This window comes from Flagellimonas hadalis (genome assembly GCF_007785775.2).
Classification (GTDB): domain Bacteria; phylum Bacteroidota; class Bacteroidia; order Flavobacteriales; family Flavobacteriaceae; genus Flagellimonas; species Flagellimonas hadalis.
Genome location: NZ_VNIK02000010.1, coordinates 57,672 through 115,342, shown reverse-complemented (window position 1 = coordinate 115,342; position 57,671 = coordinate 57,672). Strand labels below are relative to the sequence as shown.

At 44.2% G+C, this 57,671-nt stretch carries 49 protein-coding genes (2 of these 49 cut by a window edge); 24 read left to right on the top strand and 25 right to left on the bottom strand.

Annotated elements, in window-relative coordinates; genetic code table 11:
* The 4 genes from FOT42_RS14075 to FOT42_RS18115 form a co-directional block, all read left to right on the top strand.
* Window positions 1-313: the end of a sugar phosphate isomerase/epimerase family protein gene (locus FOT42_RS14075; RefSeq protein WP_151891171.1), read on the top strand. Its footprint begins 593 nt before the window's first position; the window shows 313 of its 906 coding nt (coding positions 594-906); its start codon lies off the left edge, out of view; its stop codon occupies window positions 311-313.
* A 13-nt stretch (window positions 314-326) separates the two neighbouring features.
* Entirely contained in the window at window positions 327-1,343 is a 1,017-nt protein-coding gene (gene iolG / locus FOT42_RS14070; RefSeq protein ID WP_151891170.1) for an inositol 2-dehydrogenase, read from the top strand.
* 94 nt (window positions 1,344-1,437) lie between these two features.
* Window positions 1,438-3,054: a glycoside hydrolase family 32 protein gene (locus FOT42_RS14065; RefSeq protein WP_151891169.1), complete on the top strand. Its 1,617-nt coding sequence runs from the start codon at window positions 1,438-1,440 to the stop codon at window positions 3,052-3,054.
* 544 nt (window positions 3,055-3,598) lie between these two features.
* Complete coding sequence (locus FOT42_RS18115) at window positions 3,599-3,814, top strand: hypothetical protein (protein ID WP_192938406.1); 216 nt, start codon at window positions 3,599-3,601, stop codon at window positions 3,812-3,814.
* A gap of 69 nt (window positions 3,815-3,883) precedes the next feature.
* On the opposite strand, the gene FOT42_RS14055 is transcribed toward FOT42_RS18115, so the two are convergent.
* The 17 genes from FOT42_RS14055 to FOT42_RS13975 all read right to left on the bottom strand — a co-directional run bounded on the left by FOT42_RS14055 (window position 3,884) and on the right by FOT42_RS13975 (window position 19,340).
* Window positions 3,884-4,345 carry a hemerythrin domain-containing protein gene (locus FOT42_RS14055; RefSeq protein WP_151891167.1) on the bottom strand — a complete coding sequence of 154 codons (462 nt, stop codon included), beginning with the start codon at window positions 4,343-4,345 and terminating at the stop codon, window positions 3,884-3,886.
* A 5-nt stretch (window positions 4,346-4,350) separates the two neighbouring features.
* Entirely contained in the window at window positions 4,351-5,079 is a 729-nt protein-coding gene (ric, locus tag FOT42_RS14050; RefSeq protein ID WP_151891166.1) for an iron-sulfur cluster repair di-iron protein, read from the bottom strand.
* A gap of 53 nt (window positions 5,080-5,132) precedes the next feature.
* Window positions 5,133-5,567 carry an RrF2 family transcriptional regulator gene (locus FOT42_RS14045; RefSeq protein WP_151891191.1) on the bottom strand — a complete coding sequence of 145 codons (435 nt, stop codon included), beginning with the start codon at window positions 5,565-5,567 and terminating at the stop codon, window positions 5,133-5,135.
* 104 nt (window positions 5,568-5,671) lie between these two features.
* The gene (locus tag FOT42_RS14040; RefSeq protein WP_151891165.1) at window positions 5,672-6,898 is read right to left on the bottom strand and encodes a hypothetical protein; all 1,227 of its coding nucleotides are present in this window, start codon (window positions 6,896-6,898) and stop codon (window positions 5,672-5,674) included.
* A gap of 33 nt (window positions 6,899-6,931) precedes the next feature.
* Window positions 6,932-7,714, bottom strand: coding sequence for an ABC transporter permease (locus tag FOT42_RS14035; protein WP_151891164.1), 783 nt, complete (start codon window positions 7,712-7,714; stop codon window positions 6,932-6,934).
* The gene (locus tag FOT42_RS14030; protein ID WP_151891190.1) at window positions 7,707-8,414 is read right to left on the bottom strand and encodes an ABC transporter ATP-binding protein; all 708 of its coding nucleotides are present in this window, start codon (window positions 8,412-8,414) and stop codon (window positions 7,707-7,709) included. The genes FOT42_RS14035 and FOT42_RS14030 overlap by 8 nt, the downstream gene beginning before the upstream one ends.
* On the bottom strand, window positions 8,414-9,613 hold the full coding sequence (locus FOT42_RS14025; RefSeq protein WP_192938405.1) for a nitrous oxide reductase family maturation protein NosD: 1,200 nt from the start codon (window positions 9,611-9,613) through the stop codon (window positions 8,414-8,416). Before FOT42_RS14025 ends, FOT42_RS14030 begins: the two co-directional genes overlap by 1 nt.
* Before the next feature lie 149 nt (window positions 9,614-9,762).
* On the bottom strand, window positions 9,763-10,230 hold the full coding sequence (locus FOT42_RS14020; RefSeq protein ID WP_151891162.1) for a pyridoxamine 5'-phosphate oxidase family protein: 468 nt from the start codon (window positions 10,228-10,230) through the stop codon (window positions 9,763-9,765).
* A gap of 2 nt (window positions 10,231-10,232) precedes the next feature.
* Entirely contained in the window at window positions 10,233-10,667 is a 435-nt protein-coding gene (locus FOT42_RS14015; protein WP_151891161.1) for a nitrous oxide reductase accessory protein NosL, read from the bottom strand.
* Window positions 10,667-11,290, bottom strand: coding sequence for a hypothetical protein (locus FOT42_RS14010; RefSeq protein WP_151891160.1), 624 nt, complete (start codon window positions 11,288-11,290; stop codon window positions 10,667-10,669). The genes FOT42_RS14015 and FOT42_RS14010 overlap by 1 nt, the downstream gene beginning before the upstream one ends.
* Window positions 11,291-11,417: 127 nt before the next feature.
* Window positions 11,418-13,325 carry a Sec-dependent nitrous-oxide reductase gene (nosZ, locus tag FOT42_RS14005; protein ID WP_417938369.1) on the bottom strand — a complete coding sequence of 636 codons (1,908 nt, stop codon included), beginning with the start codon at window positions 13,323-13,325 and terminating at the stop codon, window positions 11,418-11,420.
* Between the two features lie 78 nt (window positions 13,326-13,403).
* Entirely contained in the window at window positions 13,404-13,985 is a 582-nt protein-coding gene (locus FOT42_RS14000) for a fasciclin domain-containing protein (protein ID WP_151891158.1), read from the bottom strand.
* A 5-nt stretch (window positions 13,986-13,990) separates the two neighbouring features.
* A complete protein-coding gene (locus FOT42_RS13995; RefSeq protein ID WP_151891157.1) occupies window positions 13,991-14,506 on the bottom strand; it encodes a c-type cytochrome in 516 nt (171 codons plus the stop codon).
* A gap of 251 nt (window positions 14,507-14,757) precedes the next feature.
* Complete coding sequence (locus FOT42_RS13990) at window positions 14,758-15,612, bottom strand: hypothetical protein (RefSeq protein ID WP_151891156.1); 855 nt, start codon at window positions 15,610-15,612, stop codon at window positions 14,758-14,760.
* A 25-nt stretch (window positions 15,613-15,637) separates the two neighbouring features.
* Window positions 15,638-17,698 carry a TonB-dependent receptor gene (locus FOT42_RS13985; protein WP_151891155.1) on the bottom strand — a complete coding sequence of 687 codons (2,061 nt, stop codon included), beginning with the start codon at window positions 17,696-17,698 and terminating at the stop codon, window positions 15,638-15,640.
* Between the two features lie 84 nt (window positions 17,699-17,782).
* The gene (locus FOT42_RS13980) at window positions 17,783-18,160 is read right to left on the bottom strand and encodes a hypothetical protein (protein ID WP_151891154.1); all 378 of its coding nucleotides are present in this window, start codon (window positions 18,158-18,160) and stop codon (window positions 17,783-17,785) included.
* Window positions 18,161-18,455: 295 nt separating this feature from the next.
* On the bottom strand, window positions 18,456-19,340 hold the full coding sequence (locus FOT42_RS13975) for a helix-turn-helix domain-containing protein (protein WP_151891153.1): 885 nt from the start codon (window positions 19,338-19,340) through the stop codon (window positions 18,456-18,458).
* Window positions 19,341-19,430: 90 nt separating this feature from the next.
* Here FOT42_RS13975 and FOT42_RS13970 point away from each other — a divergent pair, with 90 nt between their 5' ends.
* On the top strand, window positions 19,431-19,778 hold the full coding sequence (locus FOT42_RS13970; RefSeq protein WP_151891152.1) for a DUF983 domain-containing protein: 348 nt from the start codon (window positions 19,431-19,433) through the stop codon (window positions 19,776-19,778).
* 423 nt (window positions 19,779-20,201) lie between these two features.
* Here the strand turns inward: FOT42_RS13970 and FOT42_RS13965 are convergent, their stop codons facing one another.
* The 6 genes from FOT42_RS13965 to FOT42_RS13940 form a co-directional block, all read right to left on the bottom strand.
* The gene (locus FOT42_RS13965) at window positions 20,202-20,654 is read right to left on the bottom strand and encodes a carboxymuconolactone decarboxylase family protein (RefSeq protein ID WP_151891151.1); all 453 of its coding nucleotides are present in this window, start codon (window positions 20,652-20,654) and stop codon (window positions 20,202-20,204) included.
* Window positions 20,655-20,722: 68 nt separating this feature from the next.
* Window positions 20,723-21,298, bottom strand: a complete 576-nt coding sequence (locus FOT42_RS13960; protein ID WP_151891150.1) for a Crp/Fnr family transcriptional regulator — start codon at window positions 21,296-21,298, stop codon at window positions 20,723-20,725.
* A 320-nt stretch (window positions 21,299-21,618) separates the two neighbouring features.
* On the bottom strand, window positions 21,619-22,152 hold the full coding sequence (locus FOT42_RS13955; protein WP_151891149.1) for a dihydrofolate reductase family protein: 534 nt from the start codon (window positions 22,150-22,152) through the stop codon (window positions 21,619-21,621).
* A gap of 73 nt (window positions 22,153-22,225) precedes the next feature.
* The gene (locus FOT42_RS13950; protein ID WP_151891148.1) at window positions 22,226-22,960 is read right to left on the bottom strand and encodes a helix-turn-helix transcriptional regulator; all 735 of its coding nucleotides are present in this window, start codon (window positions 22,958-22,960) and stop codon (window positions 22,226-22,228) included.
* A 480-nt stretch (window positions 22,961-23,440) separates the two neighbouring features.
* Window positions 23,441-23,878 carry a hypothetical protein gene (locus FOT42_RS13945; protein WP_151891147.1) on the bottom strand — a complete coding sequence of 146 codons (438 nt, stop codon included), beginning with the start codon at window positions 23,876-23,878 and terminating at the stop codon, window positions 23,441-23,443.
* A 445-nt stretch (window positions 23,879-24,323) separates the two neighbouring features.
* The gene (locus FOT42_RS13940) at window positions 24,324-28,436 is read right to left on the bottom strand and encodes a hybrid sensor histidine kinase/response regulator (RefSeq protein WP_151891146.1); all 4,113 of its coding nucleotides are present in this window, start codon (window positions 28,434-28,436) and stop codon (window positions 24,324-24,326) included.
* A gap of 247 nt (window positions 28,437-28,683) precedes the next feature.
* Here FOT42_RS13940 and FOT42_RS13935 point away from each other — a divergent pair, with 247 nt between their 5' ends.
* The 17 genes from FOT42_RS13935 to FOT42_RS13855 all read left to right on the top strand — a co-directional run bounded on the left by FOT42_RS13935 (window position 28,684) and on the right by FOT42_RS13855 (window position 49,496).
* The gene (locus FOT42_RS13935) at window positions 28,684-30,042 is read left to right on the top strand and encodes a Gfo/Idh/MocA family protein (RefSeq protein WP_151891145.1); all 1,359 of its coding nucleotides are present in this window, start codon (window positions 28,684-28,686) and stop codon (window positions 30,040-30,042) included.
* Window positions 30,043-30,196: 154 nt separating this feature from the next.
* Window positions 30,197-33,148 (top strand): SusC/RagA family TonB-linked outer membrane protein, encoded by a 2,952-nt coding sequence (locus FOT42_RS13930; RefSeq protein WP_151891144.1) that lies wholly within the window; start codon window positions 30,197-30,199, stop codon window positions 33,146-33,148.
* An 18-nt stretch (window positions 33,149-33,166) separates the two neighbouring features.
* Window positions 33,167-34,822, top strand: a complete 1,656-nt coding sequence (locus FOT42_RS13925) for a RagB/SusD family nutrient uptake outer membrane protein (RefSeq protein WP_192938403.1) — start codon at window positions 33,167-33,169, stop codon at window positions 34,820-34,822.
* Window positions 34,823-35,018: 196 nt separating this feature from the next.
* Complete coding sequence (locus FOT42_RS13920) at window positions 35,019-35,585, top strand: discoidin domain-containing protein (protein WP_192938402.1); 567 nt, start codon at window positions 35,019-35,021, stop codon at window positions 35,583-35,585.
* A gap of 83 nt (window positions 35,586-35,668) precedes the next feature.
* On the top strand, window positions 35,669-37,465 hold the full coding sequence (locus FOT42_RS13915) for a DUF3472 domain-containing protein (protein WP_151891142.1): 1,797 nt from the start codon (window positions 35,669-35,671) through the stop codon (window positions 37,463-37,465).
* Window positions 37,466-38,244: 779 nt separating this feature from the next.
* Window positions 38,245-39,570 carry a xylose isomerase gene (gene xylA, locus FOT42_RS13910; protein WP_151891141.1) on the top strand — a complete coding sequence of 442 codons (1,326 nt, stop codon included), beginning with the start codon at window positions 38,245-38,247 and terminating at the stop codon, window positions 39,568-39,570.
* A 192-nt stretch (window positions 39,571-39,762) separates the two neighbouring features.
* Window positions 39,763-40,794, top strand: coding sequence for a LacI family DNA-binding transcriptional regulator (locus FOT42_RS13905; RefSeq protein ID WP_192938401.1), 1,032 nt, complete (start codon window positions 39,763-39,765; stop codon window positions 40,792-40,794).
* Between the two features lie 308 nt (window positions 40,795-41,102).
* Window positions 41,103-42,257, top strand: coding sequence for a cysteine desulfurase family protein (locus FOT42_RS13900; RefSeq protein WP_151891139.1), 1,155 nt, complete (start codon window positions 41,103-41,105; stop codon window positions 42,255-42,257).
* Complete coding sequence (locus FOT42_RS13895; RefSeq protein WP_151891138.1) at window positions 42,254-43,408, top strand: XdhC family protein; 1,155 nt, start codon at window positions 42,254-42,256, stop codon at window positions 43,406-43,408. Before FOT42_RS13900 ends, FOT42_RS13895 begins: the two co-directional genes overlap by 4 nt.
* Window positions 43,405-44,010, top strand: coding sequence for a nucleotidyltransferase family protein (locus FOT42_RS13890; RefSeq protein WP_151891137.1), 606 nt, complete (start codon window positions 43,405-43,407; stop codon window positions 44,008-44,010). The genes FOT42_RS13895 and FOT42_RS13890 overlap by 4 nt, the downstream gene beginning before the upstream one ends.
* The gene (locus FOT42_RS13885; protein WP_151891136.1) at window positions 44,007-44,243 is read left to right on the top strand and encodes a MoaD/ThiS family protein; all 237 of its coding nucleotides are present in this window, start codon (window positions 44,007-44,009) and stop codon (window positions 44,241-44,243) included. The genes FOT42_RS13890 and FOT42_RS13885 overlap by 4 nt, the downstream gene beginning before the upstream one ends.
* The gene (locus FOT42_RS13880) at window positions 44,240-45,253 is read left to right on the top strand and encodes a HesA/MoeB/ThiF family protein (protein ID WP_151891135.1); all 1,014 of its coding nucleotides are present in this window, start codon (window positions 44,240-44,242) and stop codon (window positions 45,251-45,253) included. The genes FOT42_RS13885 and FOT42_RS13880 overlap by 4 nt, the downstream gene beginning before the upstream one ends.
* Complete coding sequence (locus FOT42_RS13875) at window positions 45,246-45,689, top strand: molybdenum cofactor biosynthesis protein MoaE (protein WP_151891134.1); 444 nt, start codon at window positions 45,246-45,248, stop codon at window positions 45,687-45,689. The genes FOT42_RS13880 and FOT42_RS13875 overlap by 8 nt, the downstream gene beginning before the upstream one ends.
* On the top strand, window positions 45,690-46,586 hold the full coding sequence (gene moaCB / locus FOT42_RS13870) for a bifunctional molybdenum cofactor biosynthesis protein MoaC/MoaB (protein ID WP_151891133.1): 897 nt from the start codon (window positions 45,690-45,692) through the stop codon (window positions 46,584-46,586).
* Window positions 46,579-47,571 (top strand): GTP 3',8-cyclase MoaA, encoded by a 993-nt coding sequence (gene moaA, locus FOT42_RS13865; protein WP_151891132.1) that lies wholly within the window; start codon window positions 46,579-46,581, stop codon window positions 47,569-47,571. Before moaCB ends, moaA begins: the two co-directional genes overlap by 8 nt.
* Window positions 47,571-48,737 carry a molybdopterin molybdotransferase MoeA gene (locus FOT42_RS13860; protein ID WP_151891131.1) on the top strand — a complete coding sequence of 389 codons (1,167 nt, stop codon included), beginning with the start codon at window positions 47,571-47,573 and terminating at the stop codon, window positions 48,735-48,737. Before moaA ends, FOT42_RS13860 begins: the two co-directional genes overlap by 1 nt.
* A 3-nt stretch (window positions 48,738-48,740) precedes the next feature.
* Window positions 48,741-49,496, top strand: a complete 756-nt coding sequence (locus tag FOT42_RS13855) for a sulfite exporter TauE/SafE family protein (protein WP_151891130.1) — start codon at window positions 48,741-48,743, stop codon at window positions 49,494-49,496.
* 23 nt (window positions 49,497-49,519) lie between these two features.
* On the opposite strand, the gene FOT42_RS13850 is transcribed toward FOT42_RS13855, so the two are convergent.
* Complete coding sequence (locus FOT42_RS13850) at window positions 49,520-49,867, bottom strand: winged helix-turn-helix domain-containing protein (protein WP_151891129.1); 348 nt, start codon at window positions 49,865-49,867, stop codon at window positions 49,520-49,522.
* A gap of 190 nt (window positions 49,868-50,057) precedes the next feature.
* Here FOT42_RS13850 and FOT42_RS13845 point away from each other — a divergent pair, with 190 nt between their 5' ends.
* Both FOT42_RS13845 and FOT42_RS13840 read left to right on the top strand, forming a co-directional pair.
* Window positions 50,058-51,338 (top strand): NAD(P)/FAD-dependent oxidoreductase, encoded by a 1,281-nt coding sequence (locus FOT42_RS13845; RefSeq protein WP_151891128.1) that lies wholly within the window; start codon window positions 50,058-50,060, stop codon window positions 51,336-51,338.
* A 246-nt stretch (window positions 51,339-51,584) separates the two neighbouring features.
* Entirely contained in the window at window positions 51,585-52,886 is a 1,302-nt protein-coding gene (locus FOT42_RS13840) for a PQQ-dependent sugar dehydrogenase (RefSeq protein ID WP_226789904.1), read from the top strand.
* 89 nt (window positions 52,887-52,975) lie between these two features.
* Here FOT42_RS13840 and FOT42_RS13835 read toward each other — a convergent pair whose 3' ends face one another.
* Window positions 52,976-57,671 carry the 3' end of a T9SS type B sorting domain-containing protein gene (locus tag FOT42_RS13835; protein WP_151891127.1) on the bottom strand. Its footprint extends 6,092 nt past the window's final position, so only the last 4,696 of its 10,788 coding nucleotides appear in the window; its start codon lies beyond the right edge, outside the window — the gene reads right to left on this strand; its stop codon occupies window positions 52,976-52,978.

Below are 57,671 nucleotides of genomic sequence, written 5' to 3'. Positions count from 1 at the left end.
TGGCGGAGGAGATCCGGTAAAAGCCCTCAAAACGTATAGAGATCGGATTTGGCATGTCCATTTTAAGGATTACGACCCAGTTGCTGCCCAAGAGTCACGCAAAGAAGATGGGGATTATTTTGATGCGATACAAAGAGGGGTTTTCTGTGAACTTGGAAAAGGAGCCGTTGATTTTAAGGCAGTGGTGGACCTGTTGAACGATACAGGTTATGATGATTGGGTGGTAGTGGAGCAGGATATCTTGCCAGGAATGGGCAACCCCAAGGCATGTGCCAAAGCAAATAGGGATTATATTAAAACATTAGGGTTATAGTTTTTAGAAAGCAATGAAAAAATTAAAATTTGCCGTTGCCGGCTTAGGTAGAATAGGAAAGATTCATTTGGGCAATCTATGCCAAATGGAAGGCATTGAAGTAGTAGCAGCCATGGATCCCATGGAAGAGGGTAGACAATTCGCAAAATACAAGAACGTCCCTCACGTTGTTACGTCCTTTGCAGAGATGCTGACAGTGACCCCAATAGATGCCATCATTATATGTTCGCCGACCGATACCCATGCTGACTATGTGGAAATGGCTGCAAAGGCTGGTATCCATGTATTCTGTGAAAAACCCTTGGACCTTTCTTTGGATAGGGTAGTGGAGGTACTGGATACAGTGTCCAAATCTGGGATAAAATTGATGTTGGGCTTCAATAGGCGATTTGACAAGGAGTTCCGGAAGGTGAAGGAACTGGTCAAAAATGGTGCCGTGGGAGAACCGCATCTGGTGAAGATTACCAGTCGTGATCCCGGTGCTCCGCCTGTAAGTTACATCAAAACATCGGGAGGTCTTTTTTTGGACATGACCATCCATGATTTTGATGTTGCCCGTTTTATTGTGGACAAGGAGGTCGAGGAAGTATATGCCAAGGGGGCTGTTCTGGTAGATCCGGCCATTGGGGAAGTTGGTGACATTGACACGGCGGTGGTGACCCTGATCTATACCGATGGCACTATGGCCGTGATAGACAATAGCCGGGAAGCCTCTTATGGTTATGACCAAAGAGTGGAAGTTTTCGGATCCAAGGGCATGGTACAATCCAATAATAATTTTATGGATTCCCACAAACTGTATAATGAACAGGGGATACATGCAGCCCTGCCATTACACTTTTTCTTGGAGCGTTACCGGGAGGCCTACATGAATGAGATTGGTGATTTTGCCAAAAGTCTGGAAAATGGAAATGCCACCCCTGTGGATGGCAATGATGGGTTACAATCGTTGAGAATAGGCCTGGCGGCAATGAAATCACTTAAAGAAAACCGACCGGTCAAGATTTCCGAAATTGTACCTTTACCATAAGCCCCTCAAAATGGGTCAATGACTTTTGGAAAGTAAAAAGGCAAAAGGATTCCTTGATTGGCTAAAAATTGTGAAGTAGGTTCAAATCAAGTACATGGAAATGAAAAAAACGGATGTGATTTTAGTCCTGTTGGCAAGTTTATTCGGTCTAACTGCCTGCAAGAATAAGAATAAGGAGGGTGCAGTGGATGATACGGAACAAACCATTCCACTGACCATCGAAGAAAATCTTTACCGTCCCAATTTTCATTTTACCCCAATTAGTGGATGGATGAACGATCCGAATGGCATGTTTTACCTCAATGGTTATTACCACCTTTATTTCCAGCACTATCCAGATGGGAACAAATGGGGTCCCATGCACTGGGGGCATGCGAAGAGCAAGGATTTGATACATTGGGAAGAAATGCCGATTGCCCTGTTTCCTGATGAAATGGGCTATATCTTTTCCGGTAGTGCCATTGTGGACCATGAAAACAAATCAGGTTTCGGCGTAGAAGGACAGCCCCCTATAATAGCCTTTTTTACCTATCACAACACCGAAATGCAAAATCAAGGCAGGGTCGATTTTCAATCGCAGGCCATTGCCTATTCTTTGGATGAGGGGAACACATGGACAAAATACGATGAAAATCCAGTCGTGAAGAATCCTGGGATTCATGATTTTAGGGATCCAAAAGTCGTATGGGACAAAAAGGGGAAGCAGTACATCATGTCCCTGGCCGCTGGACAAGAAATTAGATTCTATGGTTCCAAAAATTTAAAGGATTGGAAGTTTTTATCCGAGTTTGGAAAGGGAGTTGGCAATCATGACGGTGTGTGGGAATGTCCCGATCTCTTTCCTATCAAGGTGCAAGGGCTTGATGAGGAGAAATATGTGTTGTTGGTGAGCATCAACCCTGGAGGATATAATGGAGGCTCCGGCACGCAATATTTTGTGGGAGATTTTGAAGAAGGGAGGTTTGTTCTTGAACCATCACTTCAGGAAAAAATGAGTAATTACCATGACTACTGGGTAGATTTTGGCAAGGACAACTATGCTGGTGTTACTTGGTCCAACATAGAAACAGAGGAAAAGGAAAAACTGTTCATAGGATGGATGTCCAATTGGCAGTATGCCAATGAGGTGCCCACCGAAAAATGGCGAAGTGCCATGACAATACCACGAGAATTACAATTGATTGCAAATGACAGTGGCTATAGATTGAGTTTTGTCCCAACGAAAACACTTGACGAGGGAAAGTCTGAAAAGATAAAGACATATGGGAGAATGGACATATCCGAGCCTAAGGAATTGTTGGAATCGGAATCGATACCACTGAGCAGTGCCTCTTTGACTTTTACTTTGATGAATGCAAAGAGTTCATCTGTGGCCGTTAAGCTTAAAAATGATGTTAAAGAAGAACTCGTGTTTGGTTTTGACCATGGGAGCCAAACCTTTTTTGTTGATAGGACCCATTCTGGAAAAACGGATTTCTCAAAAGATTTTGCTCCAAAGCCAAGTATTGCTCCGAGAATAATTGGATCGGAAAGTTTGCAGGTGACAGCATTACTGGACAAAACCTCCATAGAACTTTTTTTTGATAACGGAACAACGGTAATGACCGAAATATTTTTTCCAGAACAACCCTTTACAGAACTATGGTTCACATCTTCTGGGGAAAACGCACAACTTGATAACATTAAATTGAGTGAGTTAAAAAATAATTGAAACTATTCTCAAATCTGATAGATTGGCGTATCTATAATCTCGCAGCACACTAGGTAACTCAATTGCGCTAGGTCTAGGTTGCGGTATTTTTTTATGGTTCTTTTACTGCCCCCCTTTGATCTCTTTGGTGATTCCGGCCATTACAGATAGTATTATTTTAAACAGACTTGTAACGCCGTTGGGATTGACCATTCTCATTTTTCAATTGATCAATCGCTCCAGGAAGGATAGATCATTTGAGTTGGGCAAATGTGACAAAATGGAAGAATAGCAGTTTTGATAGTGCTGGTTTTCTCATAACATGGGGTTGGTTGGTTTGTGGTTTAAAATTAGCAAAATTACAGTGGATGGGCCGGATGGCGGAGGCCACTACAAACGGAAAATTTGAGCCATCCAATATTTGGTACCAGTGACTTGTAATTCAGATTTTTGTGTCTTGTTGGAGGGTGCTCAATTTTATCCGTCGATGGTGGTATACCATGTCCGGCGTTTCCACCCAAATGGGCGATATATGAATTTGTGATCTTAAAATAAATGGCTCAAAATGACCAAAGCGCTGAACAGGATACTGAATATCAAAATGTTAAAGGTAACCTTGACTTTGAGCTGGGCCAAAACCGCCCCGTTAAAGGCCATACAGAAAATGGTGACAAAGAAGAGCAAGATCATCTTTACTGCCATCTGCATTGAGCCCATCAAAAGTACCATGGCTGCTGCGGACCCAAGACAGCTCTGCCCGATTATTGCTATGGTTGAATAACCTAGTTGATCTTTTTTGAATTCGATGAGCAACCGGTTGTACAGACCTTTTATTATACTTGATTTGTAGTCAGTTCCAGAATGGGTCATGGGTATTGTCGTTGAATGTTTCATTGTTGTGGTGTTTTGCTATGGTGTCCATTTGCACTGCATTGGCCACTTGTTGGATTTGGTTGAACAGTTGTCGTTCCTCGAATCGAATGTGTTGTTCCAGTTCTTCCTCAATTTGCACCAAGGTTTTTATGCTATTGTCAGGTGAAGTGAACAATCTGACCAATCTTCTATGGTCTGCCAGTGCCTTTTTTACCTCTGGGTGGTCATTTCCGAGAATGGGGAAGATGTGACGCTCCTCAAATTCAAAATGGGGGACCAGATAAGTCTTGTAGAACCAGTCCACATAGGCTTTGATGCGTTCGACTGCTGTTTTTTTGGAAATCCCGGTCCGTATCTTCCAACAGAGGAGTAGGCCGTGATGGTGTTCACGACTTACTCCCTGAAGGGCTTGGTGTCGTTTGATAGGTGTACGGGCCATATCGTTTATGTGTTCAATGCTCTTTTTTCCAAGATCTCGGCCTTTGGAAACAGGATATTGTTCTCCAGGTGGATATGACGATGTAGGTCATCCTCAAATTCCTGGAGGAGCGAGAAGGCAACCCGATAGGTATTGCAGGCATCTGCTGGGGGTGTGTAGTCATTGCTCAACGTAGCAATTTTTCGGAACCGTTCCCCTTCATTGTCGTGTTCTTCCATCATCATTTGGATGGGATTCTTGACCGTGCCAAATTGGGGATGTCCCAATTCCTTTTCATCCTGTGCCGAACTAACCATTTTACGGATCCATGGGAACAGTACCAGCTCCTCCTTCTTCATATGCATGGCCAGTTCTCCTGCAGAAGCGGTGAAATGTTCAAAGATGCCAAACAGTTCGGGATGTTTGTTACCGTGCACATGACAAAGCTTGTTGAGGTACTGTTTTAAAATAGGAATTTGTTGTTCCACGTACCGGTGGTGTTTTTTTTCGATATAATCGATCAACAGGTCAAGGGGCCATGTCTTGAAATCAGGTTGGTCACCCTTATGGGTGTTCTGGACTATATCAAGTTCTTCGCGTAGGGTTTCCAGGTCCAGCCCCTTTTTTTTGACAACTTCCTGTAAGGTACGGTTGCCTTTGCAGCAAAAATCTATTTTGTGTGATTTGAATATCTGGGCGGTTCGATAGTCCTCTGCCACCATTTGTCCAATTGTTTTTTCCTTTGTGTCGTTCATGGTTTATGATTTTATTATTCGGACAAAAATGTCCTTTATTGATCTAAATTTTTTTATCGTTTCAAATAGGTCAAACCTACCTCTAGGCCCGTGGCAAGCTCATACAAGCTAGTGCTTTGTAACATTGTTCTTAAATCGGTGCGGATATCCACAAACTTATCGTGTAGGGGACATGGTCTATCGGCATTACATTCCTTAAGGCCCAATCCACAACCCACATAAATCTTATCGCCGTCAATGGCTTTGACAATTTTGCTCAATTTTACAGTGTCCATGGCCTCCCGATCAATTTCAAACCCTCCTGTGGGCCCCTTTACCGAATGGACAATATTGTTCCTTGTGAGTTGCTGCAGAATCTTTGCCGTGAAAGCGACAGGTGAATCTATTTCCTCAGCAATCTCGTTAACGCTGACACGTCTATTGTCCAAGGATTGCAGCGCAATATATACTGCTGCCCGAATGCCATATTCACAAGCTTTTGAAAACATCATTAGCAATTTAAATCCATACAAAGGTAAGGTTAAAATAAATAAGATAAAAATGTCCTTTATTATTTTTCTTGAATATTTTTGAAAAATATCCGGTCATGGTTTTACAAAGTTCGATCATGCAATTCTTGATTTTTGCTTAAGTTTTGGATCAATAAGATGAGCACACCAAAAAGGATCAAAAGGGAACAAATGGCCAAGAGCGACATATACCCACTAAAAACACCCCATTCTTGCCAGGCCGCTATGCCTTTATAAAAAATAAGGCATTCCGTAAGAAGAAAACCCAGAAAATAAAAGAGGTAGGATTTCCTCGACATCCGAAACAGCCCAAAATAATCCATAAAAAAGAACAGCCCAAAACTGATGACCCCCAAGAAGGTCAAATGCAGATAGCCAATGGTGAAATCAAGATATGTGGCGGCCATTTGGGCAAAATAGGGGAGAGCGGTGAGGAGCTGCAACAGCATTTTCAGACCAGTAAGGATAACAACCGTCCGTAGCAACACGTTTTGCAGCTTTGAAAGGTGCAATTGGATTATCTTTCCCTTGGCGAGTGTCCACAAGTATAGCAAGGCATAAAGTTGGGCAACGGCTCCTGATCCCCCAAGAAAGTAGAATGTTGCAGAAGGTTCCGTCCATAGCGTTGACAGAAAAAAGCTAAGGACTATTCCTATATTGATGGCCTGGAAAAAGCGAACAAAGCTTTTCTTTGGAAGTATAAGATCTCGTTGCTCCAAAACGAATAGAAGCAGTCCAATCAAGGCCAACACCATCCAGCCATTGTATTGGAAATGCAAATAAAAGTAGATGGCCAAGCGGTACCAAATGGATTGGGCTCCCAAAGTACTCATAATGGCTCCCAAGGCCCAAGGCCCCAAACTGGAGATGACCATATAGACCAAGGCCGCTTTTACACATTGTAGACTTCCTCTCTTTTTGTACTTGGAATCCACGTTTTTCCAGAAATGGTAGGTGTAAACATAGGATACGATCAGAAAAAGGGTGGAAAATAGAATTGAAAGGAGGGCATACCCTTGAAACGGGAAGGTGAGCAACATCCCGATCAAAGTGCCTTGTGTGCCCCAAAAGATATACTTGTACCTTTCATTGGATGTTGTCTTGTCAACAAAGCAATAATGGAGCAACGTGGTCAAGGCCACATACACCCATCCCAAGAGGGCAATGTGCGAATGGGCGTGGACCATATACCTATAGTTGAAGCCGAAGGAGAAAATAGGGAAGAAGCGGAGCAACAGTCCCAAGACGGCCGCAATGGCAAAATAGCCTATGGCAATGCCAAGATGTCGTCGATGAAGGTTGCCTTTCATGCTATTGCTTTTAAGCAAATTACCCATTCCCCATTAGAAATCCTTTCTTTTGGCTTTGTATCGCAAACCCAGTATGGGCAAAACTGTCCAAAGTAGTAGTATGGCCATCGAAACAACGAAGCCGAGATCCGTACCAAAGAACTTTTTGAAAATGGCGCCGGTATATCCCAAGAGGGCAGAGATGTCCAATTTGAGCAGTATCAGAATGCGGGAAAGATCGATCGGGTTCAGCGCAGTGGCCACCAAGGAAAAAGTGTCCAGGGGATATTCCTCGAAAACGATGAGGGACATCAGGAACAGTCCGTCATAGACCACAGCCAAGAAAAGCCATAACAATACGGCATAGCCAAATCCTTTGATCTTGTTTTCGTTGGAAATGGCAATCACAAAGGAAAGCCCCACAAAGATGAAGGTGAGGAATGCCCCGGTGACCAGTAACAACGTAAAGTCAAAAATGGCATTGCTCCTATATAGACCGTACAGAACAAAGGGAATCCCTAAGCCCAGTACTAAACTTAATGTCAGTGAACCTGCGACACCAAAATACTGGCCTAAGAAAATGGAACTTCTTTTGATGGGCTGTGCCAACAGCAGCTCGGTAAATTCCTTGGAATTATAATAGTACATCACCCCGAATATGGTCCCGATCAGGGGAATCAACACAATAATGACGTTCATTAAAGTGATCACCGCCTTGGAAACATCGTTGTTCAGAAACAACAAAACAAATCCCAGTGTCAGATAAAACAGAAAATACACATAGCTCCAGCGACTGCGTATCAGGTCGTAAAAACTGTATTTCAATATCTTAAGCATGGTTGTGGGTTGTTATGGCCGCAATGGCATGTTCAAAATCGGTTTGCTCGGTCTGCCCCAAAAGTTGTGCAATACTTCCCTTAAAATAAACTTCCCCTTCCAGTAGGTATACGATTTCATTGGCCATTTCCTCTACAAACTGCATGATGTGGGAGGTGATCAAAATGGTTTTTCCGCGGGCCCTCTCTTTTTGGATCAGCTCCTTTAGACGGATCAGTGCCTTGGGGTCCAATCCAGTGGTAGGCTCATCAAGAATGATCAAGGGACTGTCGAACATAAAAGTCAAAACGATGTTCACCTTTTGTTTGGTGCCTCCAGAGAGGGTGGACAGTTTTTTGTTCAGAAAGGGTTCCAGCCCGAATACCGTTATAAGCTCTTCTTCCGCTGCAGGACTGTTCCGGAGGTCTTTGATCATATGGATGAGTTCCTTGACCTTGATGTTGGGGGGAAAGTTGGCGATCTGAGGTAGGTAATCAATTTTTTTACGGTATTTCCATCCCTTTTTAATGGGTTCCCCCAAAACAGAAATCTGACCTTTATTGGGAATCACCATGCCTAGGATGCTCTTGATCAGGGTCGTTTTTCCTGAGCCATTGGGACCAAGTACGGCATAGATGAGCCCTTCCTCAATGGTAAGGTCCACCCCTTTCAATACTTGATTTTTACCAAATTTTTTATGCAGGTTGTTTATTTCAATGATCATGACCGTATTTTCATTAAGGGTTGGGCATCTTTTAGATTATCCGGCGTAAAGACAGGGGAGACCCGTTCAGAGAAATCGATGATGTCCATGAAGAGGCTTCGCAACAATACAATGGTTTCAGGTGTGCGGTTCACCACGTAGGAAAACAATTTCACCGGACGATAGGGTACATCCCCAAAACCATCCTTGTCCAGATCGTAACCGGTATAGCTGCTCCAAAAGTTGCCTTCAAATACATTATCGTTCAATTTGCTGTTATAGGAAATATCAAAGGAATTGTACATGAAATTGTTGCCCTTGAAACTATTGGTGTAACAAGCCCCGATCACTCGAATGGCCCAGCCGTTGTTGATAAAATCATTGTTGAGGTATTTGATCCGGTTCGATCCCTCGATATTGATGCCAATGGTATTTTCCTCAAAAGTGTTCCCACTAATTTCCGCATCGTTGATTTCCTTCAACAACATCCCATAGGCCGCGGTACCCCAGTTCTTTCGGAAAGTATTGTCTTTCATGGTGATGAACTTGGAGAACATGACCGCAACCCCGGCCCCATTGTTTTCAAAGGTGTTGTTGGAATAGATGTCATGGTTCGAAAACATGAAGTGAAGACCGTAACGAAGATTGTCCATGCTTACGTTATCGGTGATGGTGATCCGATCCGAGAATTCCAAATAGATGCCATCCCTAGTACCCTGTACATGGTTTTTGGCCACTTCAACATCCGATGAATACCACAATTGGATGCCGTTACCGGAATTGTATTCGTCCACGGCATTACCGATGATCCTGTTATGGTATACCTTGCCATGGGACGATTTTTCCAAATAGATGCCAAAGAACAACTGCTCCAACACCATGTTTTGGATCCGAAAGTTTTTGCTCTGTACAACCCTGATGGCGGCATTGTCCTTGGTATAACTGACCCCTACATTGATAAGGAAGAGCCCGTCCAGGGTAACGTTGTCCGAGGTGACCCTGAAAATTTCCCCTTTCCTTTCCCCATCCACAATCGGATAGCCTATGCCTTTGATGACCAAAGGTTTGTCCACCAATAGTTCAAATTCTTTGTAGGTGCCTTTTTTGATCAACAAGGTGTCGTGGGGAGCAGCACGTAAAATGGTTTCCTTGATGGAGCTGTTTTCACAGGTACCACAAACGGTCCAGATGTTCGCCGAACCTATTTGGAAGCCCATCAAAAAAGCAATTCCTATTATATTTTTTATATGTTGAAAACCTAATTTCATACGATAATACTGCTTGGTGCACTAAATTCCATCAATAAAACCACGACCAAAAATGTGGTGGTCCCGATGATATGGCAAACTCTTTGGTTCCATCTAATTCAGGTGAAATTCTCCACTGACTTTCCTGTTATTTTGGTGACTGCAATTCGATATACCACAGGCATTTCCGCTTCTTGCAACCTACCGGAAAAATGACTTAAAAAATGGGGGCGTTCCGCATTTTTATGGTCTATGGTTCGCTCCACGCCTTCCGCAAATCGTTTCAAACATTCTTTGGCGCGGTCACCTGCGAGCTCTTGATAAGTGCCATGTACCTGTACAGATTGCCAATGACGAAACGACTCTATACGGTCAACCTGGAAAGAGACTTTGTTGCACTTTCTCAGGGCGTTTATCCGATGCCCATTGGATGCAAAACATAAAATGCACCCCTGGTCCGCATCAAAAAAATAGGTCGAAGGCACCACATGGGGTTCATGGTCGGCAATGTAGGCCAGGCGCCCCACATAGTTGTCTGTCAAGAGTGCGTTACATTTGATCGGTTCCAAATCTATGATCATGCCCATAGTTAAAATTTAAATCGTTTTTTCATTGCTACCCATGTGAAAAGTTCACCATCTTGCTTCTCCATGGTTTTCACGGCCGCTCCTTCCTGGGCAAATGCACTAAGATATTCGCCCATGGGACTGGGGATGTTCCCACTGATCAAATAGGTGGCCATGGTGGCATCGACCAGCTCGCCAGGTTGTTCAAAATCATTGACCAAAAATAGGGCGATGGTAGCTTCGTTTTCATCCTTTAAATGGTTCATCATGCACTCAATGGCATCAAAATTATAGACCTTGCCTTTTTCTGTAACCAATTGGGCGGCATGTTGTTTGTCCACAATGGTCATGCTGCAATAGTGGCAGCCCACGTGGCCATAATCAATGGGTTTAGGGCCTACGGAGCAGCCGATGGCCACACAAAGAACAACAAATAGGAGTATTGTAAACTGTTTCATTATGCTGGGGATTTTAGTTTTTTTAAATTTTTCCAACCCAGAAAACCAGCGATCAAGGTGAGTGTCATGCCCACAAACATGAGCCAAGCTCCCAAGGCCGGTAACGAGGTGACATCAAAGTTCAGCATTTTTACATGGCCCAATAAGGGTGGTTTATAGGTCATTGGCGTACCATCGGGGTTGGTCAATTTCATAATGGCATTCGGGTCCAGGTCGGTACCATAGTCCACTAACCACTCATTGAAATCGTACATGCCCAATATCCCCATGATGGACATGAGGAAAAACCAACCCAAAAACCATTTATAACTTACTTTGTTGAAGTATCCCAACAATCCAATGAGCACACCAAGCGCAACCATAATCCCAATAATGGTAGGGAAAGTGCCAAATTCCCACATGTCTTCCGCCTTGGGGAGCGTGTGCATCCCAATATAGTGGTTCAGGCCATCAATGTTTTGGATATCAAATTCGTTGACCCCTTTAAGACCATTGATGTGGATGTTCAGGCCCAAAGGGTCTGGATACTGTGGTGCTCCCAACATGATCTTCCAAAGTGGAAAAACGTACAATCCCAATAAGAATAATGGACCGAGACTCATGAGTATACTGGCCTTTTTCATTTTTATGGATTTTCTGTGTTATAAATTGAATATGGCTTTTGGCGGATGGTTGTTTTTGGAATGGGATGAAAAGCGGGCCGGACCAGTTTGGACGGCCCGCTTTGTGGAATGGTCCCTCACCCTACATTTATTCTCCCAAAGACCATTTCAGTTCCACATTGGAATTGGCAGGGGAAACCCTAACATAGCCTTGCATTTCTTGGTGCAAAGCAGAGCAGAAATCAGTACAGTAGAAAGGCCATACACCAACTTGCTTCGGTTCCCAGACCGATGTCTTGGTCTGTCCGGGCATGATCAGCAGCTCGGAGGAGTTCTGTCCTATCATCGCAAAACCGTGGGGAACATCAAAATCCTGCTCATGGTTGGTGATGTGGAAATACACCTTGTCTCCCACTTTGATGCCCTCGATATTGTCGGGGGTAAAGTGGCTTCGGATGGTGGACATGTACACATGGACCTCATTGCCTTCCCGTACCACTTTGGAACCAGTGGGCGAGGTTACGGCATAGGGGTGCTTGTTCTCATCCAAGCGATAGATTTTCTTTGATTTTGGTGCCAATAGCTCGGCAGGGCAACCGGCTGCATAGTGGGGCTCACCATGGGTCGGGAAATCATAGATCAGTTCCATTTTCTCACCGGAGATGTCATAGATCTGTGCCGAGTGCTCCATTTCTGGACCGGTGGGCAGATATCTGTCCTTGGTGATCTTGTTCATGGCCACCACATATTTGCCAAAAGGTTTTCTGGAGTTGCCCCCGGGAATCATCAAGTGTCCCACGGAGTAATAGGTCGGTTTTCTGTCGATGACCTCCCAAGTGCCCAATTGCCATTTCACGACTTCGGAAGAGATAAAAAAGGTGGTGTATGCATTTCCTTTACCGTCAAACTCGGTATGAAGGGGACCAAGGCCACCACTTTTTACCTGTCCGGCCAATACATCCTCAAATTTAAGAATGGGAATGCCGTAGGCTTCACCATCAAATTTTTCACCTTCAATGGCGGCAATCATTTTATCAAAGGAGTGGACGGTCAGGTCTGCAGATAGTTTACCGTTACCGATAATGTATTGTCCAGTAGGGTCCACATCACATCCGTGTGGTGATTTGGGCGTTGGTAAGAAATAGACGGCACCGGGAACCTTTAGAGGGTCAACGGTAAGCACCTCTTTTTTCATGGTGGTGGTTGCCATATGGGTACTTTCATCATACACATTGTGGGCATAATTGGTGGGCATTTTGGTGCCACCGCCATTGTTTACGTATTCCTCGATTTTCTTCCAGTTGACCGCAGCGATAAAATCCTTGTCATTTTGTGAGGCATTCACCTCTTGTAGGGTATGGGCCTCCTCTGTGTTATAGGTGGTAAAGAAGAACCATCCGTGTGATTTTCCCCTACCAGGGTGGGAAAGGTCATAGTTGAAACCGGGCATCAACAACTGGAATTTTAAATCAAGATGACCATGTTCTGGATCCACACTGATAAAGGATAGGGATCCCTTAAAATTGCTCTTGTATTCATTGATGGGCATATCCCTTTGTGGGATAGGGACTGAGAATCGGGTACCTGCCACCACATATTCGGTGTTTTCTGTAATAAAAGAGGAACTGTGGTTGCCGGCGCTATTGGGTACTTCGATGATTTCCTCGGTTTCAAAGGTGCTCAAATTGATGCGAGCTATCCTTGGGGTATTGTTGCCGTTAATGAATATCCAACGTCCATCCAATTCCCCATTGGTCTGGGAAATATCAGGGTGGTGGGCATCGTCCCAAGGTACAAATCCATGGGAAGTATTCAGCATGGGCTTGGTTTCCTCGGAATAACCATACCCTGAGGTTGGGAACTGGGAGAACACTGGGATCTCTTTGAACATCCTGCCAGAGGGCAACCCATAGACGGTAAGATTTCCGCTATATCCTCCCGATAGAAAGGCATAAAATTCATCTTGTTCCCCTGGGGCAACATATACTTTTTCGGCGGCACTGGACGACAGGGCCCCGTTCGAACTTTGGTTTTGTTGACCACAGGAGACCAGCATCAATGCTGCTCCTATGGACATCATTAAATAATTATGGATTTTCATTGTATTAGGGTTTATTCGTTCCAATTGATTTTGTTATTGCGTAGGGGGTAGGATGACCTTGTCCACTACATGTACGATCCCGTTTCCTGCAGGTACACTGGCAATTATCCTGGCCCCACCTACAAAAACTTCATCCCCTTTGACTTCCACAGGAACATTTTGGTCATTGGCCTGTCCCAACTTTTTGAAGTTTTTCAAGAACTCCTTGGAATAGTTGCCAGGGGTCACATGATATTTGAGAATGTTGGCCAAGGCATCCTTGTTCTCAGGTTTCAGCAAATCTTCTACGGTGCCCTCAGGCAATGCATCGAAAGCGGCATTGGTAGGCGCAAAAACCATTAAGGGACCTGCATTGACCAAGGCATTTTCCAGTTCCGCTGCCTGTACCGCGGCCACCAAGGTGCTGTGGTCGGGTGACCCAATGGCGATCTGGAGTACATTGGGTGTTGAGGCATCATCTTCTATAAAGGCCTGCCCTTTGTTGTTTTCCAAAACTGCTTCAGAATCATTTTGATTGGAAGTTGTGGCTTCGTTCTGGGTTCTGTCCTTGCAACCCATGTTGAGTGCAAAGACAAGGAACAGCCCCATCATACTGAGTTTTGTGGTCGGTGTCATACGATTTATTGTAAGGTTCTAAAGTATTCGAGAATGGCTCGGGCCTGCTCTTCGGTCAATCCTTGATTGGACATGGGCGACCCGTTGAATTCTTGGAGCAGGTCTTTGGCCAAAGGATCTTGCTGGACCATTTCCTGGGGGTTCAAGATCATGTTCATCACCCATTCCGGGGTTCTTCGTTCCAACACGCCATTGGGGGCCGGGCCTATGAACTTTTTGCCGACCCTGTGGCAGGCCATGCACATCTGCTCATAGATTCCTTTTCCGGTTGCAGCCAATGCCTGGTCAACTTCAGGGGTGAGCGTGACCGATTTGACCGGACCCACACCCTTTGTGCTCATATCCACACGTTCGGATGCCTTTACTTCTGTGGAGGTGTTGGTTTCAACGGGCTGTTCCGTAGCAGCCTTTTTTCGTTGTACGCTAAAACCGTCCTCTTTTTTTTCTTCTTCTTTCTTGCCTCCACAACCCATCAGGATGAGGGCAAGGAGTAGGAGTATTCCTTTTATGGTTGTTTTCATGACCTAACTGGTTAAAAATTATGCCTCAAAAGTATGTAGTGGCCTCGATGCATAACATGATATAAATCATAAAAAGGATAAAAATATCCTTTAATCTTTTTAAAACAAAACAATGATGCTTGCCAATTCACAAAAAAAATCATTAAAGATGGTCACATGGTATTGACCTCAGATAAGGACCATAAGAAGGTAGGGCCATCCCGTTATGGATGGCCCTACCAAACAGACCGATAAAGTGTTCAAAACAGTTCTTAGAACTCAATTTCGAAGTACAAACTGCTGCTTTCGTTCCCTTCGGTAACCATTTCGCCTTTCAAAACATCTTCACTGGCATTGAGGAGCTGTAAATTGATTTTCCAATAACCGGTCATGGTCAAGGATAGTTTTCCAGAATAGGAACCAGAATCCGGGTCATAAGTCAGATTTTCATTATTGGGAGAACTGTGGTTGCCCATGCCCGGCATCCTAGGATCAATCGTAATGGTGTAGTCTTCCACAACGGGAAAACTCATCATGGATTCCATTTCAAAAAGTACGGCCGAAAAATCATTGATGGCCACCTTTGGGGCAAAGGGCAACATTGCCAGCACATAGCGTTTATCGTCGGTACCGGTAAATACGTTTACGGTCTTATTTCCATCGGTCGGAGCTTTGACCTCTATTCGTTTCGAGGTGGTATAGGTAGCACCTCCAAAACTGTACTCCAGGTTCAGTTCCCAATATTCGTCGGCGTTACTGGCCATCTGAAATACCAAATAGCCCTTATATACCGTCTCCTTTTCGGTAACGGTAATATCGGATTTTGGGCAGGAGTGGCTCATCCCGATCATATGCATCATGGGATTCCAGGTTATGCTCGCATTGGGAATATACGCACCAGTGGACAGGTCTTTGATCTGTACATATAGTTCATTATATCCAGTGGTCAGTCTTTCTTTTTCGGAATAGAGTTCCAACATATGGCCATTGGCCTCAAAACTGTTGGTCAGATGGTATGCTTCCAATGGGTTTTCGGTCACGGGCATTGGCCCTTCCGTATCATCGGAACAAGAGGTGGCTCCCATGGAGAGTGCAAATAGTATAATCAGTGTTTTTAGGGTCTTCATCGTTATAAATTTTTTGGGTGTGTTGTTAATTAATGGCATAGGATAGGGTCATGAAAAAGTTCCTGCCCATCCGAGGTATATTGTTCCAATCGGAATAGGTTGAATAATAGGTGTCAAACAAGTTTTCTATCCCTGTCTTGGCATGCAGATTGTTCCCACCAATGGAAAAGGTCTTGCCCAAGGATAATGACAATAGGGTATAGGCCGGTGTGCGGTCTTCCCCAAAATCGGGACTAAAATTGGTTTGGGCCATAGCACCCGATAGGGTCAATGCAGCTGAAAAGCCTCCCTTGGTATATTTCAATTGGGAACGATACGTAAAGGGACTGATAAAGGGCAGATTACGGCCATTGTGGTCGGTTCCCCTATGGTAGGAGATCAATCCACTCCAGTCCAGTCCCGAGGTGATCTGGCAGCCCATATCCAAAGACAGGTTATACAGATTGGCGTACTCCAAATTGGTATAGACTTTTATGCCATCGGCACCAATGGTCATCACGTCCAGTTCGGGATGGATCTCCCCAATGATATAGTTCCATGTATGAAAATGATTGCCTTCCATACTGACCGTAACATCTTTTAGCGGCAATGTAATTTTGATACTGGTCTCCAAGGCCTTTTCATTTTTCAGCTCTGGATGGCCTATGTAATCATGGTTATCAAAACTGTTGAACAGATAAAAACCAAAACCTTCCGAAACCGAAGGTGCACGATCACCGTAGGCAACGCCCCCATTGATATGCCATTTCTTGAACCTTTTGTGATAGTGTGCCGAAACACTTTTTAAGGCACGGGTTTGTCTTTGCTCCATATCAGGATAGAAAATCCGAAGGCTGTTCAATCCAAACTCATCGGCTATTTTGAAAGCTTGGAAGGCCAATCGGGTCGATAACTTTATCACATCTTCCCTGAGTGTTATCCTATCCTCCAAGTAGATGCCCGCATTCAAGGTTCGTACATCGGGCCAGGTCAGCATGAACATTTCCTGTTGGTTGGGGTCATTGGGGTACATGGTCATTTCCGCCAGGGAACGATTGTAATATCCATCGATTTTGCCAAAGAAGGTGTGGTGGTCCAATGACAATTTGGCCTGGGAGTATAACCCATACGTATCGCTCCAACCGGGCATATCCATCCGAATGGGTACGTTGGGTCTTTGGCTATCATCCATGATATGTGTAACCGTATTCGTATATATCTTGGTTTCCCAATTGGTAAGGCCTCCGATGAAATCAGATTGTTCCCAACTTAAGGATCCAATAAAGGCTCGTGCCAAGGATACATCCATGGGAAGTGCAGGATAGCCCACATCACGGGCCTCGTCAAAAATAAAACTCGCCTGTAATTTCTGATCTTCTGATATGTGGTACCCTGCATTGGCGGACAAATTGTATTTTTCATACTGGGAATAGGCAACTTCCTCACCACCACCTGCGGTATAGTTTTCCGCCTTTCGATAGATGATATCGGTATCCATATAGAATTTCCTGTCAGAATAATTGAGCTCTCCACCCATGATTTGGGCAATGTTGTTGGTCTCATAGCCTGTTTCCACAGCACCGGTCCACCCCAAGGGTTTAAAGTTGCTCTTTTCCAAACGCATGTCCAGTGCCCCTCCGATCATGTTTCCATGCTGGGCACCTTGTTGTCCGCTTTCCACGTGGACATCCGATAGGTTGGACACGTCCACATAGGAGGTTATGGGGTCCATTTTATCGGTACAGGCACCAAAGATCCGCATGCCGTCTATGGTGATGGACAAGCGCTCCGAGGTCATGTCGTTGAGCATGGGGTCCCAAGCATAGGCACCCCGTTTCAGCATGGATACTTTTTTGGAGGACTCCAGATATTGATCTAAAGTGGATAACGGCTTTGGCTGAGAGCTATGCTCAATACTCCTCTTATAGGACGAGATGACAATAACCTCCTTTAAATCTACAGTAAGAATGGAATCTATGATAGGGGAGGTGATAGGATCCTGGGCTTGTATGTTCTGCTGGTACAATAGGGTATGGCCCAGACATAGAATACATACAAGGAAATGTAAACGACCTAACCCGCCCCAAAATGAATATGTAAGTTTCATTAGTAAGGATTTTGAATCAGTTCAAAAAAAGTCGGGTACCTGTCCCAATAGCGTTAAAGTGTCGGACATGTACGGGGAAGTTGTTCAGACCGTTTCAGGGGGATGGGGAATATCGCAAATGAACAGTTGGGGACTGATTCCTTGATATAGAAAATAATTCTTGTCTGGGAACACCTGAAAAGGGTTGCCGAAATCAAAAACCAATAAAGATTGAAAGAAAACTAGGGGTTGGATCTCCGGTTTTGACCGCTGCTCCCCAAAAGGGTTCTTGTCTTGGTCCTTTTGTTGCTTTTCCAATTGCTTGGCGAGATAACATTTACCGTTGCAGTGCAATTGGGGCTTGTCCTTGTTCTCGCACAACACCTGTGTTATATATTCGTAATTGGCCACATATTCCATAATCGGCCAAAGGGGCTTGACCAACATAGTGAGTGTGACCAATAGGATAACAGTGTGTTTCATAGGGACAAAAGTAGGGGAGGTCCGTGGATTCGAACATGATAATTGTCATATAGAGGATAAACAAGTCCTTTATTCTTTTGTTTAGGACAGAGCCGGATGAAATCAATTCGTTCCCGACTCTTTGGAAGGCTGTATCTTGTTAGGTACTAGTATTATGACTAAGTTCAAGGAGAGATTGGAAGGGCTCTTGGACTTTTACAACAACAGGAGACACTACAAATCATTGGACTGCCTGATACCAGCAACCTTATATTTTGGACTGGACAAAAGATTTGGACCAAGTAAATCCAGTTAACTAGGAAATTGCCCCGGTATACTGATTTCTAAACTCCATTGGAGACATTCCTGTTTTTAACTTGAACAATTTGGAGAAGTAAGCGTAATCTGAAAATCCAAGGGTATAGGCAATTTGGGATAAGGGATCTGCTGTATGGACTATTAACCGCTGTGCCTCCAAAATCACCCTTTCAGAAATCAATTGTTGCGTAGTTTTATTAATGGTGTCACGAACAATCCTATTAAGATGTTTGGGGGTAATGTTCAATTGGTTGGCGTAAAATTTAGGGAATTTCTCCAGGTAAAAATGGATGTTTATCAAACCTTGCAACTGCTCGAGTAGTGCTGCATATTTGTATGAAACTAGTTGATGCATATCTATATTCGAGGAATAACTGCGTGCAAGTTCAATATAAATGGCGTTGATAAAGTTGGCAATTTTCATTTCCCTATAAGGTTCCGATCCTTGGTATTCCGATAATGATTCCTTGAAAAGCGCTTTGAGTTTCTTCAATGAAATTCCATGGACATGAAGTAGTGGTGGGTTCTGTAGTGAACTGTAAAATGGAAAAGAGGAAAGAGCGTGACCCGAAAAATTGAGTTCATAGAAAGATCTGGAGTGGAAAAATATAAAACCCTCAGGTTGTGATTTGAATTTCCAAAAATGACTCTGACCCGGTCTTAAAAAGAAGACAGCTCCCGGTCGGATCGCATAGGTACCAAAGTCTATTTCATGGGTTCCCTCTCCACTGGTAAATAAAACACATAGAAAAAAGTCATGGGTGTGTGGTGTGTTGATCAATTTATGGTTTAATACTACATGATCGGAGAAAGTATTAAAATACACTTGATTGATTAGTGTGTGGCTATGGAACTGGGTTAGCTTTAAATCTGGTATTCTCATAAAATGTCCTAAAAGTACAATTATTTGCGATTTGGTTTAAAGTATGGATTGACGATTGTATGTTAATTTTGTGATCAAATTGGAAACTATATGTCCATCTTGAGTAACATTGCAACATGTAAATGTCCAAACTGTAGGAAAAGTGCCATTTTCAACCCTTCAAAGGGATATCCTTTACGGATTCCTAGAATGTATGAAAGGTGTCAGAACTGTCATTATAAATTTGAGAGGGAGACAGGATTCTTCTTTGGCGCAATGTTCGTTAGCTATGCGCTGGCAGCTGCAGAAATGATATCAGTATTTGTTGTTTTTTGGTATTTTTTTGGTTTAAGGCCTCTTATGGTTTTTATTCTGGTCGCCATTATGGCTTCAATGTTGAGTACTTTTAATTTTAAGTGGTCCAGGACCATCTGGATATATTTGTTTTACAAGAGATAACTGTTACAGACAAGGACCGCTAGGATTTATGACCAATTAAAACTCAAGATTTATCTTTCTTGGCATTCTGTTGGGGTTTGATCTTTGTATTATTGGAAAAGTACGGGGAACATTCCCATCTTCTTTTTTATAAGGAGTACTGCCTCTAAAATTTTCCGGTAAGCTGGACCATATCGCTACACTCATTTTTCCACTAAAAGTTTTTTTGAAAAGGTGTCAGAAGTCACCGGACTGATTTCCCGCGCAGACTGAGGCTTTTTAAATGGTACACTCCTAGCATTCGTCTCTACTTTTTCGCCAAAAGTGGACAACCAGGGAACAATGGCAAAAATCTGTGACTACATCAACTAAAAGTGTACTATTTTGATAACAATATAAGAAAACCGCAAGTCATTAAACCTGCGATTTTCTTTACCAATTGTATTATGCAAGACTTTGTCCTATTAACAGGTGGGTGCTTCGTACGACCCTGTTCCACATGTTGATGGTAATGATTGCCGTAATAATATCCGCAATTTCCGTTTCACTAAAAAATTGTAAGGCATTGGTGTAGGTATCATCTTTCAATCCGTCTTGATGAATCAACGTTATCTCTTCAGTAATCGCCAATACAACTTTTTCTTCTTCTGTAAAGACTCCTTCGGCTTCCCTCCAGTCATTCAAAAGAAAGATACGTTGATTGGTTTCGCCATTTTTTATGGCGTCTTGGGTATGAATGTTGATACAATAGGCACAACCATTGATTTGCGAAGCTCGGATCTTTATAAGTTCTTTAGTTGAATTTGAAATGGAACACGTTGAAATATAGGTTTCCAAACCAATCATTGCTGTAAGGGCACTTGGAGCTACTTCTTTAATGTTGAATCGTTTTTGCATTGTATTTTTCTTTTAAAATTGTTCAATGCAAAATTTGAAAATGGGAAAACGGAAAAACTTAATATGGTTTAAGAAATGTGCCTCTTACGAATTTCACTTAAGTATTCGGGTGTAAACCCCAAATAGGAAGCGATTAAGTACTGGGGGACACGTTGCACAAATTCAGGATGATTCGTAACGGCCTGGATATAAAATTCTTCTTTCGAAAGCGAAAAAAGAAATTTGATGCGCTTTTGAGCCGCTGCAAAAGCACGCTGATATATATAACGGAAATAGCGTTCCATAACCGGAAATTTCTCCAATAACTTTTCCTGGTTCTCCTGTGTGATATACAGTATCAAAGATTTTTCTATGGCCTGAATATAAAATTCTGAAGGGATTTTACGTTCATACGCAAAGTTGTCGGTAATCCACCAGGTCTCTATGGCAAATTCGGTGGTTTGTTCGATGCCTTTTTCGTTGATGAAGAACTTTCGCAGTAGGCCGTTCAAGACGAAATAGTGGTGTCTGCAAATTTGACCCTCCTCTAAGAGGTTTTCTTTTTTGTCCACCTCCTTGGTGTCGAAGAATTTTATAATTTCTTCGAATTCATCGTCAGGGATTTGTGCAAATTTTGCTATATGTCCTTTGAAAATTTCGAGCATTGGGGCTTTGACATTATTGTTTTGATTTTGGAGGTTATGGCTTTCTATATTAAAGCTGGAATACTTGGATTTTATGCCATTTCCAGGCACCGAAACAAAGATAAAAGAAAAGAACTGAACTTAGGATTCAGTTCCTTAAGGCTATTTTAATAGAAATTAATGAGCTCTTTGTAATATTCATTATTCAGTATGACAATTATAGTTTGCGGCAACTTCTGATATGGAATTTTTTTTAAAGTAAGATTAATTTATAAAGTTTGACTTTGTTTTTCATCTTTTCCAAATGGGAAGGGCAATAATTTTTACTGTCTGCCTTTTGCTTATTTTCTCCGCTTATAATGCAATTGGGTCAATCCGGTGACAAAAGTTTTGACCTCGACAAATTCAAGTATTTGTTCAGGTCTTCCATCATCAAATAGTCTCGTGCCACTACCTAACAAAACAGGTATAATTGAAATTATGAACTCATCGATCAAATCGAGCTTCAATAACTCATTTATGATTTCTGCTCCACCGTCACAATAAATAGTTTTCCCTTCCTTGGATTTCAGTTCCTTCACTAATTCTGCTAAGTTGCCTGTATAAAAAATTGTTCTGCCGTTCTGAGGTCTTTCAGTCCGGGTGATGACATAAACATCCCGTTGTCCATTATCATAATGGCCAATGCCAATTTCTCCAATTACATAATCGTAGGTTCTTCTACCGATGATTATGGTATCGACCGTGTCCGTAAATTCCGTATAACCATAGTCCTCTCCTTCTTTTTCAACAAGTTTCAAGAAACCAAGGTCATCATTGGGCTTTGCAATGTAACCATCCAAACTTGTTGCAATGAAAAGTGATATTTTTCGCATTCTCTTTTGAATTTTAATGTTGCTACAAATTTACTTTTGGATAACCACCCGTACTTTGTAAAAATGCGACAAATTAAAGTTGTGATGGTGCAAGTCCTGTGTTTCTTTTGATTTCATTGGTAAGATGTGAATGATCGTAATAGCCACATTCAAAGGCAATCTCCAACAGACTACGTTTTTCCCCTGAATTTTTAATTAAGCTAAGAGCATATTGAAATCGAATAATGTTTGCATATTCCTTTGGGGACAGACCGATGAACTTTTTAAAATCACGTTCCAATTGTCTTACAGAAGTGAAATTTTGTTTTGACAGTTTGTTAATGGCAATTTGTCCGTTTGTTAAATGAATGTCACTGATAACGGATTGGAGTGGATTGCTTTTACTTTTTATTCTCCCTGAGTAAAAATGGTCGAAATAATTGAAGTGGGCTTCAAGCATTTTATCAATATTGAAGGATTTGGATTTTTCAAGTTCCACGGTATTATCGATCAATTCAATTTGTGGGGTGTACCTATAAAAATTTGCAAAAGCCCCTGGTTTTAAACACACTCCTACCAAGTGTGTATCGTGATCAATAAAGCTGTCCTTGAATGAGGTCATTGCACCGACCACATAAGTTTTTCCATACTCCAATGAAAGGGCACCATTATCTGTCAAACAACTATTGCCTAAATTCATAAATATCCCAGCACATCCGTCTGGAAAAACCCGTTCCCATAGTCCTTCTTGTTCGTTTCCCTTCAGTTCCCAATAGAAATGGATAAATGGTTCTAATTCCTTGTAGGGCTTTATTTTTGTATACTTCATTTATTGCTTTGGTAACTTTCTTTAAAATGACCAACAAATAGGCTATAAGAATATCAAATTCATTGATATTCTCAAAATGCAATAAATCAAATCCATTTGATTGTGTCTTATTGGGTGCGACCGCTGGGCGAGACCACTAAAACTGAAAATATGGTCCATCCTAGATTTGGGTTTGGAATATTGAAAGTCAATTTCTTACATTTTTATGGAGGGTACTCAATTTAATCTGGCGGTAGGGGTATAAATGTTCGGCGTTTCAAGCGGGAGAGCATCATCTTCATGGATATTGAGACAATTTTTACTATCTTCAATACAAATGAGAGTAATCCGGTACAATTAGAACGTCACCCATACGGTTACCTATTTTAGAAAAATATTTGTAACTATTTAATAAACAGGGTGTTGATTCTGGACATGAAATCCAGTCATCCCTTGATGGAGAAATTGGAAAAACAGATGCTTCTTATTAGAGATTGGCATTTATTGGTTGGCTAATCTATATCCAAAACCCGGACCATCACATGGAAGGTAACCTCCATTGAATATTTCCATGTTGTTCAAAATAGAAATATGTTCCTTAAGGGAACTTGTACAATTTTGGATTAAATAGCTTTCCGCTTCATATTCAAATTCATAATACTTTGCATCTTCTGATTGTATCAAAAGGTAACTGCCTTTGGCAATACTGGTACTGTCCGGGTACACCCTTCTTTTGACAAAGTGATTGTTGGATGAAAGCTCAATGAATTCATTAAAATCCAAATCCTTCTTCTCGATGATTTCTCCCGACATTCCTGCATTGATGTACTGAAGTTCAAAAAGGTTGTTGCCTTGAAGGTCAATTTCTTTATCTGGGCTATCACAAGACTGATTGATTATTAAAGAAGTCAATGAAAGCAATATGGCCAGTTTTCTCATGTTAAAATAGAATTGATTTATACCAATAGGATACATTGAAACACAAATCGTTGCTTATCAAAAAAAAAGGCCTAAATTGTAAGACTCCCATAAGTTTTGCCGCTGGATGTGCCGATTTGAACACGGTTCAGTTAACTGGTCCAAGTTAACGGTGTAAATTTTAGAAAATCAACTATTTATGTTTCAAGGGATGGGCTTGCCACCCCGACGAACCACTAAATAGGTGGTATCAAAGCACTGTCAACGGAATGATTGACAGTGCTTTTTGTTTTTATGCATTCATCTGATTTCACATACAAAGTGTTGGGATTGAAATCCTCGGACTGGATTACAAGACCTTTTGGATGGGATAGGCTTCCGGTCGTACCCTCAAGGATTTAGGGGGCAGGGCGTGGACCATGGAAGTACAGTTGCAGTTTCCGAAATCCCGCCATAGGAAAAGGGGTTAGGTCAAATTAAATCGGGAATGGTCCAGGTCATGCTCTTTTAAATAATCGTCTACCCCCATTTTTCTGGCCTCCCTTTCAAATTCCTTGGGACTTTTGTAGTATTGTTTTTTAAAGCATTTGGAAAAGTATTTAGGGTCCTTAAAACCCACGATAAATGCAGTTTCCGAGATATTGTATCCGTATTTTGCGATAAGGACCGCGGCTCTTTTCAGTCTGATCAATCGGATGTAATCCACTGGATTTTTCCCCGTCAATGCCTGGCATTTTCTATATAGGCTGGAGTAGCTCATGTTTAGGGATTCTGCCAAATCCTCGATTTTGAAGTCGTCATCGTTCAATTTGGCATTGATGATGGAGGTCATATTTTCAAGAAAAATCTCATCTTGTGTTTTATCGCCCACAATTTCAGGGCTACTTATTACCTCTTTTCTATACTTTGATATGATGTGCTCTTTGGATGAGATGATGTTCTTTATTTTCAGCAATAGCTCTGCGGTGTTGAAAGGCTTGTTTATATATTCGATGGCCCCTGATTTTAGTCCGGATAGTTTTGACTGGGTGGAATTTTTGGCGGTCAATATGATGACCGGAATATGTTTGGTAAGGTCGTCTTGCTGTAGCAGGGCACACATTTCAAGGCCGTCCATTTTTGGCATCATGATATCGCTCAAGATCAAATCCGGGAAATTGCTTTTGGCATAATGGAACCCTTCACCACCGTTATCGGCCAAAATAATGTTATACTCACCCGCCAATAATTCTTTTAAAAACGATTGCAACTCGTAATTGTCCTCCACAATCAGAATTGTTTTTTTGGAAATATCTTTAGTACCGGCCTTAAACTGGGTCACTTGAAGTTGCTCTATGTCTTGGGGGATGGTTTCATCGGGCTCGTCGGTCATAATGATCTCAGACTCCTCATAGGCGTCTTTTGTTATGGGAAGGGTAAAGGTGAAAATAGTGCCCTCAACGGCAGAGGACTCAACTTCCATGGTGCCTCGATGCAGGTCCACCAATTCTTTGGTCAAGGCCAGGCCAATGCCCGAGCCTTTCTTTTTTTTGTTGGTCTTGGATTGGTAGAATAGATCGAAAATAAGTTCAAGTTCATCTTTGGGGATACCCGATCCCGTATCGGAAACCGATAATTTTATCTGTTTTTTGGAATCGATGGGGATAACATTGAGCTGGACATTACCTTCCTTTGGGGTAAACTTAAAGGCATTCGAGAGCAAATTGTAGATGACATGCTCTATCTTTTCCTTGTCGTACCACGCCGATTGCAGGTTTTGGGGGCAGTTTATGGCAAAGTCGATCCTTTTTTTCCGTGCCATTTCCTTAAATGACAATGAAATATCCTGAATATGGTCGTACAGGTTGTTCCTTGTGGTCAAAAGCTTCAGCGCGTTGATTTCCTTATTACGCATCAGGGTCAGCTCCCGTGCTATCTTGGAAATGCGCTTGCCATTTTTTTCGATGATCTTTAAGCGTTGGTTGAGCAAAAGATTCCCATTTTCCTCCGATTGTTTCAACATGTCCTCCAATGGCCCTAAAATTAGGGTGATCGGGGTTTGGATTTCATGGGACATTTTGGTGAAAAAGTTCATTTTTAGGTCATACAGCTCGTTTTCCTTTTTGTGGATCAGTTTTTCAACGAGCAATTTGTTTTTCAACAAATACCAACGTCGAAGCGCATAAAGGACAAAGCCAATAAGAATAGCATAAAGGATATAGGCAAATGGCGTTTTCCAAAAAGGAGGGGCAATCCGAACCGCTATACTTTTTGGGGCAATGTTCCAAAGTCCTTTGCTGGTGCCTGCCTTGACCTCAAAAATGTAGTTCCCATTGGGGATGTTGGTGTACGTGGCCAAGCGTTCCTGTCCACTAACGATCCATTCATCATTGAACCCTTTTAAACGGTAGGCGTAGGTGTATTTGGGGTCCAGCACATTATCGATTGCCGAAAATCGGAACGAAAAGGACGATTGGCCCGACTTTAAGTTCAATGTCTCCAAATTATAGGCACTGAGACTCCCATACGTGGGAATGAGCTGCTCCATGGGTTGGTTCAGGATTTCAATGGAGTTGATAAATAGTTCCGGAACCCTTTCCTTTTTACTTATTTCTGTGGGGTCAAAATAATTTAAACCATAATTGCCACCAAAGTAGAGCATGCCATCACTATCCTTGAAGGTGGACCTTGATAAAAATATATTGCTTTGAAGCCCATCGGAACTGTGGTAGGCTATTGTTTTCTTGGTTTTTGTATTTAAATGGAATATACCGTTGTTGGAACTGAACCATAGGTTATGGTCGTCCTGTTTTGCAATGGCCGCAAGATTAACGTCCTTAAAGGCCTGAATATCTTCAAAAGTGGTGTATTCGTTGGTTTGGGAGTTGTACTTTAAAAATGTACCGTTTTTGTCCAAAAGCCATAGTACGCCTGGTTCCCCGACGGCAATGAACTTTACGGAGAAAATGCCCTCAAGGGTTGTGTTGTTCTGGTACGATACCAGTGAAAAGGATGATTCCGAGAGTTTTTGCGGTTTTTCATTGAACCTAAAAAAACCACCGTTGTAAATACCTATCCAAATGGTGCCGTCCTGATCTTCGGCCATGGCTTCGGCTATAAGACCGTTCAACCCGTGATGGTTGTTTTCAAAGGATGCCAAAAGTTCTTGTTCGGCGGAGTACACATTAATGGAAATGTTGGAACATACCCATATCCTGCCTTTGGAGTCCCTGAACAAGGTCCTCACATCCGTTGCCTTTTGGTTTCGGATGTTGGTAACCTCAATTTTTTTTAAGGTATTTTTTTGGGTATCATGAAACCACAGTCCGTTAAGGTAGGTGGCAATCCAGATATTTCCATTAAGGTCTTCTGTGATGGACTGTATATAGTGGCCCCGGCCTACTTCAGAATCGTTGAAATAAGTTGTCTCTTTCGTAATGCCGGTGCTGTTTATGTTGACTTTGGTCAAACCTGAACCATCGGTGCCTATCCATAGTATATTTTTTGAGCTTTTGTAGATGCTCAATATTTTTTGGGGAATATGGTTTGCCGAACCTTCGTGGTAATGGATGTTGTTGTCCACATTGGGTAAAATGGACAGTTTTCCATAATTCGTGCAGATCCACAGGTTTTTGTGGTTATCCTCGTTGATGTGCAAGATGGTATTGCTGCCCAGGGAAAATTCATTCCCATCCTGCTTGTAAAAAAGGTCGATAATACCAGTGACCGGATTTATTTTATACAACCCGCCACCATCGGTACCGCCCCATATAAACCCATCACTATCGTTGAAAAGTGTGAGGAACAATTCCTTTTTGACATCGGGTCTTTCCCCGCTGAACAGGGTGTCCTGAATAAACTCTTGCGTTGTTGTATCATAAACAAAAATGCCATGGGCCTCCGTACCTATCCAGAGTCTTTTGTTCTTGTCCGTTGTCAAGATGATCCTACCTGGGTAATCCGTATATCGTCCGATCAACTCCGTATAGTTTTTAGAGCTTAGGTCGTAGTGGAATATCTTACCGTTTTCAGTACCCACAAATAAGTTGTTGGGTGCAACATAGGCCAAGCTGTTGATATTGGTGACAGGGAAGTTGTTGTTGAATATTTGTGCTACACTGTCTATTTTGGAGTTTGAACTACGGTAAATTTTGCCATTGGTCGTAGCCATCCAAATACTTTGACCTTCGTGGTAAATGGTCTTTAGTTTTTGGTCATTGAAAAGATCGTTCAGCACCTCGAACATGCCACTTGCAGCATCAAACTTCATCAAGCTTCCCAAAGATGAGATGATATAGATATCCCGCTTATCATCAGTGATCATATCTCGGGCCCTTTCACCGTCTTTTTTAAAAATTGTGCTGTTGGTCAAGGGTTTATAGTTGTACCCATCATAGACCAGAATGCCATCGGAACAAAGCATCCATATATTTCCCCATTTATCCTGAATGGTCTTGGAAACAAAAACTGGTTTATTGTTGACGACGGGTGTCAATGGCGCAAAGTTGATATGCTTTTGCGCATAGGAACAAAAGCTCAACCAGAAAAAGGCATATAAAATTTTATGTTTTGTAAAAATGGACATGCTTTCTAAGCTCATGCTGCACTATAGGTCTTGTACCATAGCATACAGGATGTCGCAGTAAAGGTATCAATTAAGTTCAACTTCTTCCCACCCTTATGTAGAGGCCTAGGGGACAAATTTGTCAAAAAGGGGGAGCAGATCTGTCAAGACGGAATAAAGATGGTTTTTTACCCATTAATGCACAAAAATTCGTCCTCGGGACAAACAGGAAAATCCATATTTGTCGATAGATGATTTAAAATCCAACTTTTATTTATCAACTATGAATTCACGAAGGAATTTCGTCAAGAAAACCACATTGGCGGGTGCAGGCCTATCCATTCTGCCCAATATATCGCTCGGATCGGAATTGGTCGGATCCGATCAGAAATTAAAACTTGCCTTTATAGGTGTCGGGCTCAGGGGTGCCAACCATTTGCACAATGCCTTAAACAGAAAGGATATAACCATTGAAGCTATATGCGATATAGATCCAGAGCGTATCAAGGTCGCCTTGAAAATGATCGATGAAGCAGGATTTGCAAAACCTAAAGTTTTTGGAAGTTCCGAGTACGACTACAGAAACCTGCTGGACGCGGCGAATATTGATGCGGTAATTATTGCGACCCCTTGGTTGTGGCATACCAGAATGGCAGTGGATGCCATGAAGGCCGGAAAATATACGGGATTGGAAGTTTCTGCAGCAAATACATTGGAAGAGTGCTGGGATTTGGTCAATACCCATGAGGCCACTGGCTCCCACTTGATGATCCTTGAAAATGTCAACTACCGCCGTGATGTCCTCGCCGTTCTGAACATGGTGAAGCAGAATGTGTTCGGCGAAACAGTACATTTTAGATGTGGATACCAACATGATCTGCGCGGCGTGTTGTTCAATGATGGGAAAACAGCCTACGGTAAAGGCGCCGAATTTGGTGAACAGGGCATTTCCGAATCCAAGTGGCGTACCCCACATAATCTATTGCGCAATGCAGACGTATACCCCACCCACGGCGTCGGGCCCATTGCAGCAATGTGTGATATCAATAGAGGGAACCGTTTTGTATCCATGACCTCGCATGCCACTAAAAGTAGGGGCCTTCATAATTATATCGTGGATACGGCAGGTGGTGACCATCCCAATGCAAAACTGAACTTTAAGATTGGTGATGTGATCACTACCACCATAGAAACTGCAAAAGGGGAGACCATTATAGTGACCCATGATTGTAGTTTGCCCAGACCCTATTCCTTGGGCTTTAGGGTCCAGGGCGTGAAGGGCTTGTGGGAAGTGGATGGCAACAGGATCTATGTTGAAGGAAAGTCAAAACCACACCGATGGGACACGGCCGATGACTGGATGAAGCAATATGACCACCCCTTGTGGCAGAAATATGGGGAGTTGGCCAATGGAGCAGGGCATGGAGGGATGGATTTCTTTGTCCTCAATGCCTTTGTGGAATCGGCCAAGCAGAACATTGCACCACCTATGGATGCTTATGATGCCGCAGCATGGAGTGCCATTACCCCCTTGTCCGAGCTATCCATAGAGAACAATGGGGAGCCACAGGACTTTCCAGATTTTACCAGAGGTAACTGGATAAAGAATAAACCATACAACTGGATGAAGGATACCTATTAGTGATCAGCGTCCTATTGGTTTTTGGGAAGTATGCCGTGTTGGGTGTCCATAAAAGGAACCCTTCCAATAACCCTTTGACAAATGGACATCTTCATTGGTTGAATAAAAATAAATAACTGACTATAAAACAAATAATTAACTCAAACTCATTTTTATGAAAAATAGGATTAAAACCATACTATTTGTTTTCCTTATGGGCTTTATACATACTGTTTGGGCCCAAGAAAAACAGGTTTCTGGTACCGTCACGGATGCGGATGATGGGGCACCATTGCCAGGGGCCAGTATCAGTGTATTGGGCACTTCTCGAGGGGTGTCATCTGATTTTGATGGAAATTTCACCATAAACGTAGGTGAAGATGATGTGTTGTTGGTGAGCTACATGGGGTATGTGAGCCAAGAAATTCCAGTGGCGGGAAAAAGTACCATTGCCATCCAATTGACCATGGAACAGAATGCTTTGGAAGAAGTGGTGGTCGTAGCCTATGGAACACAAAAGAAGGAAACGGTAACCTCTTCGGTCGTGGAGGTCAAGTCCGAAAAGCTTACGGATGTTACGGTTCCCGAGGTAGCTACCATGCTACAAGGTAAGGTGACCGGTGTACAGGTGTTGCCGAGCAACGGACAACCAGGATCTTCCCCAAATATTATCATTAGGGGGCGTTCTTCCATAAATTCAACAAATTCCCCCTTATGGGTAGTCGATGGGGTTATTGTCGGCAACTCGGATCCCAAGTTGAATCCCAAGGATGTGGCGAGTATGTCCGTACTTAAGGATGCTTCGGCTACGGCACTTTACGGGAACCGTGGCGCCAATGGGGTGATCATTGTGACTACCAAGCGGGGCACTATCGGACAAAAACCACAATTGACGGTCTCGTTAAAGACTGCGATAAACCGATTCAACCCAGGGAATTTCGAAGTGATGGATTCCAGACAGTTGTATGATTTTCAGGAGAGTTTGGGCAATACGAACCCCTGGTTTGACGAAAGCCTATTGGAGCGCGATTTCAACTGGTTGGACGCCACGACACAGGATGGGCTTGTCACAGATGCATCGGCCTCTTTTACCTCGGCCACGGAGACCCACAATCTATTGGTGTCCGGAGGATATTACAGCGAGGAAGGTACCGTCATTGGCAGCAAACTGGACCGATATACCTATAGGACCAACCTGGATTACAAGATTACTGACAAACTCACCATAAAGCCCAAGCTCTATTTTGTTTTTGACCGAAGGGACAATGCAAGGGGAGGTAGTCTGTACCAAGCCTATACCAATTTGCCATGGGATATCCCTTTTAATGAGGATGGTTCCGTGGTCAATGCCAATCAGGCATTGGGAGATACGTGGTTGGGAAGGGACAAGAGCAACTTTTTTTATGATAGGCAATGGAACTATTCGGACTCCCGCTCATTTGACTTGTTCGCAAGTTTCGATTTTGAATATCAGTTGCTGAAAAATTTGACCTTTATCTCCACGAACAACTTTAGGTGGGGAAATTTTGAGCGGTACAGCTATACAGACCCAAGATCTAATGGAGGAAGGGCAAACAACGGATCTATAGAGGATTATACCTATAGGGGGTTGTCCAGGTTTACCAACCAGATGTTGAAATATTCCAACATTTTCAACAATGACCATACCGTTAATGTTTTGGCCGCTTACGAATACAATGATAGCAGTACAAGAAATGTTACCGCACGTTCAGAAAATGTCGTGGTCAACGGCAAGGTACAAAGTGTGGGGCTAAAACCGGCGGTGGCCGATGGTGATGCCAGTGAATTTGCCCAACAATCCTTTCTTGTTGCCGCGGACTACGATTATAAGGGAAAATATTTCGCAAAAACCTCCCTGAGGGTAGATGGGGCATCTGCATTTGCACCCGATTATAGGTACGGCGAGTTTTACTCGTTTGCCGCAGGATGGAACATCCATAAAGAGGATTTCTTTGATTCCAAAAGCATAAACGTGTTGAAATTGAGGGCCAGCCATGGTGCGGTAGGTAACCAGCCCGGCGGTTTTGGATTTTTGTCCACATATGATGTACGGTTCCAATATGCAGGTCTTATCGCTGCCAAGCCTAACCGTTTGGGAACAGAAGACCTGACTTGGGAAAAGGGTATAGAAAGCAATTTTGGACTGGATGCAACACTGTTCAATGCCATTGACCTGACCGTTGACTACTATGACAAGGAAAATTCCGGTCTGTTGTTCTTTAGAAGATTGTCGGATCAGACCGGATTCAGTGGAAGGTATCAAAATATCGGTTCCGTTACCAATAAAGGTATAGAGGTCGCGGTTTCTGCAGACATAGTGAACACGGATGACTTTGGAATCAACATAGGGGGGAATATTAGTTTCAATAGAAACAATGTGGAGGAGCTGCCCGATGCCACTGATATCATAAGCGGTTCGTTCATCATCAGGGAAGGAGAGGAATTTGGTTCCTTTTACATGAGAAAATGGTTGGGGGTCAACCCTGCCGATGGAGCACCGGTTTATGAAGTGATCGATGAGGAAACCGGCGAAAGTTCGACCACGGCAGATTACAACAGCGCGACCCTACAGATAGCAGGTTCTGCCAACCCCGATTTTACAGGAGGTTTTAATACAAGCTTTTGGTACAAGAACTTCACCTTGAGCTCAAACTGGAGTTTTTCCTACGGGGCAGAACTCTATAATGCATCCCGTAACCTGTTCGATTCCGATGGCTATTATCTTCAGTACAACCAAATGGTATTGCCTGATGGTTGGTCCCGTTGGGAAAGACCAGGGGACGTGGCCACACACCCCAAACCACAACCGGGCGGGTATGCAGGGAGCAACCAGACCTCCACGAGATACTTGGAAGACGGTAGTTACCTTAGGTTGAACAACGTAAGGCTGTCTTATGACTTTCGAGCTATCCTTATGGAGAATATTGGGATAAGCAGTGCCAATATCTACCTCTCCGGGGACAACCTGGTCACCTTTACCAAGTTTACCGGTGTGGACCCTACCATTAATGATGTTGATAACGGTGGTGCGACTACTTTAGGATACACCAGTATTGGGTACCCCGTGCCAAGACGTTTCGCATTGGGGTTGAATATCACGTTTTAATCATATAAAAAATTGAGCATGAAAAATATAACTTACCTATTTCTACTAGTGACCACGGTGATCCTTACATCCTGTGAGTTGGATAGAAGCCCTTATACGGAAATCTCGGCCGATGATCTGTTTAATGATCCTGGTGCTGCACAGACGGCAACCTTGGGGAACTACTTGTTCTTAAAAGGAGACAAAGGTTATGATGGTTGGATAGACGATCTTCACAGAATGTCTGAATACTCAGGGGATAATGTTATGATCAGTGGCGGGACCACGGATGCCCTGTACTTTTTCTACAATTACCAACGAAACCCCAATAACAGTAGGGCCAACAGGTTTTGGAGCAATTCCTACAAGGCCGTGGTTGGGGCCAACCGTGTAATTGAAAGCTTGACCGAAGGTATTTCACCAGAGGAAGATCAGGTGATCGGAGAGAATTATTATATCAGGGCCCTGGTCTACTTTCAGATGGGGAATATCTTCGGAAGACCCTATAACCAAGGTCAATCAAATTTATCGATCCCATTGAAATTGACTTCCGACATCAATGAGATCCCCGACAGAAATACAGTTGGGGAAGTGTATGACCAGGTAATAGCAGATTTATTGAAGGCCGAAGCATTGATGAACGAAAACAAAGGGGCGTCCTTTGCCTCTAAGGAGGCTGCCCAAGCCTTGTTGTCCAGGGTTTACCTCTATATGGAGGATAATATAAAGGCAATAGAGTACGCCGATAAGGTAATCAATGAAGGGCCCTATACACTGTTGTCCCCAGATCGTTTCTCGGTAATGAACACCTTGCACCCCTTGGACAACGAAGAGGCCATATTCTCGGTGACCTTGACCAAGGATATAGACATCCCCGGTACTGAAGATTGGTATACCATTGGTTCATTTTATGCCCAAATTGATGGTGTGGGTTGGGGAGAGATGTATGCCTCCCAGACCTATTTGGAGTTGCTTGGCCAAAATGATGATGATCTAAGGGGAAGTTTCATAGAACCACAATACCTAACGGATGAAAATGGGGATAGGATACCGGCAATTTACTGGGTAGAGGACAATGCCACCTACCAGTTTAGGCGCACCACGGATAATGGAACCTCCATCACTTTTGAGGATAATGGCAATACATATACCCTATTGTCAGAAGACGTCAATGGGAGGACCCAATATTATTTCAACGGTTCCAATGGCCGTCAGGATGTAGTGTTTGATTACGATATGGACAAGCGTAACGGGTATCCCAAGTTTTTCATACTTAAGGCTTCCCAACAAGAAAATGATCTTCACCTATGGTCACCAACAGTTTCCCGTTTGGCGGAGATGTACCTGAATAGGGCAGAGGCCTATGCGAAGCAGGGGAACGATCAGGCAGCACTGGACAATATCAATGTGCTGAGGGTAAGGGCCAGGGTTCCCGAATATACCTTGACCAACCTTCCAGAAGGCAAAACCGTTTTGGATTTGGTCATAGAAGAGCGCAGGTTGGAACTTGCCTTCGAAGGACACAGAAAATTTGATGTATACAGGAACGGTTTGACCATGGACAGACGATATCCCGGAACGCATTTGAACAACTCGAACCCGTTTCCTGAGATCATGGCAACAGACAATGTGATCATTGAATTGATACCTGAGCAACAAATATTATTGCAGCCGTCTTTGGAACAAAATCCTTAGGATGGATGATCGGTTGGCTTGCCAAGTGGAACAATAGCGGCTGACCTGATGGCTATCCAAAATCAGATTTTTTGGGAAAAATGAGATTGGGGGTTTGTTGTTGAATGTTGAAATGTACAATGTATTGGTTCAACTTATTTACAGTCCAATCGAATTTAAAATCAAGAATATAAAAACTACACCAAAACTTAAAATTATGAAAATAGCAAAGAATATAATTGGAATGCTTTTTCTGCTTGTTGCTGTTGCTTTTATGGGATGTGAACCTGATCAGGTCTTGTACCAGACCAACCAGGTTTTTAACGACACCCGTATAAAAACAAATCTTAGGCCTTCCCAGTGGACCATAGAGAGCTTTAGTTCAGAAGAAGCTTCGGGGGAAGGCGATACCGGTCGTGCAGCAGATGTGCTCGATGCAGATTTGGAGACCTACTGGCATTCTTGCTGGACATGTGATCCGGCAGGGCAACATCCCCATGAACTGGTCATCGATTTTGGTGCTGAAATTTCAATAGGAGGCCTGCAATTGGCGCAAAGACAATCGTTGTCGAGGGCCGTAAAGGACCTTCAGATTGAAATCAGTACGGATGGCTCCTCATGGACATCCATGGGCAATTTCAGTTTGTCCCGGGTTGCAGAGCTCCAAGAGACCGACTTTTCGGAGAACAAAACGGCAAGATTTGTCAAGGTTATAATAGAGTCATCCCATGATGGCAGTATTTATGCAGCATTGGCCCAAATTGGCGGTTATGTATATGAGTAATTTAAAGGGACAGGTTGAAGTACTCTAAAATCGTATCAAGGCCGGTTTTTCAACCTAAGGTCATTAAACTAAAAAGGAAAATCATGAATGTTAAAATAAATAATTTGTTACTACTGTTTTTAGCCACGGCATTGAGCCTGATCTCCTGTGATGCAGAGAAGATCGTGTATTTTGAAGATGTTATCGGGGAAAATGCAGCCAATTTGGAATTTACCCAGACTATACCCATTGGTGCAAATAGCTGGGTCGCCGATAATATAGACCAAGACGGTGTTTTGATTTCTGAAGAAGGTATCCATAACTGGACTTCAACCGCTGATGTGATCCGAACGTATGTAAGAACGGGAGCAGGCGATTTGAATGTGGGTCTTGCCATTAAAACCTCCGAAGGTGGCTCCAAGTTCAAAGTAACCGTAAACGGAACAAGTAAAGAGCTTATCATCACCACCGAAGATTATGTGGACTACGGTATTGGTGTCTTTCCCGTGGAAGATGGTTACAACACCATTGAAATAGAGGCCCTTGAAAAATCCGGAACGTTTGTGGGGGATATCAATAGTTTACTTTTGGGAGGGCCTGCAGCGGCCGATGGGGTAGTCTACAACCCCGTTGACAATTTTCATTTTGGCAGAAGGGGCCCTTCCGTGAATATTGGTTATCAAACTCCCGAAGGAAAGGATGTACAGTATTTTTACAATGAACTTACAGTTGCGGAAGGGGAAGATGTGCTGGGATCGTACTTTATGACCAACGGGCATTCGCAAGGCTATTTTGGTCTTCAGGTGAACACGAACGCGGAACGACGTGTTCTCTTTTCCATTTGGAGTGCGTTTGATACGGACGACCCCAACCAAATCCCCGAAGACTACATGGTCACTGAATTGGGAAGTGGAGAAGGGGTTACCGTCCAAAATTTTGGAAACGAAGGTTCAGGACTTCAAAGCTTTAAAAACATTGGTTGGCAGACAGGGGTGACCTATAAGTTTATTTTAAAAGGAGAACCGTCAGATGTAGAAGGTTCCACCGATTACACCGGATATTTCTTTGATCCTGCAGTGGGCGAATGGGAAATGATCGCCAGCCTTAGAAGGCCCCAGACATCTACCTATTTAACAGGACTTTACTCGTTTTTGGAAAATTTCAACCCCGCAACCGGGAACATCACCAGACAAGGCAACTATAGCAACCAATGGGCCTATACTACAGATGGTACTTGGAATGAGGTGACCGAAGCTACTTTTAGGGTGGATGCCACTGCCGCGAACGGGGACAGAATGGACTTCTATGGTGGCACTGAAGGAAATGGTTTTATACTGAAAAACTGCGGCTTCTTCAATGACTTTACCAGCGTGGGGTCCGCATTGACCAGAGATTCTGGTACACAACCTGATGTGGATTTGGATGCCCTGCCACAAGTAGTGGTTCTTGGCCCCGCAACGGAATTGGATAGAACAGGTTGGACCGTTATCGATTATAGTACGCAGGAAGATCAAGGTGGTGAAGGTGACACAGGTAGGGCCGCAGACGTATTGGATGGCGATTTGAATACGTACTGGCACTCTTGTTGGGCCGGATGTTCCCCCACACCCCCACACCACATTACCATTGATATGGGTGCGGAAAATTTGGTTGATGGCGTTCGATTTTACCAAAGGCAGTCAACGGGACGATCGGTTGAGAATTTGGAAATACAAATCAGCACGGACAATGTGAACTGGACATCGATGGGAGATTTTGTATTGGCCAAGACTGCCGATGCGCAGGAAGTTGATTTTGACACGGCCCAAACCTTTAGGTACTTGAAGTTTATCGCAAAATCTGGGCATGATGGAACGGACAATGCGGCCATGGCAGAAATTATACCTTTTACAAGGGATTGATTTTTAGACAGGTCTTCCGCTTTTGCCCATGTACCAATCCAAGTTTTGACCTGTAATTGTTATCAGTTAGTTTAGTTGATGAAAGGCGTAACTTTCCTCCCTAGGGGTTACGTCTTTCTTTTTTCGAAGGGACTACACTCGTTAAGGTGAATATATTGAAGCTTTAAAAGCTATTGTTTCGCTTAGGGGCATTCATAATGCCCGGTCTTTCCACCTACCCAATTGTTCCAGATCATTACCATAGAAGGGAACAGGTTGCGCTATGAGGCGTGCACTCCCATGGGCACATTGTATGATGCTTTCGATTTGATAAAAGAGAAAGGTAAAAAGCAATTGATCAACCGCATCCCAGATACTCCTGTTCGTTTAAAAAGGATTTTGTGGAGGAGACCAGGTCATATTTTGTAATAATTCACGAAAAGCATTTCGAAGATTTAATGAATCCCTATTTTTAATATCATATAACTGTATATCAGTAGATTACCATGATGTGTATTGGTGATGCACCTAAAGCCTATGGCCAAATAAACCAAACATCGCGTCTTTTCGTCACTGTGCTGAGGCATTGATTTTTTACATTTGATTATCCCGGAACAAATAATTTCCATGTATTATTTTGGTTGTTCTTAGATGAATATTGCCCTAGTGGAAGGGGACAGGGGGCGGCGATTGGTGAGCAATGTTGCCGATAGTTAAGCTCTTTTATGGACAGGGACCGTTATATGGAAATTTATGGGGATTGGGAAAAAAATAGTAACTCATCATAAACACAAAACATAATGGCACATTTGGGCAATAAGGAATATTTCAAAGGAATAGGAGAGATCAAGTTTGAGGGCAATGAATCGGATAATCCCTTGGCCTTCAAATTCTACAATCCAGATCAAAAGGTGGCCGGTAAGACCATGAGGGAGCATTTCAAGTTCGCAATGGCCTACTGGCATACCCTTTGCGGAACGGGTGGAGATCCATTTGGCCCGGGCACCAAGCAGTTTCCATGGTCTGTGGACAAAGACCCCATAAAAGCAGCGCAGGAGAAAGCCGATGCAGCCTTTGAGTTCATCACCAAAATAGGGTTCGATTACTATTGCTTCCATGATTTTGACCTTGTGGATGAAGGGGATAGTCTCGCCGAATCGGAAAAGCGGTTGTCTGCCATTGTGGACTACCTTCAGGAAAAACAAAAGGCTTCCGGGGTAAAACTGCTCTGGGGTACGGCCAATTGTTTTTCCAACCCAAGATACATGAACGGGGCCGCCTCCAATCCAAATTTTGACGTGGTCGCCCATGCAGGGGCTCAGGTAAAAATGGCCCTGGACGCCACTATTTCCCTGGGTGGGGAAAACTATGTGTTCTGGGGTGGCCGGGAAGGTTATATGTCGCTATTGAACACCAACATGAAACTGGAACAGGACAATATCGGCCGGTTTTTGAACATGGCAAAGGACTATGCTAGAAAGGAAGGTTTCAAGGGTACTTTCTTCATTGAGCCCAAACCCATGGAGCCCACCAAACACCAGTATGATTTCGATGCCGCAACCTCCATCAACTCCATTCGCGAATATGGGCTCGAAAAGGATTTTAAACTGAACATTGAGGTGAACCATGCCACATTGGCACAGCATACCTTCCAGCATGAACTACAGGCGGCTGCCAATGCGGGCATGTTGGGAAGTATAGATGCCAATAGGGGAGATTATCAAAATGGATGGGACACCGATCAGTTCCCCAACAATGTGTTGGAAGTCACCGAGGCCATGTTGGTCCTTCTCAAGTCAGGAGGGCTACAAGGAGGAGGTGTCAACTTTGATGCCAAGACCAGGCGCAACAGCACGGACCTGGAAGACATTTTCTTGGCCCATATCGGTGGCGCGGATACCTTTGCAAAGGCACTCTTGGCCGCCAATGCCGTTCTGGAGAGCTCCAATTATGAACAATTGTTGGCCAAACGCTACGCATCTTTTGATCAAGGAAAGGGAGCTGACTTTGTATCGGGGAAACTTGACCTGAACGACCTTTATGACCATGCCTTCAATACGGGCGAGCCAGAGCAGATCAGCGGAAAGCAAGAGCTGTTCGAAAACATCCTGAACAGGTTCGTTTGATCGGGTAGATCCATCGATGGGTATCTGTAGCGTGGCCATGGTTATGGGAAATGGGTAAACTCCTTTTGGCCTGACGGGAAATATGGAATTTGTGCGTACTTGAAAAAGGGCATTTTTTGTACCGCTTTCATTTGGCAACTAAAAATTCCTTATTTTTTGATCATAAATCTTTATTTCCCAAGAATGCCCAAGATGACCATTAAATCCATTGCGGCCCATTTCAAGGTGTCCGTTTCCACAGTCTCCAAGGCCATCAATGATAGCCATGAAATCAGTGAGGGGTTAAGGGAAAGCATAAAGAAGTATGCTAGGGAGAACCATTACAAGCCCAACAGGATGGCTATCAACTTATTGAAGAGGAACACCAAGACCTTAGGGGTGGTCATCCCCAACATCCTGAACTATTTTTTTGTCCAAGTACTCTATGGTATTGAACAAGTGGCCGATCTAAGAGGCTATAGCATCATTACCTGTAGTACCAACGAGTCATTGGAAAAAGAGGCCAAAGTCTTGGACTTTCTGTGTTCTGGTTCGGTCGATGGGGTGATCATTTCAACGGTTGCCGGTGAGATGGAACAATCGGGCCATGTAGAACATTTTCAAGAGTTGAGGGACAAGCAGATTCCCCTGGTCATGTTCGATAGGATCACGGAGCTTATTGAATGCGATAAAGTTGTGGTGGACGACTTCGAGGCAGGTTACAAGGCCACTACATATTTTCTGGAAACTGGCTGTAAGACTGTGGCGATAGTGAACCCCATCGCTAATTCGCTCATTGGCAGACTACGGGTGGATGGGTATAAAAAAGCGTTGCAGAAAAAAGGAATACCCTTCGATGGAAAGCTGTTGCTGCCCATTGGCCATAACGATGATCTGGAGCTTTCGTTGTCCCTTTCCTTGGACTTCAAAAAAATCGATGCCATAATGGTCTTTGATGAGATCACCACGGTCAAGGTAATGGATATTGTACAATCCAAAGGATTCCGGATCCCGGAAGATATTGCTGTGATCGGATTCACCAATGGAGAACTGTCCAAATATGTAAGTCCCCCGGCCACTATGGTCAGTCAACATGGTAGGTTCATTGGAGAAACCGCTGCGAACCAATTGATCGATAGGATCGAGCAAAAAGGACAACTCCTTGCCTTTGAGACCAAGACCATAAAAACGAGTCTTGTAATCAGGGAATCGACCCTGAAATTGGAGCGATATAATGCAGGATGACTGCTCTCCTAAGTTTTTCTTCCCTATGACAATGGCCCAAAGGAGCCATGGAATAATCAGAAGCCGATTTAAGAGAGTTGGAAATTATGTCAATAAACTTCCTGTCCGAGCTTGTTTGAAGTCAAAAGATGAAAACGATCTGGCAACGGGCAAATCAAGTTGTACCACGACCATGCCCATACTTTTATGCCATTTTTCAGTTCCAGACCAAATGGCTTGGCCTACGGCAAACACTTTGGAAAATGTATGCACAGAATCCACAATATTAGTAAATTGCGTTATGTACACACGTATATAACGCTTTTCCTATGACTTTGAGCGATAAAATTTACTTGGATTTTAATGCAACCACACCAGTTGACCCTGATGTGATCAAGGTCATGATACCTTTTTTTACGGAAAGTTTTGGCAATGCCAGTAGTGATCATTCTTTTGGATGGGATGCTGACGATGCGGTTGAAAATGCACGTGGACAAGTGGCGAAGTTGGTCAATTGTAGACCAACAGAGATAACTTTTACATCTGGAGCTACTGAAGCCGCCAATTTGGCTTTATTCGGATTTTGCAAAAAGAATAGGAGCAAGGGGAACCATATTGTTTCTTGTACAACTGAACACAAGGCCGTACTCGAAACCATGGAGGCGTTGGAAGAAGAGGGTTTTGAGGTCACTTATCTAGATGTGGATAGGAAAGGAAACATTGATTTGAACGAGTTGGAAGAAGCCATAAAGCCATCAACTATCTTAGTGTGTATAATGATGGCCAATAACGAGACAGGTCTGATACACCCCATAAAAAGAATAACCAAAATAGCGCATTTCAAAAGTGTTCCAGTGATGTCGGACATCACGCAGGCCGTTGGTAAAATCCCGATAGATCTAAAAGATTTGGGAATCGATATGGCCATTTTTTCATCACACAAAATTTATGGTCCCAAAGGTGTCGGTGCCCTATACATGAACAAGGACAACAATACGACCATTGCCAAGCATCTTTATGGCGGAAGCCATGAAAAAGGGACAAGGCCCGGAACCCTGAACGTTCCTGGGATAGTGGGATTTGGTGCTGCCTGCAAAATAGCAAGTGCCCATCTTGAAGAACACCATCAAAACCAGTTGGATTTGAGAAACCAACTGGAAGAGAGGCTGTTGGCTATAGAAGGAGCCATCATAAATTCCCACGGTGAGGAACGATTGCCCAATACCACAAATGTATCTTTTGCAGGAGTTGATGGGGCAAAATTGCTCCGTCATTTGAACACATTGGCTTTATCACGCGGTTCCGCATGCACCTCCAACCAAGTGAACCCGTCACATGTCTTGAAGGCTATGGGACTGGAAGATGGTCATGCCTTGGCGAGTTTGCGGATCAGCACCGGACGAAGCACCACCCTGGATGACATTCAAAAAGCAGTTTTCAAGATCAAGACTGCCGTCAACCAATTAAAAACTGTTGCCTTATGAGGGAGTTGGATGTGATCATAGCACAATATCTACAGTTAAAAACACGGGTTGTTCGATGCGTTTTGGCCACGTTGGTACATGTTGAGGGTTCATCGTACCGAAGGGCCGGAGCACGAATGTTGGTGGACGAGTATGGAAATATTACAGGAGCCATCAGTGGAGGTTGCTTGGAAGGTGATGCACTCAGAAAGGCACTTTATGCCTTGGATGTGGGGAAAAATAAACTGGTCACTTACGATACCAGTGATGAGGATGATGCCGTAATTGGGGCCCAGTTGGGCTGCAATGGAATCATTCAAGTGCTGTTTGAGCCCATTGATTATAGCGATAGGGATAATCCCTGCGAACTTTTGAAAACTGTCGTTGAACAAGAAGTTCCCATGGCCATCTGCATTGTTTTTGATCTGGACAAAACCCAGCAACAACTAGGGACCATTCTGACTGCGGATGAAAACGGGGCAGTCCTAGGAAGGGAACTTCCCGAAGGTTTGCACCAAGCTGTGCTTATCAAAAGCAATGAGGCCATTAGCGATGGCTTCTCTTGTTTTGCAGAGCTGATAATTGAAGAGAAAGCACATTTTGTGTTCACCCAAATACAGCAACCCCCAGTAAAATTGGTTTTGGTGGGAGCTGGCAACGATGCCCAGATCTTGGCGCAACAGGCCGAACTCTTGGGTTGGAAAGTAACCGTGACCGATGGACGCCCTACCCATGCCAATAAAGAACGTTTTGTAGGTTCGTGCCAAGTCATTGTCACCAAGCCGGAAGAAACCTTGGAAAACATCAACATAGACCAGCAAAGTTGTTTTGTGCTCATGAGCCACAACTATAACTATGACCTCAGTGTGCTGAAGCTATTGCTGGAAAAACCCAAAATATCCTACATCGGTATATTGGGACCATCAAAAAAATATGATCGCATGCTGAACGAATTGGCAGATAAAGGCATAGTTGTCTCGAAAGCTGATTTGGCCAAGATCCACGCACCCGTTGGGTTGGATATCGGTGCGGAGACGCCGGCCGAAATCGGATTGTCCATTTTGGCCGAGATCCAAAGTGTGTTGACCAACAAAGAGGCCCGACCTCTAAAACAAAAAACGGAGCCCATTCACGATACTACAGCAAATAAATTTCAAAAGATAACCCTATGAGCTCAACAGGAAGCATAGCGGTGGTGGTTTTGGCAGCAGGTGGCTCCACACGTTTGGGGAGACCCAAGCAGTTGGTGGAATTCAAGGGAAAAACACTTTTGGAACGCACGATGGATGAAGTAGATGAGTTGGGCTTCCAGACCAAGATTTTAGTTTTGGGGTCCAGGCAAGAAGAAATTCAAGAGAGAATTGATTCCAACGGCTTTAAAGTGGTCATTAACACCGCTTGGGAAAAGGGAATGGCATCCAGCATAAAAATAGGATTGGAAGCAGCTTTGACAGACAATGAGGAATTGGAACATATCTTGTTTTTGGTATCCGACCAGCCTTTTCTGGAACGCACCAACTTAATCCAACTGGTGCACACGCAATTGACCAAAAATCCAAAAGCTACCTATTCACAATATGGAGGAAATATTGGAGTACCGGCCATTTTTGCTAAGGAAGCATTTCCGCTTTTATTTAATTTGAAAGGAGACGAAGGTGCCAAGAAACTGATGCATTTGGAAGGATTTGATTTCTGTACGGAGACTTTCAAAAGAGGTGGATTTGATGTGGATACGGAAGAAGACGTACAGCAACTAAAACAAATGGACGTATGAAGTTGACCATAAAGTATTTTGGTTTGGTGGCCGAGGCAGCAAATAAGTTCGAAGAGGTCATGGAGCTGAATGGAGAACTCACTGCACGGGAGCTAAAGGAACGCTGTCTGAACGGACTGTCCATTAGGGACAAAGATTCCGTGCAGATAGCCGTGAACCAAAATTTGGATGATAAAATAACCCTAAAAGACGGGGACGAAGTGGCCTTGTTGCCACCGTTCGCTGGAGGATGAACAGGTACGACAGACAAATAAAGCTCACGGAAGTTGGCTATAAAGGCCAGAAAAAACTTCACAATGCCAAGGTGTTGATCGTTGGCGTTGGAGGATTGGGCTGTCCTGCCGCGATGTACTTGGCAGGTGCTGGAGTGGGCAATATTGGTCTGATGGACCATGACAAAGTCGATTTGTCCAATCTGCACAGGCAGGTGCTCTTCCAAGAATCGGATGTAGGAAGGTCAAAGTCAGTCGTGGCCAAGGAACGATTGGAAAAGCAGAACAGTGAGGTAAAGTTTCAAGTGTACGAAGAGCCCTTGACCATTGAAAATGCGGAAAGCATCATCCAGCAATACGATATTGTTTTGGATGGTACGGACAACTTTGAAACGAAATATCTCATTAATGATGCCTGTATTTTGGCCGATAAACCTTGGGTTTTTGCCTCCATTTATAAAAATGAAGGGCAATTGTCGGTCTTTAATTACAAAAATGGGCCCACTTACCGCTGCGTGTTCCCGAAAAGCACGCGGCAGAACATCAGTTGTGAGACCACTGGGGTTTTGGGGGTGTTGCCCGGCATCTTGGGAACGGCTCAAGCTACGGAAGTCCTTAAAATCATTTTGGGGGCGGGCGAGGTGCTTTCCGGTAAGCTAAAGCTGATCAATATGATGCAGGCCAGCGAGCAGACCATCAAACTAAACAAGCGCCCCGAGGAAGTGGAAAAAATACGCAAAGGGGGAATTGCCCCTGTTTATATCGATTGTGATTTGAAGGACAAGGAGCAATGGTATCTCGATGTGCGCGAAGCGTTTGAACAGCCCAAACCAAAAGGAAAAAAAGTGCTGAACATTCCTATGGGGGATTTGATATCACGATACCAGGAAATACCGAACAATCAGGAAGTTTTTGTATTCTGCCAGTCTGGAAAGCGAAGCAAGAATGCAATTGAAATCCTTAAAAATGAATTTGGCTTCCATAATTTGAAAAATGTGGAAGGCGGCATAGAAACAATTATCGATGGATAAGAAGAAACCGAAAAAAGTATTTGTACAAGGAGCCATTCCTCCCGAAAAAATAGCCCAATCGGTGGCCAACCACCAAAGTAAGACAGACATTGGCGCGCACAGTATTTTTTTGGGACAGATCAGGGCAGATGAGATGGAAGGTAAAACCGTGACCGCCATAGATTATTCGGCCTATGAAGAAATGGCGGAAAAAGTATTCCACGAAATACGCGAAGTCGCTTTTGCCAAGTTCGATATTACCTGTGCCCATATCTATCACAGTTTGGGCAAAGTGAAGGTTGGGGAGATTTGTCTGTTTGTATTCACCTCATCGGCGCACCGAAAGATTGCGATTGAGGCGACCAACTTTTTTGTGGAGGAAATCAAGGCGAAAGTGCCCGTATTCGGCAAAGAGATTTTTGAGGACGAAACCCATCAATGGAAAGTGAACAAGTAAATGGTAGACATTACACATAAAGTAACGACCCTTAGAGAGGCCACTGCGGAAGCCATCGTAAAAACGAGCGGTCAAGCTACTATTGAGGCAATTCAAAACAACGAAGTTCCCAAAGGGAACGTGTTTGAAATGGCCAAGGCGGCGGGATTGTTGGGCGTAAAGAAAACACCGGACCTTCTGCCCGATTGCCATCCGTTGCCCATCGAATATACCGGAATCGATTATGAAATAGATGGTTTGGACATCATTATTTCGATGACGGTGAAGACCATCTACAAAACCGGGGTAGAGGTAGAGGCGATGCACGGGGCAAGTGTTGTGGCCCTCACGATGTACGATATGCTCAAACCGATTGACAAAAATGTGGAAATCGGTACCATTCGTCTCAAATCGAAAAAAGGAGGGAAATCCTCTTTCAATATAAATTCAGAAGGGTTGACTGCGGAAGTAGTGGTTTGTTCCGATACCATTTCCAAAGGCCAAGGAGAGGACCGGGCAGGAGAGACCATCATCAAGAAATTAAATGCTTTGGGTGTGGAATCCCAAAAAAGCATTATTCCCGATGAGGCGGTGGAAATCATCAAAAAAGTGGAAAATACCACTGCCGACCTGTTGATTTTTACGGGAGGTACGGGCGTGGGGCCCCGGGATGTCACCCCACAGACCTTGGAACCCTTGTTGGACATCAAACTAAAGGGAGTGGAAGAACAAATGCGAAGCTACGGGCAAGAACGTATGCCGTTGGCGATGTTCTCGCGTTCCATCGCGGGCATCAAGGATGGCAAGCTCATTCTCGCGTTGCCAGGCTCCACCAAAGGAGCAGCGGAATCCATGGATGCGATTTTCCCCCATGTGCTGCACGCATTTAAAGTGATAGAAGGAAAAAGACATGATTGACAAAAAACCGCAGATTATAGACAATTTTGGTAGGCCACATACCTATCTCCGCATTTCGTTGACGGATCGGTGCAACCTTCGGTGCTTTTATTGCATGCCCGAAGAAGGTATTGAGTTGATGGAAAAACCAAGCATCATGACCTTGGAAGAGATCATCGAGATGACCAGAACATTTCGGGATCTGGGCGTGGATACGGTCCGACTGACGGGCGGGGAACCTTTGGTTCGAAAGAATTTCGGCTATTTGGTCGAAGAGCTGGCCAAACTGGGCGTGACCCTCAAATTGACCACCAACGGAATTGTACTCGACAAATATTTGGCCCTTTTTGATAAAGTCGGGTTGCGCAAGATCAATTTTAGTCTGGACACCTTGGATAAGGCCAAATCCATTTTTATTACCAAGCGTGATTATTACGAGCGCATCATGAAGAACCTCGAAATGGCCTTGGAGATGGACATGCACATCAAACTCAATGTGGTCTTGATCAAAGGGGTGAACGATAATGAGATCAATGATTTCATCGCCTTGACAAAACATAAGGATTTGACGGTCAAGTTTATTGAGTTTATGCCCTTCAAAGGCAATAAGTGGGATTGGAGCAAGGGAGTTGGCAAGGAGGAAATCCTGCAGACCATTGGCCATACCTTTGGCGAAATAGAGGAGTTGAAAAATCCCAGGCACAGCACCTCCACCAACTTTAAAGTAAAGGGACACAAGGGCAGTTTTGGGATTGTGAGCACAATCACCAATCCATTTTGTGATGAGTGTAACCGCATTCGACTCACGGCAGATGGCAAGATGAAAAACTGCCTGTTCGCCACTTCAGAGACCGATCTCTTGACCCCAATGCGCAAGGGAGAAAAAATTGAGACCATCATTTTGGAGGCCATAAAATCCAAAAAACACTCCCGGGACGGCATGGAAGTAAAAATGGATGCAGAACATTATGAGCAAAACCGTTCAATGATTTCAATAGGAGGCTAATGGTAACGATTTCTGAAGCACTTCGCATCATTGATGAACAAAAAATCAATTTAAAGAGTCAAACCCTGCCCTTGGGGGAATCCCTCGGATATGCCCTGTCAAAAGACACCTTGTCTCCTTTTCATGTCCCCGAATTTGACAATTCCGCGATGGACGGTTATGCCCTGTGCGGACTTTATCAGGAATACAGGTTAGTTGGTGAGGTCGCAGCAGGGGAATCCAAAGAAGTACGGTTGAGTGATGGGGAGGCCGTCCGTATTTTCACAGGGGCCAAAGTGCCCCACGCCACTTCCGCGGTGATGATGCAGGAGAAAACCTCGGTGGAATCAGGTACACTTTTCTTGGACGAAATGCCCAGAATAGGACAAAATATCCGAAAAAGAGGCGGACAGCTCTCCGAAGGGCAATTGGTATTCGGGAAAGGACATGTTTTGGCCCCACCCTCTCTATCCTTGATGGGAAGCCTCGGATTGGAGCATTTGGAAGTATTTTCAAAGCCTCGGGTGAACATCATCACCACCGGCAATGAACTGGTGCCCCCTGGACAACCCAAGGCAGAAGGGCAGATATACGAATCCAACAGTTATGCCATTGCAGGGGTGTTGCAACAATTCGGGTTCCAGCATCAACATAAAATGCAGATCAAGGACGATCTTGAGGCTACCAAAAAGGGCATCAAAAATGCCTTGGAATCCTGTGATGTCTTGCTGGTTTCTGGGGGAATATCCGTTGGTGATTACGATTTTGTCCGGCCGGCCCTAGAAGCGAACGGAGTGGATGAATTGTTTTACAAGGTACTCCAAAAACCTGGAAAACCATTATACTTTGGACGAAGGACAAACCAATTTGTTTTCGCACTGCCCGGTAATCCGGCCTCGTCCCTCACCTGTTTTTATATGTATGTGCTTCCTCTCCTGCAAAAGTTTTCAGGATATGGAAAGGTAGGTTTGCCCACTTACCAATTTCCTCTAAGCCATGCCTATGAGAACAATTTTGGACGTCCCTCCTTCCTCAAGGCCCATGTATTCAATGGTAAGGTAGAGATATTGGACGGACAGGGATCCTCCATGATCCAATCCATGGCCCTTGGGAATGCACTGGCTTTTGTGGATGATGGTATACAATTGAAAGAAGGGGATATGGTGGATTGCAAATTGATTTCTTGATAAATGAGTGTGGAATACTTGCCCATCGTTTTCTTTTTGATCGCACTTTTTTATAGCTCGGTCGGTTTTGGGGGAGGGTCCAGTTACTTGGCCATTTTGAGCCTTTTCCTGACCGATTTTTACGAGATACGTTCCACTGCCCTTATTTTGAACATTTGTGTGGTGACCATTGGAACCATGGTCTTTATCCGCAACCGGGTGTTCGATATGAAATTGTTCTGGCCATTTTTGGTGATGAGCATCCCGTTTGCTTATCTGGGCGCGCAAATCCGATTGTCGCAAACCGAATTTTTTCTGATGCTGGGAAGCGCCTTGATCATGGCCGGCATTTTTATGCTGCTTCGTTTTGCGAAGAAAAAACTGGACTCGAAGAAATTTTCCAATCCAAAAAAATTGGTGCTTGGTGGCGGCATCGGTTTGCTTTCCGGAATTTCTGGAATTGGCGGGGGTATTTTTCTATCGCCGGTGCTGAATCTTTTAAAGTGGGAAAACGCACGGGTAGTAGCCTCGCTGGCCTCTGTTTTTATTCTGGTCAATTCCATTTCTGGTTTGATTGGACTCAATGTGGCGGGAACCTTCAAGTTGCACGACGAACTGACGTTGCAATTGGTGGTGGCTGTTGTGATTGGAGGGAGTATAGGTTCCTACTTATCCAATAAAAAATTCAACTTGAAATTTTTGGGAGTGCTTACCAGTATTTTGGTCCTTTACGTGGGCTTGCGCCTTATACTGCTGCATGGGTTTGGCGTGAAAATCTAAAATTGGCAAAAAAATCAATCCGATCATATCAATTTGAGAAGTTCGGCTTGGTGTTCCTCAATGGTTGCCTCCACATGATGAATTAGCGTTTGGAAAGCAGCCAGGACCTTTTTGCCGTTCGTGGTCAGTTCGGCACCGCCTCCAGTGGTTCCGCCTTTGTGTAGCGTAACATATGGGTGTTGTCCACGTTCATTAAGGTCGTCGATCATGGCCCACGCCTTTTTGTAGGACATGCCCATTTCCTTGGCCGCTTTGGACAAAGACCCATTTTTTTCGATCAGGGCCAAAAGTTGGACCCTCCCAGGCCCAAAGAATTTTTTCCCATCAATATCTATCCAACACCTGTTTCGAAGCTGTTTTGTATTTTTCATTGACTGACCTTTTGATTTATTGGTGAATGGATGTTTGATCTTCCTGAACACTGATTTGCATCTAAGATATGGATTAATCTCCATGGCCACCATGGAGCCCATGGATGTTACCTATCAATTTAATTTATTAAACCAGTTTAAGAATAAAGGGATATTATACCCGTATTTTTGAAGTAAAGTTTTTTTTTTGATGGAAAATAAGCAGAAAGTTGTTGTTGTGGGAGGTGGGTTCGCCGGACTTGAACTGATCAAGGGGCTGGGGAATTCCAAAAAATACGAGGTCATATTGGTGGATGTGAACAACTATAATTTTTTTCCACCATTGATTTATCAGGTATCGACTGGCTTTATGGAACCGTCTGCCATCAGCTACCCGTTCAGGAGAATACTTAGAAAAAGCCCCAGTGTTCGATTCAGATTGGGAAGTCTGGTGAAGGTGGTGCCCTCGGAAAACATGATTGTCCTGAACAATGGTGATTTGCACTATGATATCTTGGTGATGGCCACAGGGGCGGAGAGTAATTTTTTCGGCAATGCGAACGTCGAAAAATATAGCTTGCCCATGAAGACCATCAGTGATGCCTTGTCCCTTCGCAATACCATTCTGACCAGGTTGGACCGAGCCACCCGTTTGCCCAATGTGGCAGACCGCAGGCGCTTGTTGACCTTTGTCATTGCCGGTGCAGGCCCCACGGGTGTTGAACTGTCCGGGATCCTGGCAGAAATGAGTACTTCCATTCTAAAGAAAGACTACCCAGAGTTGAGCCAGGAAGACCTTGGCGGAATCTATTTGATCGATGGCCAAGATGCCGTACTGGCGGCCATGTCGCCAAAGTCGCAGCAATATACCTTCAAAAAGCTCAGGCAGTATGGGGTAAAGATCAAGCTCAACACTTTTGTAAAGGACTTTGATAATGAAAAGGTCCATTTGTCCGATGGCTCCGAGATCCAGACCAAAAACCTGATATGGGCTGCAGGGGTTTCGGCCAAGACCTTCGATGGATTTAAAAAAGATAGTTTTGGAAAGGGCAACCGTTTAAAGACCAATGCCTATAATTTGGTGGAAGGTTACGATAATATCTACGCCCTGGGGGACTGTGCATTGGTTTCCGGTGATGCGGACTTCCCACACGGACATCCCCAATTGGCCCAACCAGCATTGCAGCAGGCCAAGAATTTGGCCAAGAACTTGGAAGGAAAGAGTGGAAAGTGGGTCCCATTTAGATATATGGACAAAGGATCTTTGGCCATTATCGGAAGAAATAAGGCCGTACTGGACTTTCCGGGCCAAAAGAGCTCCATCAAGGGGTTTTTGGCATGGCTCATCTGGATTTTTGTGCACATCATGGGATTGGTCAACTTCAAGAACAGGATAAGGGCCTTTTTCAACTGGATAGGTTATTACATCTACAGGGACCAATATTTCAGGATGATCATCAAACCCAAGGATCGGGAAAATAGCAATACTTAAATTTTGGGTACCTGTTGGTTCATTGTTTTTAGCATCGGGTAAGGTAAATCAAAAAGTATCCGATACATGGTCAATTCCATCAAACTTCTACAATAGGGAGTACATAGGTCATTTAAATAATAGGAGAAGACACTTTTTTATATGCTTATGGCCTTTTTCGAGTAAAAATCACAAGATTTCTTTCCAAAAAGTTAAAAAAGAGGCGTTGTCGATGTGTGTTTGGTAACTTACTGAAAACAGCAGTCTATGAAATTTTCAGTAAAGCATATCGTATTGATAGGCCTTTGTCTTTTGTTGGGGACCATGATATATTCTTGTGGTTCGGACAATGGGAGTCCAGTCCCAGAAGCAGAGGATCCCAACCCCAACGAACCTGAAGATCCGAACGATGACGACCCTATGGATCCTGATGAAACACAAGACCCAGTGGAAACCAATGATCCCAACACAGATTATTCGCCCGCATTCGAGGGACAGACCAGGATCAATGGCGTCACTACGGAGACTACGTATACGGTCACTGTTTTTGCTTCGGGACTGTCCAACCCTTGGGGAATGGCCCACTTGCCGGATGGACGTATTCTGGTCACGGAAAGGGCGGGAACCATGCGTTTGGTGTCAACCTCGGGAAGCGTCGGTTCCCAGATCACTGGTATTCCTGCGGTCAACAGCTCGGGCCAAGGTGGTCTTTTGGATGTTGCGGTAGACCCAAATTTTCAGGAAAACAGGATGATCTATTGGTCTTTTTCACAAGATGGAGCAGGAGGCACGGCCACAGCGGTGGCCAAAGGAAGGTTGTCGGACAGCGAAACCGCCATTGAGGAAGCGGAAGTGATCTATACCGCTATACCCGAATTCGAAAGTACTGCCCATTATGGATCACGATTGGCTTGGGATGGCGAAGGAAATCTATTTGTCAGTACAGGCGATAGGTCAAGTACGGTCACCCGAGGGGAGGCACAGGAATTGGATGCCGCTTTGGGCAAGGTGCTGCGGATCACTACAGATGGCGCACCCGCAAGTGGAAATCCCTTTACGGATGAAAATGGGGTTCTGCCCGAGATATACTCTTATGGGCACCGAAATGTACAGGGATTGGCAGTACATCCTGTAACCGGGGAACTTTGGGAATCCGAGCTCGGTCCCAGGGGCGGTGACGAGGTCAATCGCATTGAAGCAGGGGCCGATTATGGCTGGCCTACCATTTCCTATGGATTGGAATACAGTGGAGTGGCGATTGGTTCGGGCATTACACAACAAAATGGTATGGAACAACCTGTTTACTATTGGGATCCTGTGGTGTCGCCAAGCGGTATGGATTTTTACTCAGGAAACTTGATTCCGGAATGGACCAACAATTTATTTTTGGGCGCTTTGAGTGGCCAACATATTGTCCGTTTGGTAATCGAGGACGATAGGGTTGTGGGCGAGGAACGGTTGATGGAAGGCGAAGGCCATCGTTTCAGGGATATATTGGACGGGGCCGATGGGGCTCTCTACGCCCTGACGGATGGTGGTGGTGCGGTGATCTATCGGATAGGTCTATAATATTTTCAATGGGAGAATTCCCGAGGGATCAAAAATAAAAGGGCCGCATCAATTTTGATGCGGCCCTTTTGGGTTGGATATTTAGTGGGTTATCTGTATAGGGTAAAGTGCCCTACGAATTCCCTGGTATCCCGATCTCCATTGAGTTTGATGATGTACCAATAATCTCCCATTGGTAGGTTGGCATCGTTGTAATATCCGTCCCAACCTTCGGTACCCTGGACCATTCTGTAGAGTTTTCTACCATATCTATCAAAAATGGAAATGGTGATGTTTGGGAAAATTTCAATGTTCTTGGGTATCCACCGATCATTGAGTCCGTCACCATCAGGAGTGAAAAAGGTTGGTATTTCAATGTCGATGAATTCCATATAGATCTCTTGGGTGACACTACATCCATTTTCATCGGTCACGGTCACACTGTAGGTATCGGTCCGTGTGATCAAGAACGTATGGTCACTGGACATTATGGCATCATTCGCATTGATTTGGAAGGTATAGTTTGGATTGCCTCCCATGGCCTCGGCCGTAATCTCATTGATGTTTTCATTACTCAGTTCCAAGGTAAGCGGTTCATAATTTTCAACGGTAAAGTCGAATGTACGGATACACCCATTGGAGTGTGCAATGGTAAGGGTATGTTCCCCAGGGGTCAAGTTGTTGAAGTCCGGATCCAAGACCAGATCGTTCGGGTCATTGGAATCCAGGCCATACATCAATTCTTGGACCACAGATGCATCCTCCATCTGGATGGCCAGATAGTTGGTGGGCAAATTGCCGTCACACTCATAGACTACGTTCACCGTACCCGCCAAGTTGACCCCGGATTCTATGGTGAATACCTCGTAGATGGTACAGCCGTTGGCATCCCTGATGAAGGCCACATGCGTGCCACTTGGCAGATTCCCGTAGCTCATAACGCCTTCCGTGAAATCTGCATCTGCATTGGAATTCAAGCTGGTGCTATAGGGTGCAGTGCCTCCCTGAACATCCAGATATACTACACCGTCTTCGCTACCAAAGCAGACTTCATTTTCGGTGGTCACGGTTGCTGTCAAGGCCTGTGGTTCGGTCAAGGTAAATTCGAGCACGTCAAAGCAACCATTGGCATCCTGTACGATCACTGTGTAATCCCCTGCGGCCAAGTCCGTGAAACTTGCGTTGTCATCAAACTGGTTCAGGTTGGGTGAAATGGCGTATTGGTAGTCTGCGGTCCCTCCTGTAACGGAAAGGGTTATGGTTCCGTCATCAGCCCCCATACAGCTCACATTCGTGGAGCCAGAGGTTATCATAAGAGGCTCTGGTTCAACGACGTCAATGGCCGTGGACACCCATTCACAATCCACACTGGTCACCCCAATATAGTAGGTGCCCTGCGGCAATCCACCAAAGAAACCGTTGGTATTCGTTGGGGCTGCGGACGAGCTTAGCGCCGCATCGTAGTAAAGCCCGTACACATAGCTGCCCAAGCCACCCGTGGCGCTGGCGGAGATGTATGCGGTACTGTCCCCGTTACAATTAATAAACCTTCCACTTAGGTCTATTTCCACGCTCAAAGGTGCAACTTCTTGAATGGTTATGGCATTGGAAAGGACAGGTTCACATCCATTGGCGTCCATAATATAATACTGATAACCTGTGGTGCTAGGCGACACGGGGAAGACATGGGTGTCACCACCGTCCAAGTTGGTATAGGGCCCTGCCTCGGTAATACTCCATTGGTATATATTTCCAGGTAATGGTGTACCCCCCGTCACGGTAAGGGTCAATTGGGCATCCGTATCGCAGGTCAGTGCACGGGAAAGCACCAAGGTTCCCCTCACGGGCTCAGGGTCTTCTATCACCACTTCGTTAGTGGTGAAGGTACAGCCTGCTCCGTCCAAAATAGTAATGGAGTAGGTCCCTGCGCCCAAGTTGTTGAAGGTATTCGAAGTCTGTGTGACCGAAGTTGAGGTGATGGTTCCGTTTTCAATACGGTTCAAACTGTATAGTACAGTGCCCAGACCTCCAGAGGTCAATGTTGCACTGATACTACCGTCCGTATCTCCAACACAATCCAAAGTTTGGGTGGCCGGAGCTATATCCGCCATCAATGGATCTACGGTCTGAATGGTTCCGCTCAATGTGGTGTTCATACAACCCACGGCATCGGTCACCTCAATGGCATAAGTGCCATCTTCCAAATTGGTAAACACATAACTATACACTCCGGTCTGGGACAATCCCAAAGAAGGGATGGAAATGGTATAGGGTGCCACTCCACCTGTAGGGGCAACGGACAACCTTCCCTGATTATTGGAACACGAGGCATTTCCTATTTCAGTGATATAGGCATCCAAAGTGGCTTCCGCTCCTCCAACGGTGACCATGGTCTCGTCGGTACATTCCGGAAAATCCAATTGGGTCACCACGATGCGATAGCTACCTTTTGGTAGGTCGATGTTACCGCTTGTGGTACCCGTACCACTTCCGACTGGAACGAACACTACATCATCACTGGTATTGGAAAGGGTTCCATTGGTGTCGTACACTATGAAGGTAAACCCACCGGAATAGCCGCCGATCAGTTCAAAATGATATTGGGCGGAGTCCCCGGCACAGATTACGGGATTATCTTCGATCATATCTATACCAAATTGTGGAATTTCCTCCACTAGATGTGTCCTGACAATGGAACAGCCTGTCACCACATTGGTAATTCTGAATGAGTGCAGGCCAACCTGTAATCCACTGAACGTCCCAGTGGTGTTGGTGGTTCCTGTGGACACTTCCTCAAAACTGTAGTTGTGTGGACCCGCTGTTGAATCGCTCAACAAGCCATCAGCAGTGATGGTGATGGTCTCACCACCATTGGAACAATCGATATCGTCATCAACATGTATAGTGGCATCTTGCAATTCATCAAAAGGATCGATCATGACCGTGGTGGTGCCGACACATCCCGAATCATCGTAAACATTGATGGTATAGGTCCCTCCTGAACGGTTGGACACAATCAATTGGTTATTGTTCCCATCTTGTGCAACGTTACTCGAAGGATCTACAAATTCATATCGAACGTAAGAGCCCGTTCCTCCTGCAATGGAAGAAGAGTTTACGGTGATGGAGGCATTATCTGGATTGTTGCCCGCGGCGCAGCCAAACTGAACCACATCCGCAGCAGGAATGGTCACTGCAATGACTGTGGGCTCCCCAATTGGGATTATGGCAGATTCTGTGGTACAACTGTTGGTTCCAGTTGCCCTTACGATATAATCTCCTGGGGCCAATCCTTCAAACCTACGTAAAGCTGCATTGTAAGTATAATCGGTTGGATTTATGGGAGTCAAGGTAGCATCCAATAGTTCGTAGGACAAGGGCGTGATACCGTTGTCGGTCTGTACCAAAGCTATGCTTCCGTCCGCAGCACCATTACAGCTCACATCCGTTGGGGTGGCTGTGAAGTCTGGTTCAATACGGTCTGGGACCACAACGGTAAATGTCCGTTCGCAAGCTTCGTGATCTGCTGTGGCATCCACAAAGATTTTGATTTCATAAGTCCCAGCAGTTGATGGGTGGTATATAGCAGAGCTGCCTCCCATGGCTGTCTTGAAAACTTCCACTGAAGAAGTAATCAAATTTCCAACGGAATATTCATAGGTGCCAGAACCTTGCAATACTTCAATTTCGATTGTTCCATCGGGTGTTCCTGAACAATCCAACAATTTGGTCAATTGGGCACTGGCCTGCAAAGCAGGATGGACGGTGAACGTGGTCTGGGCCACTGAACAGCCATTGGCATCCATCACATAGAAATCATAATCCCCTGCGGCTACGTTGGTAAATATACCTCCATTGTTTAAAAAGGTCGTCGGAGCGCTGGCTCCTGCTGTCACCATAGCGTAGCGGATACTTCCGGCAAGGGAAGAGGCCGTAACGGTCACTTCCGCACTGCCATCGCAATTGGTCACTTGGATATCATCGATAGTAGGATTGGGGGTCAAGGTCATTGCGACGGTATATGGAGCACTTGTAGTACATCCATACACATCGGTCACGGTGACATCGTAATCCCCAGCGGGTGAGTTTGCAGGTATTTCTATTGGATTTTGGGAAGTTCCCATAATAGCAGAAAAGCCTGCTGGTCCTGTCACATTGAAGGTATAGGGGGCCGTACCTCCATTGATGTTGGTCACTGAGATCAATCCAGGTTGGTTGCACCCGATTTCCCTTGTGGCCGTTGCAGTCGCAGTGATGGGGAGTTGTTCCTCTATTAATACATTTTCACTGCCTCCATTACAGCTATCCACATTGGAAGCATCAACTTGGGTTACTTCGATATAATAATCACCAGGGGAAAGGTTGATAAAATCAATGGTAGATGAATAGGGCACATTGCTGGCTGATGGACCGCCACCACTGACTTCTAACGGAGTGGCATTACCCACTTCAAAGAGTTCCCATCTCATTTGAGGTTCCGCAGTATCAGGATTCAAGGTAAAACTGATGGAACCATTGTTGGCACCATTACAGCTTGGCGCTACGGTTTCTGCAATTTCTATGGGAAGATCTACACCGGGTATTTCATTTACATTTCTATCACTTTGTCTAATACAACCATTGATATCCTGAACGTAGAACACATAAGTTCTTCCTGGGGTCAACCCTGTAAATATATAAGGGTCTCCAAGACCTTGTGGAGGAGAGGTCCATATAGCAGTTGAAGGGTCAAAATTCAAAGGATCTTCGGTATAAGTATAAACATAGTCAGGAGTTCCTTGCTCTCCTTGTACAGTGACCTGTAGT

Bases quoted from the DNA above. Each gene is read 5' to 3' on its own strand.
- iolG (WP_151891170.1), top strand. From the start codon at position 327: ATGAAAAAATTAAAATTTGCCGTTGCCGGCTTAGGTAGAATAGGAAAG.
- FOT42_RS14065 (WP_151891169.1), top strand. From the start codon at position 1,438: ATGGAAATGAAAAAAACGGATGTGATTTTAGTCCTGTTGGCAAGTTTA.
- FOT42_RS18115 (WP_192938406.1), top strand. From the start codon at position 3,599: ATGACCAAAGCGCTGAACAGGATACTGAATATCAAAATGTTAAAGGTA.
- FOT42_RS14055 (WP_151891167.1), bottom strand. From the start codon at position 4,345: ATGGCCCGTACACCTATCAAACGACACCAAGCCCTTCAGGGAGTAAGT.
- ric (WP_151891166.1), bottom strand. From the start codon at position 5,079: ATGAACGACACAAAGGAAAAAACAATTGGACAAATGGTGGCAGAGGAC.
- FOT42_RS14045 (WP_151891191.1), bottom strand. From the start codon at position 5,567: ATGTTTTCAAAAGCTTGTGAATATGGCATTCGGGCAGCAGTATATATT.
- FOT42_RS14040 (WP_151891165.1), bottom strand. From the start codon at position 6,898: ATGAAAGGCAACCTTCATCGACGACATCTTGGCATTGCCATAGGCTAT.
- FOT42_RS14035 (WP_151891164.1), bottom strand. From the start codon at position 7,714: ATGCTTAAGATATTGAAATACAGTTTTTACGACCTGATACGCAGTCGC.
- FOT42_RS14025 (WP_192938405.1), bottom strand. From the start codon at position 9,613: ATGGGCTTCCAAATAGGTTCGGCGAACATCTGGACCGTTTGTGGTACC.
- FOT42_RS14020 (WP_151891162.1), bottom strand. From the start codon at position 10,230: ATGGGCATGATCATAGATTTGGAACCGATCAAATGTAACGCACTCTTG.
- FOT42_RS14015 (WP_151891161.1), bottom strand. From the start codon at position 10,667: ATGAAACAGTTTACAATACTCCTATTTGTTGTTCTTTGTGTGGCCATC.
- FOT42_RS14010 (WP_151891160.1), bottom strand. From the start codon at position 11,290: ATGAAAAAGGCCAGTATACTCATGAGTCTCGGTCCATTATTCTTATTG.
- nosZ (WP_417938369.1), bottom strand. From the start codon at position 13,325: ATGCTGGTCTCCTGTGGTCAACAAAACCAAAGTTCGAACGGGGCCCTG.
- FOT42_RS14000 (WP_151891158.1), bottom strand. From the start codon at position 13,985: ATGACACCGACCACAAAACTCAGTATGATGGGGCTGTTCCTTGTCTTT.
- FOT42_RS13995 (WP_151891157.1), bottom strand. From the start codon at position 14,506: ATGAAAACAACCATAAAAGGAATACTCCTACTCCTTGCCCTCATCCTG.
- FOT42_RS13990 (WP_151891156.1), bottom strand. From the start codon at position 15,612: ATGAAGACCCTAAAAACACTGATTATACTATTTGCACTCTCCATGGGA.
- FOT42_RS13985 (WP_151891155.1), bottom strand. From the start codon at position 17,698: ATGAAACTTACATATTCATTTTGGGGCGGGTTAGGTCGTTTACATTTC.
- FOT42_RS13980 (WP_151891154.1), bottom strand. From the start codon at position 18,160: ATGAAACACACTGTTATCCTATTGGTCACACTCACTATGTTGGTCAAG.
- FOT42_RS13975 (WP_151891153.1), bottom strand. From the start codon at position 19,340: ATGAGAATACCAGATTTAAAGCTAACCCAGTTCCATAGCCACACACTA.
- FOT42_RS13970 (WP_151891152.1), top strand. From the start codon at position 19,431: ATGTCCATCTTGAGTAACATTGCAACATGTAAATGTCCAAACTGTAGG.
- FOT42_RS13965 (WP_151891151.1), bottom strand. From the start codon at position 20,654: ATGCAAAAACGATTCAACATTAAAGAAGTAGCTCCAAGTGCCCTTACA.
- FOT42_RS13960 (WP_151891150.1), bottom strand. From the start codon at position 21,298: ATGCTCGAAATTTTCAAAGGACATATAGCAAAATTTGCACAAATCCCT.
- FOT42_RS13955 (WP_151891149.1), bottom strand. From the start codon at position 22,152: ATGCGAAAAATATCACTTTTCATTGCAACAAGTTTGGATGGTTACATT.
- FOT42_RS13950 (WP_151891148.1), bottom strand. From the start codon at position 22,960: ATGAAGTATACAAAAATAAAGCCCTACAAGGAATTAGAACCATTTATC.
- FOT42_RS13945 (WP_151891147.1), bottom strand. From the start codon at position 23,878: ATGAGAAAACTGGCCATATTGCTTTCATTGACTTCTTTAATAATCAAT.
- FOT42_RS13940 (WP_151891146.1), bottom strand. From the start codon at position 28,436: ATGAGCTTAGAAAGCATGTCCATTTTTACAAAACATAAAATTTTATAT.
- FOT42_RS13935 (WP_151891145.1), top strand. From the start codon at position 28,684: ATGAATTCACGAAGGAATTTCGTCAAGAAAACCACATTGGCGGGTGCA.
- FOT42_RS13930 (WP_151891144.1), top strand. From the start codon at position 30,197: ATGAAAAATAGGATTAAAACCATACTATTTGTTTTCCTTATGGGCTTT.
- FOT42_RS13925 (WP_192938403.1), top strand. From the start codon at position 33,167: ATGAAAAATATAACTTACCTATTTCTACTAGTGACCACGGTGATCCTT.
- FOT42_RS13920 (WP_192938402.1), top strand. From the start codon at position 35,019: ATGAAAATAGCAAAGAATATAATTGGAATGCTTTTTCTGCTTGTTGCT.
- FOT42_RS13915 (WP_151891142.1), top strand. From the start codon at position 35,669: ATGAATGTTAAAATAAATAATTTGTTACTACTGTTTTTAGCCACGGCA.
- xylA (WP_151891141.1), top strand. From the start codon at position 38,245: ATGGCACATTTGGGCAATAAGGAATATTTCAAAGGAATAGGAGAGATC.
- FOT42_RS13905 (WP_192938401.1), top strand. From the start codon at position 39,763: ATGACCATTAAATCCATTGCGGCCCATTTCAAGGTGTCCGTTTCCACA.
- FOT42_RS13900 (WP_151891139.1), top strand. From the start codon at position 41,103: ATGACTTTGAGCGATAAAATTTACTTGGATTTTAATGCAACCACACCA.
- FOT42_RS13895 (WP_151891138.1), top strand. From the start codon at position 42,254: ATGAGGGAGTTGGATGTGATCATAGCACAATATCTACAGTTAAAAACA.
- FOT42_RS13890 (WP_151891137.1), top strand. From the start codon at position 43,405: ATGAGCTCAACAGGAAGCATAGCGGTGGTGGTTTTGGCAGCAGGTGGC.
- FOT42_RS13885 (WP_151891136.1), top strand. From the start codon at position 44,007: ATGAAGTTGACCATAAAGTATTTTGGTTTGGTGGCCGAGGCAGCAAAT.
- FOT42_RS13880 (WP_151891135.1), top strand. From the start codon at position 44,240: ATGAACAGGTACGACAGACAAATAAAGCTCACGGAAGTTGGCTATAAA.
- FOT42_RS13875 (WP_151891134.1), top strand. From the start codon at position 45,246: ATGGATAAGAAGAAACCGAAAAAAGTATTTGTACAAGGAGCCATTCCT.
- moaCB (WP_151891133.1), top strand. From the start codon at position 45,690: ATGGTAGACATTACACATAAAGTAACGACCCTTAGAGAGGCCACTGCG.
- moaA (WP_151891132.1), top strand. From the start codon at position 46,579: ATGATTGACAAAAAACCGCAGATTATAGACAATTTTGGTAGGCCACAT.
- FOT42_RS13860 (WP_151891131.1), top strand. From the start codon at position 47,571: ATGGTAACGATTTCTGAAGCACTTCGCATCATTGATGAACAAAAAATC.
- FOT42_RS13855 (WP_151891130.1), top strand. From the start codon at position 48,741: ATGAGTGTGGAATACTTGCCCATCGTTTTCTTTTTGATCGCACTTTTT.
- FOT42_RS13850 (WP_151891129.1), bottom strand. From the start codon at position 49,867: ATGAAAAATACAAAACAGCTTCGAAACAGGTGTTGGATAGATATTGAT.
- FOT42_RS13845 (WP_151891128.1), top strand. From the start codon at position 50,058: ATGGAAAATAAGCAGAAAGTTGTTGTTGTGGGAGGTGGGTTCGCCGGA.
- FOT42_RS13840 (WP_226789904.1), top strand. From the start codon at position 51,585: ATGAAATTTTCAGTAAAGCATATCGTATTGATAGGCCTTTGTCTTTTG.